The sequence below is a fragment of the Streptomyces inusitatus genome (assembly GCF_014651115.1).
Lineage (GTDB): Bacteria > Actinomycetota > Actinomycetes > Streptomycetales > Streptomycetaceae > Streptomyces > Streptomyces amakusaensis.
In genome coordinates this window covers 1-57443 of the sequence record NZ_BMWG01000031.1, presented here as the reverse complement: position 1 = coordinate 57443, position 57443 = coordinate 1, and the positions used below count along the sequence as shown (strand labels likewise).

The following is a 57443-nucleotide window of genomic DNA, read 5'->3' as shown; positions in this document are numbered from 1 at the left end:
TCTCTCCAGGCCCCGAAGCCCGGCCCGCCGATCGCGCTGACGCCGTACTGGCAGAAGACGGGCAGCTCGAACAGATTCGCCGTGGACCGGATGTGCTCGGGCCGCAGATCCAGATCGGTCAGGGGCACCCGCTTCACGAAGACCGGCACTCCGCCGACCTCCAGCAGGGCCGACTTCCCGCCGATGCCGGATCCGATCGGCACGGCCGTGTCCACCAGCTCGCCTAGGGCCCGATCGCCGTACAGGGCCAGGGACGTGGAGACGGCACCGTGGGCGGTCAGCCGCGCGGCGCGCGACATGTCGGGGGACTCCACCGCGTCCTCCACCCGGGCACCGGCCTCTCTCGATTCCATGATTCCGCGCACTCGCGCCGAGCATAACAACGCCTGGCCCCGCGGGCCTTGACCGCTCCACCGTCCCGCGCACAGCGCCGAACCCCTTGCGGGCCCCCTGCCGTTCGGCTCCGCCCCGGCCGATACTCCGGTTGTCCCGCCACACCACGCCGTACCGCTCTGGAGGCCCCACCGTGCCGACCACCCGTCGCAGTGCCGTCACCGCGGCCGCCGCCGCGCTGGCCGCCGTCGCCGTGCCCGCCGCCACCCGCACCGCACACGCGGCGGAGGACGACCCTCCGCGCCCGAGGCCGCTGCGCCGGGCCCACGCGCACAACGACTATCTGCACCCGCGCCCGCTCCATGACGCCCTCGCCCACGGGTTCACCAGCGTGGAGGCGGACATCTTCCTCGTCGAGGGCGAGTTGCTGGTCGCCCACACACCGGCCGAGCTGGATCCCGCCCGCACCCTGCGCTCCCTCTATCTCGACCCCCTGCTCGCACGGGTGAGGGCCAACTGCGGCACCGTTCACCCCGGCCACCCCCACCCCGTACAGCTCCTCATCGACATCAAGGCCGACGGCGTCGCCTGCTACCGCGAACTCGACCGCCAGCTCCGCGACTACCGGAGGATGCTGAGCGAATACGCCGACGGCCGCGTCGGCCTCGGAGCCGTCACCCCCGTCGTCTCCGGAGACCGCGCCGCCCGCGCGCCGATGGCGGCGCAGCGGCAGCGGTACGCGTTCTACGACGGCCGGCTCGACGACCTCGCGACAGCCGCCCCCGCCTCCCTCGTCCCGCTGATCTCCGGGAACTGGAACAACAGCTTCATCTGGCGGGGCGACGGAGAGTTCCCCCCGGCGGAGCGCGAACGGCTGCACACCCTCACCGAGTCGGCCCACGCCCGGCACCGGCGCATCCGCTTCTGGGCCACCCCCGACACGCCCGGACCGGCCCGTGAGGCACTCTGGAGCGAGCTGCTCGACGCCGGAGTCGACCATCTCAACACCGACGATCTGGCCGGTCTGGCGGCCTTCCTGCGGGCCCGCCGCCCCTGACCGCGCCCTCCGCGAACGCAACCACCCGTACGGCGGACACGCCAGTCGGCCGTACGGCCCGCCCACTGCGCCAGACTACGGCCGAATGCCGTTGAACCCGGCACGGTGAAGGAGGTTGGCGATGGCCATTTCGATTTCGGTGGTGCTGCTTCTGGTGGTGCTCGCGGTGATCTTTCTGCGCAGCGGGGGACTGAAATTCTCCCACGCGCTCACCTGCGCGCTCCTCGGCTTTTTCCTCTCCGGCACCAGCATGGCGCCGACCATCCACGAAGGCGTCGCGGCCACGGCCGAGGTCGTCGGCAGCCTCCACCCCTGACCCTGCCCCGCCCCGCCCCTGCCCTGACCCTCCCTAACCGCCGACGACATGTGAGCGGATCAGGAACCGCACCCCCTCCGGAGCCTCCAGCGAGAAGCCGCTCCCGCGCCCCTCGACCACATCCACCACCAGCCGGGTGTGGCTCCACACCTCGTACTGCGACTTCGACATCCAGAAGGAGACCGCGTCGGCGACCCCCGTCACCCGCAACTCCGCCAGCAGGACGTCCGACTGTCCCGTACGGAACTCTCCTCGCGGGTAGCACATGGGGGCGCTGCCGTCGCAGCAGCCGCCCGACTGGTGGAACATCAGCGGACCATGAGCCGCCGTCAGCGATCGCACCAGTGCGGTGGCCGCCGGGGTCAGCTCCACGCGTGGGGATTCGGTCATCCGTTCAGCACAGCACGAACGAGGTTGCGTCAGCGTTGCGGCACTCGCCCCGGCGGCCGGCGGGTGGGCCCTGTCGCACAGGCGCGCAGCCGGGAATGATTGACCCGGGTCCGGCGACGCGCCGACGGCACGGCCGCCGGACCGCTGGATCACCGTCTCCGACAGAAAGTGTGGACGCCATGCCTCTTGAGGGCGAGTACGAGCCCAGCCCGGCGCAGTGGGTGAGGGACCAGGTCGAGTTGTACGAGAGCTCCGGCGGCACCGAGGGCACCACGCTGAGGGGCATGCCCGTCGTCATCCTGACCACCGTGGGCGCGCGCAGCGGCCGGATCCGCAAGTCCCCCCTGATGCGGGTGGAGCACGACGGCCGGTACGCCGTCGTCGCCTCGGCGGGCGGGGCCGACTCCCACCCCGTCTGGTACCACAACGTGGTGGCCCAGCCCCGGGTCGAGCTCCAGGACGGCGCCGTGCGCCAGGACATGACGGCACGTGAGGTCGAAGGGGAGGAGAAGGCCCTGTGGTGGGCGCGCGCGGTCGAGGCCTACGCCGACTACGCCGACTACCAGGAGAAGACGGACCGCCCGATCCCCGTCTTCGTCCTGGAACCCGCGCCGGACGGTCACTGAGCCGGCGCCATGGGCCCGGAGCGGCGCCGACTCCGCTCCGAGCCCCTGTTCACCGCCGGACGACCGCCCACGACGAGCGGAGGAGACCGCCGTGTCCGACCCCCACACCGGCGGGGAGAACGAGAGCCCCGCCGAACTCCCGAGGCTGCGCTACGCCCTGTACGTCGAGGCGCTCCGGGCGCGCATGCCCGGCCCGGCGTTCACTCTTCTGATGGAGGCCGTCAACCTCTATGTGAAGGCCGGCGGCGGCCGCGTCAGACTGCGGATGGACCCCGAGGACCGGGAGCTGTTCACCGCCGAGGTGCAGCAGGAGCTCCTCACTCTGCTTGGTCTGCTCGGCGCGATGCAGCCGGGCCACGCCGACCGGGCCGACCATGTCGTCGTCAGGCTCGGCGACGGGGAGCACGCCAAGGGGGCCCTGTCGCTGGTGCCGCCCGAGGTCGCGGCCGACCCGGAGCGGCTGCGCGCGATGCTGGAGAAGATCGACGCGCAGCAGCGCCGGCTCGACGACGACCGCCGGGAGGTGGAGGAGATCGCCAGGGTCAGCGGGATGCCCGTCGGAGGGTCCGGCCCGTCCCAGGAGTGAACACGGCCGTGACCGGCCCCGCCGAGAGGGCGGGTCCGGTCACGGTCCGGCCCTCGAAACGCCCGTACGGGACTCGTACGCCTCACTCGTACGGGTGAACTCTGCCGCCCCGGTGTCGGCCGGTGTCTGTCGGTGTCCGTCGGTACCGGGACCCCGTCAGCGGGCCGCCGCGCCGAACTCCTCCGCCAGCTCGACGATCGCGCCGGGGTTGCGCGGGCTCTCCACCAGCTCCACGTAGTCCAGGACGACGAACCGGTCGTTCTTGATCGCCGAGACCTTGGCGAGCGGCGCGTACGACTTGAGGAACTTCTTCTTCTCCTCGGCGCTCGTGTCCCCGTAGTTGTTGATCACGATCACCTCGGGGTCCCGCTCCACCACGGTCTCCCAGCCGACCGTCGTCCAGCTGTCCTTCAGATCCTTCATCACATGGTCCCCGCCGGCCTTGGTGATGATGTCGTGCGGCCCGGCGTACGCGCCCGAGGTGAACGGCTTGTCCCGGCCGTCGTCGTAGAGGAAGACCCGGGGCCGGTCGGCCCCCTGGGGGGCCTTGGCCCGGGCGTCGGCCACCTGCCCGCGGAACTTCGCCACCAGGGCCTCGGCGCGCTTCTCGACGTCGAAGAGCTTCCCCAGGTTCAGCAGATCGGTGTAGAGGGCCTCCAGCGGCGGCATCAGCCCCCGGGCCTTCGAACGGCCGTTGCGGCAGGACTCGGTCAGCAGATACGAGTCGACCCCGAGCCGCTTCAGCTCCGCCGGGGTGAAGCCCTCGCCCTCGTTGAATCCGTAGTTCCAGCCCGCGAAGACCAGATCCGCCCGCGCGTCGAGCACCAGCTCCTTGTTGATCCGCTTCTTCGACAGCCAGGTGGTCCGGTCGTAGGCCCCCTTCCACGGCACATCGGCGACCGAACCCTTGTTGTCCGGCATCACATAGCCGGCCATCCGGCCCTCAAGACCGAGCGCGAACATGATCTCGGTGATGCCGACGTCATTGGTGACGACCCGCTCCGGAGCCTTCTCGAAGGTTCTGCGCTCACCGCAGTTCTCCAGGGTCACCGGGTAGTGGCCGCCCGCCGACGCGCTCTTCTCCCCGCCCGGGGAATCGGCGCCGGTGTCGACGTCGGCGCCACAGCCGGAGAGCGCCAGCGCGGTCGCGAGTATCAGCGCCGGGACGCGCAGAGGACGGGGGGAACGGGGCATGGCGGAAGGCTCCTTGGAACGGCGGGCGACGGAACGGACAGGAGAAGAGAACGAGGAGGGAGAAAGGAGAGGGATCACGGGGCGTCGGCGGCCCCGCCGCCCGGAGGCAGTCGGTCGAACAGCAGCTGGATCGCGCCGGACACGGGATGCGCCACCCGGTGCGCCCGGACGCCGAACACCTCCGCGAGCAGCTGTGCCGTCAGCACCTCGTGCGGCGGACCGGCGGCGACGATCCGGCCGTGGTCGATCACATGGAGCGTGTCGCAGTGCACGGCGGCCAGATTGAGGTCGTGGAGCGCGGTCAGCACCGTGAGGCCGCTGCCGCGCACCAGCGACAGCACCTCCAGCTGCTGAGCGATGTCCAGATGGTTGGTGGGCTCGTCCAGCACCAGCACGCGCGGACGCTGCGCCAGCGCGCGGGCGATCAGGACGCGCTGCTTCTCTCCGCCGGAGAGCGTCAGAAAGCTGCGGTCGGCGAGATGGGAAGCGCCCACCCCGGCCAGCGCGGCACGGCACTGGGCCCGGTCCTCGGCCGAGGTTCGCCCCGCCGCCCGCTGATGCGGCAGCCGGCCCATCGCCACCACCTCGGCGACGGTGAAGTCGAACTCGCCGACCGTCTCCTGGGGGAGCGCGGCCAGTCTGCGCGCCCCCTCACGGGGACTCAGCGCGTGCAGATCGTCGCCGTCGAGCCGGACGGTGCCGGCGGCCGGGCGCAGCGCCCGGTAGACACAGCGCAGCAGGCTGGACTTGCCGCTGCCGTTGGGGCCCACCAGCCCCACGAGCTGACCGCTGCCGGCCCGCAGGTTTATGTCCTCCACCAGCCGCGCCCCCGCGACGGCGACGGTCAGATCGTCGATGTCGATCCTCATCACTGGCCTCCGAACGTGTAGCCGCGACGGCGCATCAGCAGAACGAAACAGGGCACGCCGATGACCGCGGTGAGCACGCCCACCGGCAGTTCGGTGGGGGCCAGCACGACCCGGGAGAGGATGTCCACCCAGATCAGCAGGATCGCGCCGGCGAGCGGGGCGACGGCCAGCACCCGGCGGTGGTCGGCGCCCACCAGCATCCGAACGGCGTGCGGAACCATCAGCCCGACGAAGCCGATCGCCCCGCTGACCGCGACCACCGCCCCGGTGACGGCGGCGGAGACCACGAACAGCTCCCTGCGCAGCCGCCCGGGGTCCACACCGAGCGCGGCGGCGGTCTCGTCGCCCATGGCGAGCGCGTTCAGCCGGCGCGCGGAGAGCCCGAGGTGCGCCAGCCCGGCGAGCACCGCGCCCGCCGCGATGGGCACCGCGGCCCAGTTCGCCCCGCCGAGGCTGCCGAGCAGCCACATCATCGCCGAGCGGGCCGCCTCGCCGTGCTCGGCGGCGAACACCATGAAGGTGGTGATCGCCGAGAACCCGTAATACATCGCGGTGCCCGTGAGCACCAGCCGTATCGGGGTCAGCCCGTGGGCGGTACGGGCGACCGCGTACACCAGGGTCATCGCGAGCAGCGCCGAGGCGAAGGCGGCGGCGGACAGCGCCCAGACACCGAGCGCGCCGAGCGCGCCGAAGATCAGGACCGCGTTCGCGCCGACAGCCGCCCCCGACGAGATGCCGAGGACGAACGGGTCGGCCAGCGCGTTGCGCACCATGGCCTGCACAGCCACGCCGATCGCCGACAGCCCGGCCCCGACGACCGCCGCCAGCACCGCGCGCGGGAAGCGCAGTTCCCAGACGATGGTGTACGAGGAGATCTGCTCGCCGGTGATGGTGCCGCCGGTCAGCCCGGCCCAGAGATGCCCCAGCACCTCGCCCCAGCCGATGCCGGACGCCCCGATGCCCGCGCCGCAGACGACGGAGACCGGCAGCGCCAGGCCGAGCGCCACGACCAGCGGAAGGAGCGGCACCCGCCGGGGCGGTGGCGGGCCCGTGCCGGCGGGGGACACCGCGTCGCGGGCGGCCGGCTGTGGCGCGGTGGACTGATGGTCGGTGGGTACGGCCACGAACGACGTCGCTTTCGCCTCGGGCCGTGCGTCCACGGCCGAGGAGCGGCCCGGGAGACGGATGTCCGGCCGGGCATCCTCTCGCAGTCCACGGCGAGTTGACAGGATCCTGCGCCACCGCGGGTAATCGGGCTCACGGGTCCGGTCTCCCGGACTCCGCCTACCGTTGCGGGTCAGCGCCGGAATTCGACCGGACTTCCCCCACAGGGCGTCTGAAGAGTAACCCCTTCCGGCGGAGCGCGGGTTGCCGGGGCCGCGGGGCCGGGCGCCGGGGTCAGTCGTAGACCATGCCGAAGTACGGATCCGGCTCCCCGGTGTAGGGGTTGACCCCGGCATCCCAACGCTCCTTCTCCAAGCGCCGGTTGACGAAGTGAGGGGCGGACTCCCTCCAGAGGGAGGCGTCGCTGAGCGGACACTCGGGGAACTCCCCGGCGAACACCCGCCGCAGGAACTCCGCCATCCCGAAGTCGTAGACCTTCCAGTGCGGCCACCCGTGCCGCTCCCAGACGACCACCGGCCACGCGTCCGGATCGCCGTCGTCGGTCAGCCACCCCAGGACGTCCGCGCCACAGCTGACCCCCCAGGCGACGGCCCGGTCCGCCGTGGCCTCCACTCCGGCGGGTCCCCCTTCCCGCTCCCAGGTGAGCCGCAGGGTGCCCGTCTCCTCCGCCATCCCGCCGTGCTCCTTCGAGCCCCCGGGAGCGAGCACCGAGAAGGCATCGTCGATGCCGCCGGATCCGTACGCCGCCATGAAGGCCCTGTAGTCGGCCGGGAAAGAGGAGACCCCCCACTCGGCCCCGGCCGCGGCCCAGTCGATCCGCTCGTCCACCCCGTCGTGCGGTGACATCACCGCCATGAGCGCGGCGATGGGTGAGTGTTCGGACATGTTCCCCTCCAGTGCCGTCCTTTCGCTTCAACATAGCCCCGGCCACTGACAGTCGAGTGGGTCGGCAGCCGGGCCGTCTGCTGTCGGCAGAGCGCCCTTGGCCTCCGCCTCCGCCGCTGTTTGAGTACCGGCATGGAGATTCTCGTTCTGGGTGGTACGGCATGGGTGGGCCGCGAGCTGTCGCGGGCGGCGATCGGGCGCGGCCACCGGGTGACCTGCCTCGCCCGCGGTGAAAGCGGGGCGACGGCGGACGGAGCCGTGCTGATCGCCGCCGACCGGCGCGATCCGTCCGCGTACGCGCCGCTGCTCGGCCGCGAGTGGGACGCGGTCGTCGAGGTGTCGTGGCAGCCCGGCTTCGTCCGTGACGCCCTCGCCGCGCTCGGCGGCGCGGCCAGGCACTGGACGTACGTCTCCTCGATGAGCGCCTACGCCTCCCACGCCGACCCGGACGCGGACGAGTCCGCCGCGCTCCTCGCCCCGACCGACCGGAGCGAGGTGGGCCGAGAGCTGTACGGAGAGGCGAAGGCCGCCTGCGAGCAGGCCTCGGCGGACGCCCTGGGGGATCGGCTCCTCGTCGCGCGGGCCGGTCTCATCGGCGGCCCCGGCGACCACAGCGGCCGTTCCGGCTACTGGGCGGCGCGCGCCGCGCGGGATCCGCGCGGTCCGATGCTGGTACCGGACGAACCGGCCCTGCCGACACAGGTGATCGACGTCAGAGACCTCACCGACTGGCTGCTCGACGCCGCCGCCGAGGGAATCACCGGCACCTACGACACGGTCGGCCCCGTCCTCCCCCTCGCCGAGTGGATCGAGCTGTCCCGCGCGGCCGGCGGGCACACCGGGCCGGTGACCCGCGTCGACTCGGCCCGGCTGCTCGCCCATGGCGTGGCCGAGTACATGGGTCCCGAGTCGCTGCCGATGTGGCTGGTCGAGCCCGGCTGGGAAGCCTGGTCGGCCCGCGGGGGAGCCGCGGCGCTCGCCGCCGGTCTCCGCCACCGGCCCCGGGCGGAACTGCTGAACGACACACTCCGCTGGGAACGCGGGCAGGGCCTGGACCGCCCGCGCCGCGCGGGTCTCACCGCCGCGCGAGAGCGCGAGCTGCTGGCCGCTCTGGGCTGACGGGGGCGGAGGCCGCCGAACTCCCACTGGACGCGGTCGACATGGACCACACGGTGTCAGGCTCCCAACGCCTGCCGTTCCAAGGTCATCGGCTGGGCCGGGACCGCATGGGCACGTGTAGATTCCGCCTCATGGGCGTGAAAGCGCGCCTGGGGGCGGGGGAGTGGCATGAGCGAGCAGCGCACGGCGGCCTCGAAGGCCGCGTTCTTCCTGTTCGGCACCGTGACCGGAGCGATGGCGGTGCTGCTGACCCGAATCGATCGGGCGGAACTTCGGCGGCCGGGGCCGGCCGCCGGTCCTCGGCGATCTGATGATCACGCTCGCCGAGCGCGACGGTCTCCGGGCGGACGTGATGGTCGCCCACATCACCTGTCGACGAGCGGCGAACCCGCCCTCTTCTCCCTGCCCTGACCCTGCCCGCCCCCTGCCCCTGCCCCTGCCCCTGCCCCTGCCCCGACGGGCGGACGCAGCCCCCGGACCCCCGGACCCCCGGACCCCCGGACCCCCGGACCCCCGGACCCCCGGGACCCCGGACCCCTGGACCCCTGGCACCCCGTCCGCCGAGGATTCGGCCCATCTGGAGAGAGACCGTGACAGAGCACATACCCCATGACCCGACCGCCCCGGTGGACGCGGCACGGGTGATCCGGGCCGTCGAGGACGTCCTCCGGGCGGGCCCGCTGACCGCCGGGGACAGCTTCCACGCCTTCGGCGGCTCATCCCTCCAGGCCATGCGGGTCTGCCTCCGCCTGGAGCAGGCGACAGGCGTGGCCACGCCCCCCGAACTCCTCCTCGACAGCGAGACCGTGGGGGAGTTCGCCGAAGCGGTCGTCGCCCGGGCGGCCGCCCGATGAACGACCTCCCGCCGATCCATGCCGAGGTGGCCCGCCGGGCGGCCGCCACCCCCGACGCCCTCGCGGTGGTCACCCCTCATGAACGCGTCGGGTACGCGGAACTCGACGCCGCCGCCGACGGCTGGGCCGCCCGGCTGGGCGAGCTGGGGGTCGGCCCCGGCGATCTGATCCCCGTCGATCTGCCCAGGTCGGCCGAGCTGGTGGCGGTCCTGCTCGGAGTCCTCAAGAGCGGCGCGGGCTACGCGGCCCTCGACCGTCGCTGGCCGCCGGAACGGGTGCGCACCGTACTGGAGACGCTGTCGCCCCCGCTCTTCATCACCCGCGGGCCCGTGCCCGGCGCGCTCGTACCGTCCTGGGCCCCGGACGGGGAGCCGCCGCGCGCCCCCCGCACCCCGCCGCCGGACGTCACCGGCGACGCCCCCGCCACCGTGTTCTTCACCTCGGGAACCTCCGGCGCTCCAAAAGCCGTCGTCTCACCGCACCGGGCGACCACCCGACTGGCCCGGGACGCGCGGGCCTGGACGGGACCCGGCCGGTCCATGGCCCAGACCTCCCCGGTCTCCTGGGACGCTTTCTCCCTGGAGGTCTGGGGAACCCTCATCACCGGCGGACGCTGCGTCATCTCCGACGGCGACCATCTGCTGCCGAGCGGTCTGCGCTCCCTCGTCCGGGAATTCGGGGTCGACGCCGCCTTCCTGACCACCTCGCTCCTCAATCTGATCGCCGAGGAGGACCCGGACAGCCTGCGCGGACTGCGGACCCTGGTCACCGGCGGGGAGCGGATGTCCGCCGGACATGTACGGCGCTGTCTGGAGAGCCACCCCGGCCTTGAGGTGATCAACGGCTACGGCCCGGTGGAGAGCTGTGTCTTCGCCGCCACCCACCCCGTCGAGCCGGACGACTGCACCGCGCCGGACGGCGTCCCCCTCGGCACCGCCGTCTCCCGCACCGGGATCCATGTGCTGCACGGCGAAGAACCGGCCGCCCCGGGCGAGATCGGCGAGATCTGTCTCTCCGGCGACGGACTCGCCCTGGGATACCTCGGCGACCCCGAACTCACCGCGGCGAAGTTCCCCACGGTACGCCTCGCCGGATCGCCCACCCGGATCTACCGGACCGGGGACCGGGGCCTGCTGGACGCCCGAGGCGTCCTCCACTTCCGCGGGCGCGGCGACCGGCAGCTGAAAATAGCCGGGCACCGGGTCGAACCTCAGGAGATCGAGGCGGCCGCCCGGCGGATCCCCGGCGTACGCGCGTGCACGGTCGCCGCGCTCCGCGACACGGCGGACGGCACCGGCGGCACCCGGCTGGCCCTGTTCTACACCACCGAGCCGCCGGGAGCCCCGGAGCACCGGGACCTCGGCCCCGCCGCACTCCGGCGCGAACTGGCGTCCAGGCTGCCCCAACACCTCGTACCCCACTTCCTCTCTCCGCAGCAGGCCTTCCCGCTCACCCCGAACGGCAAGGTGGACCGGGCGGCCCTGCTCGCCCTGCTGCCTGTCCCGGCCGCCGAGGGCCACGCCCCGAACAGGAGCTCATGATGGCCACCGGCCCCATCAGAAACACCGGCCCCACCGGGAACACAGAACCGGCCCCCCTCGTCCACCCCATGTCGTGGGAGCAGGAAGGGATCTGGCTGAACGACCGGCTCGGGGACGGCGTCTCGCGGTACGTGGAGTCCTGGGTCCACCGGCTGCGCGGCCCCCTCGACGCACGGGCCGTCGAGGGGGCCCTCACCGGTGTCGTACACCGGCACGAATCCCTGCGCACCGGACTGCTCCTGGCCGACGGCGTCCCCGTACAGGAAGTGCTGCCGCCCATGCCCGTGCCGCTCCTCAGACGGCGGGTGACCACCGGCGAACTGGACCGCGCGGTGCGCGAGGCCGTCTCGGGCCCGCTGCCGCTGGACCGGCCGCCCCTGCTCCGCGCGACCCTGCTGGAAGTGGGGGACGACGACGCGGTGCTCGCCGTCGCCGTCCACCACGCGGCCGTGGACGGCTGGGCCCTGTATCTGCTCGACGAGGAGTTCAGCAGCCTCTACCGCGCCCGGACCGGCGAACCGGAACCCGAACTGCCGCCCGTGCCGCTCCAGCCCGGACCGTACGCGCACCGACAGCGGACCTCCGGCGCGCCCCGGGCCGAAACCGCGGAGTACTGGCGGCGCACCCTCGCGGACCCGCCCCCGGAATCCACCTTCCCGCTCGACCGCCCGCGCCCCAAGACACTCGGCCACCGGGGCGGAACAGTCGAATTCACCCTGGACGAGGAGTTCGTCTCCCGGCTGCGCCGACTCTGCGGCCAGACCCGGGCGACCCCGTTCACCGTCTTCGCCGCCGCTCTCACCGCGCTGATCGACAGACACGGCGACGGCCGGGGGAACGGCCAGAGGGACGGCGGCGACGGCGACGGCCGGGGCGCGATCCTCGGCGTACCGGTCTCCCGGCGCGACGGAACCGACACCGAACCCATGATCGCGTGCCTCGCCGAGGTACTCCCGCTGCGCCCGCGCACCACACCGGAGCAGTCCTTCCGCGAACTCGTGGCCGAGACGAAACGGACGGCCCGGGAGGTCAGGGAGCACCGGGACATGCCGTACACCCGGCTGGTGGCGATGGCCGGCGCGTCGCGCACCCGATCGCGGACGCCGCTCTTCCAGGTGGTGCTGACGGTGGACGACGGGCAGGCGCCCGGCCTCTCACTGCCGGGGGTACGCGCCGAACGCCTCCGCCCGCACGACGGAACGGCGAAGTTCGACGCCTTCTTCCACCTCGCCCCGGAGCAGGGCGTCTTCCGGGGGCGGCTGGAGTACGCGGCGGAGCTGTTCACCCCCGCCGGTGCGAGACTTCTGACGGAACGTCTCCGCGTTCTGCTGGACGACGCCCTCTCCCGCCCGGACGCGGCGGTGGCCGAACTGGCGGTGCTCACACCCGGGGACCGGGAGCGGACGACCGCGACCTGGGCCCAGGGCCCGCCGCCCGCCCCCGGCCGCCCCCTCGCCCATGAGGCCTTCGCCCGGGCCGCCCGGCGCACCCCGGATGCGGTGGCCGTCGAGCACAGAGACGTACGGCTCACCTTCGCCGAACTCGACGCGGCCTCCGACGCGCTGGCCGCCCGGCTGGTGGCGGCCGGACACGGCGGCGGCCGGGTCGGGATACTGCTGGAACGCTCGCCGGAACTCCCGGTCGCGGTACTGGCGGTGCTCAGGGCCGGAGGGTGCTGCGTTCCCGTCGACCCCGCCTATCCGGCGGAACGGATCTCCCTCATGCTCCGCGACAGCGCCGCCGCGGCCGTGCTCACCACCCGCCGGACCCTCCGGGACCTGGCCGTCGACACGGCCGGTGCCGAAGCGCTGTTCCTGGAGGACACGGCGGAGCGCCCGGCGGCGGCCCTTCCCGCCGTGAGCCGCGACGACCCGGCGTATCTGATCTACACCTCCGGCTCCACGGGACTGCCCAAGGGGGTGCTGATGCCGCACCGCGCCCTCGCCTGCGTCATCGACTGGCAGCTCCGCCGGTCCTCCTCCCACGCGCCCGGCCCCCTGCGGACCGCCCAGTTCGCCCCGCTCAGCTTCGACGTCGCGTTCCAGGAGCTGTTCTCCACCTGGCACGCGGGCGGCACCCTCGTCCTGGTGGACGAGACGGCCCGGCGCGACCCCGCCCGGCTGCTGGCCCTGATCGACGACAGCCGGGTCGAACGGCTCTTCCTGCCCTACGTCGCCCTCCAGCAGCTCGCCGAGTACGCGGCCGGTGCCCGTGGCGGCGGTGGCTCGCTGCGCGAAGTCGTCAGCGCGGGGGAGCAGCTCTTCATCACCCCGGCCGTCCGACGGTTCTTCACGGAGAACACCACCGCCGTGCTCGACAATCAGTACGGCCCGTCCGAGACCCATGTCGTCACCGCCGGGGAACTCACCGGACCCCCCGCCGGATGGCCGGACCGCGCCCCCGTCGGCCGTCCGGTGCCGGGGGCCCGTGTCCGTATCCTCGACGACCGGCTCGCCCCCGTCCCGCCGGGAGCGGTGGGGGAGCTCTGGCTCGGCGGCGAGAGCCTCGCCATCGGGTACCACGGACGGCCGGACATCACCCGGCGGATGTTCGTCCCGGATCCGCTCATCCCCGGCGAACGGCTCTACCGCAGCGGCGACCTGGGCCGATTCCTGCCCGGCGGAGCCATCGAATTCCTCGGCCGACGCGACGGCCAGATCAAAATCCGGGGCCACCGGGTCGAACTCGGCGAGATCGAGTCCGCCGTCAAGGCGGTCCCCGGAGTCGCCGACGCGGTGGTCACCGCCGACACCTCCCTGCCGCACAGCACCCGCCTGGTCGCCCACTACATCCCGGCGGGCCCCGCCGCCCCCGACGCGGAACGGCTGCGCGCCGCCCTGCGGGAGAAGCTGCCCGAAGCCATGGTCCCGGTCATGATCATGCCCGTGCCCGGTTTTCCGCTCACCCCCAGCGGCAAGGTGGACCGCGCCGCGCTGCCCGCCCCCACCGCACCCGGCGCGAGCGCCCCGGAGCCGGCCCCGGCCCGCACCGGCCCGGAGCACCGGATGACCGAGATCTGGCGCGAGGTGCTGGGCACGGACCGCATCGGGGCGGACGACGACTTCTTCGCACTCGGCGGGGACTCCCTGCTGGTCGTCCGGCTGCTGCTGCGCGTCCACGAGGAGTGGGGCGTACGGCTCAGCCTCGGCTCCTTCTTCGCCGCACCGACCGTCCGCCGGATGGCGGCCCTCCTGACCGGCCAGGCCCTTCCGACCGACCCGACCGACCCGGGCGACCGGACCCGGACTGCCGCACCCGATCTGCGCGCCGACGCCGAACTCCCTGCCGCGATCGTGCCCACACCCGCCCCGGCCCGGGCCCTCGACCGCCCGGAGCGGACCTTCCTCACCGGCGGGACCGGCTTCCTCGGCACCTTCCTCCTCCACGAACTGCTCCGCTCCTCCGCCGACGGCCTCGTGCACTGCCTCGTCCGCGCGCCCGACACGGCCACCGGCCACAAGCGGCTGCGCGCCGCGCTCGACGGCTACGGCCTCTGGAAGGACTCGTACACGGACCGGATCACGGCCGTGCCCGGAGATCTCGCGGAGGAGGGTCTCGGAATGCCCGCCGGAGACTTCGACAGCCTCGCCCGCCGGGTCGACACCGTCTTCCACTGCGGGGCCGAGGTCAATCTCACCCACTCCTACGAGCGGCTGAGGAGGAGCAATGTGCGCGGCACGGCGGAGGTGCTGCGACTGGCGGCCCTCCACGGCTCCGTACCCCTGCACCACATCTCGACCGTCGGGGTCCACACGGCGGGCCCCCCGGACGGCGGCCCCGTCCGCCCGGAGGACCCGCTGCCCCCGGCGGACGCCCTGCGCAACGGCTACGCGCAGAGCAAATGGGCCGCCGAAGCGCTGCTGGAGCAGGCACGGGAACGCGGCCTGCGGATATCGGTCCACCGCCCCGCGCGGATCTGCGGAGCCACCGACAGCGGACTGTGCCAGACCTCCGACTACTTCTGGCTGCTGCTCAAGGGGTGCGTCGAGGCCGGACTGGCCCCGGCCGACCTGGAGGAGCGGTTCGACCTCGTCCCGGTGGACTATGTGAGCAGAGCCGTCGTCGCGCTCTCCCGCACCCCCCGGGCGGCGAACCGCACCTTCCATCTGGCCGCCGGGGACCGGGTCCCGCTGGCCCGCGCGATCGGCTGGCTGCGCTCCCTGGGCTACGCCATCGGGGACGTACCGCTCGCCGACTGGCGGCGGGCCGTCGAGCGGGAGCCGGCCAACACGGCCCACCCCCTGCTCTCCCTCCTGCCCGCCGACGCGTTCGACGCCGCGACCCGCTTCTCCGGCGCGGCGGTCTTCGACGCCACGAGCACCCGGGAGGCGCTCGGGGGAAGCGGGATCCACTGCCCGCGGGTGGACGAGGCCCTCTTCACCCGGTACGTGGAGTCCCATGTCCGGATGGGCTTCCTGCCGCCGCCCACCGGATCCGGCTGAACCGCGCGCCGCCCGTACCCCGCCCGCTCACGGGCCGGGCGAGGAGGAGACCGTCCGTACGGCGCCCGCCGACGCCGCCCCCACGGGCGTCGAGGCCCCGGCGCGACCGAACGGCCTACTCCGAACCCGGCCCCAGCCCCGCCTGGCCGCCGCCACCGCGCTCGCCGTCCCCGAACAGGCCGTCGACCGGGACGGCACGCCCCGGGACCGGGTGCCGTGGAGCCGGACCGAGGCCCGGCCACTGCTCGACGAACTGGTCACGGTGCCGGGCGTGGCATCCGTGACGGTGGACCGCTCCTTCTACGCGCAGGCCTTCTCCGACGACGGCGAGCCGGTCGAGGACGAAGGAGCACTGGAGGCGGGACACGGCTGGTCGAGCGCGCGACTCGCGCCGTACAGCCTCGTCACCGGACGGGCGCCCGCCGCGGCCCACGAGATCGTGGTGGACCGGGCGCTCGGAGTGGCCACAGGCACGGCACTCACGGTCAACATCACCGCCGGGCGCGGCGAATTCCGAGTGGTCGGCACCGTCAACGGACCGGGCTACTACTTCACCGACGACTTCGCCGCCCGCCAGGAACCCGGGGTCGGGGCCATCGCGATCATCGCCGACAAGGGCGCCTCCGCCGACGACATCACGGCGAAGGCCCGGAGCGTCGTCGGCGACAGGGGCACCGTGGTCTCCGGCGACGGCCGGTCCGCACTCCAGCCGGCGTACGTGGAACACCGGCGGTTCCTCGGTACGCAGCTCATCGGAGCCATGGCGGCGCTCGCCCTGTTCACCACCGTCTTCGTGGTCGCGTCCATGCTGGTCCTGACCACCGGACTGCGACGGCGGGAGATCGGCCTGCTGCGGACGATCGGCGCGGCACCCCACCAGATACGCCGGATGATCCTGGGCGAGGCCGGTCTCATCGGCCTGCTGGGCTCACTGACCGGCTGTCTGGCGGGCGTCGGAGCCGCGCCGCCGCTGCGCGACATCCTTCAGCGGCTCGGCGTGACACCGCCGGAGCTCGAACTGCGGACAGCGATGTGGCCGCTGCTCACGGCGACCGCGATCGGCGTCGGCGTCAGCGTCCTGGGAGCCCTGGCCGCCGGCCGGACGGCCGTGCGAGTCGCGCCGATCGAGGCGCTCTCCGACAACGGCGCGAACAGCCGTACGATGAGCCGCCCCCGCTGGATCGGCGGCCTGACCGCCCTCGGCCTCGGCGCGCTGCTCACCGTCGCGACCGCCGCCGTGCGCGCCGACACCCGGGTCAACACCGCGATCCTCGCCACGATGGCGCTCATCGTGGCCGCCGCACTGCTCGCCCCGGTGTGCGTCGGCCCCGTCGGACGGGCGCTCACCGCACCGTTCGAACGGCTCGGCTCGGCCACCCCGCTCCTCGTCCGCGCGGAACTGCGTGCCGACTCGCGCCGGGCGGCGTCACTCGCGGCCCCGGTGATCGCGGCCGTCGGGTTCGCCGTCCTGCTCAGCGGTATGGGCGAGACGATGCGCGTGGCGTACCCGGCAAGCGAGGCACTCAGGCTCACGGGACAGGTCATCGTGACGCCGGACGGAACACCGGGCAACACCGACGAGGTGGTCGCCGCCAACCCGGTGGGCAGGGCGGCACTGCCGACCCGCGCCTTCGTCCGCGACAAGCACGGCACCCTCACCGTCATCGACGCACTCGGCTCACGCGACCCACGCTGGAACAGACCGGGCCGGGCGGTGCTCGGCAGGAAGACGGCGGACTTCCTCGGAGTGAAGGCCGGGGACGAGCACACGGTGAGATTCGCCGACGGTGCCACCGTGAAACTGCGCATCGGCCAGGTCCTGCCGGACGACCCCGCCCGAGGCGACTTCGTCCTACCCCGCCAACTGGTCCGCGCACACGACCCGGCCGCCCTCACCGACGACATCTTCGTACCGGCGGCGTCCCGGCCCGACTCGGTCGTTCCCGGCACCGCCGTGCACGACGCGGTACGACACGCCCTCGACGACTACGCCACCGACGCCGGACTCACCGACACCCTCACCACCATGCTGCTCTCCATCGCCGTCGGCTACAGCGGCATCGCCATGGCCAACAGCATGGCCATGACCGCACACAGCCGCCGCCGCGACCTCGCCGTGATGAAGTCCGCCGGCGGCACCGTACGGCAACTGCTCCTCCTCTCCGCCGCCGAGACCTCCCTCACCGTCACCGTCGGCGCGGCCCTCGGCCTCCTGGTCCCCCTGGCGCCGCTGGCCGGCATGGCCTCCGGACTGTCCCAGGCGACCTCCACCGAAGTCGGACCGCACCTGAACCCACTCACCATCGCCGCGGTGATCCTCGGCTCCCTCGTCCTGGCGACCACATCGAGCGTCATCGTCACCTGGCGCACCGTACGGCGGGAGGACCGGCCCGCCGTACGGTGAAGGCGTCCCGGCCGGGACGCCGCCCCAGCCCTCGTCAGCGCTCGTCCAGCACCGCCCGGATCACCTGCCGGGCATTGCCCGCCATCACCGGGTTCGTCGTCCGGTAGTACGGCAGCGCGATCAGCGCCTGCGAGAGCGTCCGACCCCGGCCTCGAATCCAGGTCGCCTCGTCCACGCCCAGCGCCTCGCGGAAGACCTCCCTCGCGTCGCGCGGCAGCAGATTCCACGCCGGAAACAGATCACAGGCAGGATCCCCCCACCCCATGCACCCGAAATCGATCACGGAGGTCAGCCTGCCGTCCTCGACCAGCAGATTGCCCGGCATCAGATCCGCGTGCAGCCACACCGGCGGACCGTCCCGGAGCGGGGCCCGCAACGCCTCCTCCCACACGGCGGACACGGCATCACCGTCCACACCCTCCTCCGGAATCCCGCGCAACTCCTCGACAGCCGCCCGGGTCTCCGCGTCGAGCGAGGCGAGAGGCCCGCCCCGGTGCGCCTTCGGCGCGCCCGGCAGTGTGACGCTCCACATCGACGCGACGAAGGCCGCCAGATCCTCCGCCAGCGTAAGGGGCTCGCTCAACGCCCCCGATTCGGGATGAACGCCTGCCAGCCACCGATGCACCGACCACGGCCAGGGATACCCCTCGGCGGGCTTCCCGGCCCCGAGCACCTCGGGAATGCGCGTGGGCAGAAGAGGCGCGAGGCGGGGCAGCCACTCCTGCTCCGTCGACACGTCCTTCGCCCCGCCCCGTACCAGCGGCAGCCGTACGACCATGTCGTCGCCCAGCCGGTACATGGCGTTGACCGTGCCCCCGGACGGCCACCGCTCCACCGCCAGCCCCGCCCACCGGGGGAACTGCCCGGCGATCAGCCGCCGTACAAGCTCACCGTCAATGGGGTGCATCCCGGGACGCGTCAGCCCTGTGTTCATGCCCGCCATCCGAGCACCGGACGCCGACGGGCGTCAAACACCTTTCCACGACGCCGCTTGACCTTGTCATTGGTGGCAGGGTTGCAGGATCACCGACATGAACAGCAGAAGCGCATCGCAGTCCGGCCGGGTCGTCATCGTCACCGGGGGAGGCACCGGGATCGGCCGGGCCACCGCCCGCGCCTTCGCCGAGGAGGGCGCTCATGTGCTCGCCGTGGGCCGGCGGGTCGCCCCGCTCGACAAGACCGCCGCCGGACACGACCGGATCACGCCACTGGTCGCGGACATCACCGCCGAGGGCGAGCCCGAGTGGATCGTCGAAACCGCGCTGAGGGCGCACGGACGCCTGGACGTACTGGTCAACAACGCGGGCATCGTGAGCGGCGGCGCGCTCGGGACGCTCACACCGGAGGTGCTGCAGCCCCAGATCGCCACCAATCTGATCGCGCCCATCCTGCTGACCCAGGCCGCGCTGCCGCTCCTGGAGACCTCCGGCGGAGTGATCGTCAACGTCAGCACCTCGGTGGGCCAGCGCGCCTGGCCGGGTAACTCGGTCTACGCGGCCACCAAAACCGCGCTGGAGCTGCTCACTCGCAGCTGGGCGGTCGAGCTGGCACCCCGTGGCATCCGGGTGGCGGCGGTCGCGCCCGGCGCGATCGACACCCCGATCGGCGAGCACCAGGGTCTGACACCGGAGCGGACGGCCGAGGTACGGAAGTGGCAGCTGGCGCACACCCCGCTGGGCCGGATCGGCCGCCCGGAGGAAGTGGCCTGGGCCATCACCCGACTCGCCTCACCGGAAGCATCGTTCATCACCGGGGTGGTACTCCCGGTCGACGGGGGAGCGGTCGTGGCGTGATAGGGATGACCCGGGAGGCGGAACGGGTGAGAATCGGCGAGCTGGGCAAGGCGACGGGGACGACCGCCCGAGCGCTGCGGCACTACGAACAGGCCGGGCTGATCTTCTCCGAGCGAGCCGCCAACGGCTACCGGGTCTATGACGAGCGAACGGTCGCACGGGTGCGCAACATCCGTCACCTGCTGGCCGCAGGCCTGACCCTGGACGATGTGCAGGCGTTCCTGCCCTGCCTGGACGGCGACATATCCACCGCGCCGCCCTCGGAGAAGGGCCTGCGGATCGCCGTCGAGCGACTGGCGGTCCTCAACGAACGGATCGCGGCCCAGACCGAGGCCCGCGACCGCCTCAAGGCCGCCCTCGACCGGCGGACCGCCGAGCTGCCCCAGCCACCGGCCTGACCGGTCACCCCGGGGCGCGGAGCTCCCGCGGCCCGTAGATCGCGTTGCTCGCACCCGTCATGAGCGCCCAGTACCGGTCCCCGTAGGACCAGTGCCACCACTCGGTCGGGTAGTTGACCAGGCCCGCCGCGCCCAGGGCCGCACCCATCGCCTTCCGGTTCCGCCGGGCCCGCTCCGTGAGTCCGGGAGCGTCGGTGTAGCAGGCGCCGTCGCTCTCCTCCGGTGTGGCGGCCTCCGGGCACCCCATGTCGACCTCGGCCCCGTCCCTTGTGCACACCGTGAGATCGATCGCCGCACCGGCCACATGGCCCGCTGTCTCCTGCGGAGCGACCCAGCGAGTGGCCGCGTTGATGAGTTCCGCCTCCGTCGCGCCCGGTGGGAGTCGCCGCAGAGAGGACAGATAGCCGTCGAAGATACTTTGCTGGAGAGCCGGAGGGCGATGCCCTTCGACAAGAAGCCACCGCCAGTCGTCCGGCAGCGATTTCTCCGCTTTCAGTAGCCGTTCCACCACGCCGGACCGCAGGTGCGCCCAGTTTCCCGCGGTGTCGGAGCGCCGTTCGTCGACGCGCAGTATTCCCCGGCAGTCCACCAGAGGTTCGCCGCATTCGTCCACCGGGACGGCGGTGACTCTCGGGTCCGACATCAGCACGATTTCCGTCATCGGGAATCCCCTTCGGCTGGCTGGGTGGCGAGGGCTCAGGATTCACCCTTGCCGCAGGGGGCCTTGGTGTTGGTGTGGCCCTGAGCGGCGTTGACAGTGGTGTTGGAGCAGGTGAGGGTGTTGTCTTTGGCGGTGAGGTTGTATCCGTAGCCGGGCCCGTTGACATGGGCGGTGTTGTTGTTGAAGGTGTTGCGGATTCCCCAGCCCTTGAGGATCTGATGGGTTTGGTAGCCGTCCTGGGGAGTGTTGTGGCCGGTGTTGTTCTGGATGAGCCAGTTATTGCCTTTTATGTCGATCCAGGAATCATTGTGCTTTCCGGTGAGATGGGTGCCGTCGAAAATATTGTGGGTGATGGTGCCGTTGGAGGTGCCTTCTTTGACGTCGATGGCTTCGGCGGTGGTTTTGGTGATGTGGTTGTTGGCGATGCGATTGTTGTCGCTGTTGTCGGGTTGGCATTGAGTGATGGTGCACCAGTTGGATTTCGCGGTGCCGATGTAAATGCCTTCGCCGTATTTGGGTTTGCGGAGGCCGGTGGTGTGGATGGTGTTGTGGCGAATGGTGTTCTGGGTGCTGTGGTTACGGAAGTGGATGGCTTCGTCGCCGATGTCATGGACGGTCAGGTTGTCGAGGGTGGTGTGGTGGGTGCTGTCGGCCATGACGCCTTTTTGGGCGTTGCGGATGGTGAAGCCGCTGATTTTCCAGTGGGTGGCGCGATTGAGGTGCAGGGCGTATCCGCCTTTGATGCCGTCGCCGTCCAGGACGGCGTCGGAGGGGCCGCAGAGGGTGATGGGTTTGTCCTTGGCGGCGGGGGCGGTGGCGATGAAGCGTCCGGTGTAGGTGGTGGGACTGAGGCGGATGTTGTCCCCCGGACGGGCGTCGGCGAGAGCTTTCTGGAGGGAGCGGGCGTCGGCGACGGTGACGGTGGCCGGCGGGCAGTCGGTTTCCCGGGAGGGAGCGGGCGGGGCGAGGGGGCCGCCGGGAGTGGGCGTGATGGTGTCTACGGGGGAGGGGGCACCGGTGTCGGTGCTGGAGGGTTCGGGAGAGTCGGCGTCGGCGTCGGCGCCCGCATCGGTGGGGAGAGTTCCGGGCCTGACGGACCAAGTGCTGTGGGGGCCGGCCTGGGTGGCTCCCGGGACGATCTCGGGGCCGTCGTCATCGTTGTCGGCGAGAGCGATGACGAGCGCGGCGAGGGCGGTGACAAGGGCGGCGCCGGACAGCCAGACGGCCGGGCCGCGGAACGCGGCCCGGCCGGCCGCTTGTGGTCCGGGTGCCTGCTCCGGGTCGGGGCCGGACTGCACCGGCGGATGGGACGTCATGGTCGGTGGCTCCGGTTTCGGCGGGAGATGCGGTGATGACCAGAGAGGGCCGGGGCGGTTCTAGCGCTGCTCGGTGGGGGGCGGCGAGGGGAGGGGCTGCTTGTCGGCGTACGGGTGGGGGGCGGTCGGTGTGGCGGTGGTGTTGTTGTGGCGGCTGGTGCGACGGGCGCCCAGGATCGCGGAGATGAGGATGAGAAGGAGGATCGTGGTCCACAGGATGGTCATGGGACTGGCGTAGTGGCGGAACTTGATCCAGAACGTGCTGGTGTCGTGCCAGGCGAAAGTCTGGTTCTTCTTGAGCGTGATGGTGCCGTGGGCGCGGCTGGTGTCGAGGGCGCTGGGGCCGACGCCCGCTACGACGTTGTAGGAGACGGCGGTGGCGCCGACACGGCCGACGAGCGAGATGCCGTGCGAGGTGGCGTCCTGGACGGTGTTTCCGCGTATCTCGGCTTTCGCGTCGCGCAGATAGATGCCGGTGTCGGTGCCTTCGACGAGGTTGCCGCTGATGGTGGCGTCGGTCACTCCGTCGCGGACGGAGATGCCCTGCCGGGTCTGACCGGTGAGATGGTTGCCGGTGATCGCCACTTTGGTGGTGTTGTCGCGGGTGACGATGCCCATGTCGCCGCCGTGGATCTTATTGTCCTGGACACCGACATTGGTTCCGCCGAGGACTTCGATGCCGTGGCGGCCGTTGTCGCGGGCGGTGCTGTGGGAGACGGAGTTGGATCCGTAGGCGGCGGTGGATTCACCGGCCGCGGAAGGCCCGTCGGCCAGGGGGCGACCGCTGAGGGTGAAGCCGTTGCCGCCGTTGGAGAGCGCCGTGGATCCGGTGACACGGACCTGCTGGGTGGCGCGGGAGAGGACGAAGCCGTCGCCCGCGTTCTTCTGGGAGACGGTCCGGTCGACGACGACGTTGGTGACACCGCGGTGGAGGACGACACCGTCCTCCAGGCTGCTCTCGACGCGGGTACGGGTGATGTTGACCCCGGTGGCGCCGGAGACGAACAGTCCGAAGAGGTTGCCCTTGATAGTGGAGTTGCTGATCTCGGCCGAGAGATAGGAGAGATCGGGGAGGGAGAAGCGGGTGTCGGGGGTGGTGAGCTCCCCGGCGGGACCGGCGATGATGCCGCCGCTGCGAGGCGTACGTTCGGATTGCCGCTCGGCTTTGTCGTCGGCGGCGGACTGCTCGCGCTGGTTGAGATCTTCGGCGTCGGAGTACTTGATGTTGCCGGTGTCGGGGCGGTCGGTTCCGGTGAGGCTGAGCCCCGCGGTGCGCCCGCTCCAGAAACCGAGGTCGGATATGTGGGTGTGGGTCATGGAGAACTGGCCGCCGATGGCGCGAATGAAGGCGCGCCCGTCTCTGACGTCGGTGTCGGGTGTGTTGGTGCGGGTGTCGGAGCTGCTGATGCGGGTGGGGGCCTGCGGGGTGCCTTCGAGGGTGAGGCGGCCGCCGAAGGAGACGATGGAGACGAAGCCTTTGGTGTTGCTGGCGAGGCGCAGGGTGAGTCCGCCGGGGCTGGAGAGCTTCAGCTTGGCGCCGGTGTTGAGATAGATGTTCTCGGTGAGCAGATAGGAGCCGTCGCGTTTCCGGACGAAGGTCTGGGGAGCGAGTTCAAGCAGGTCGGAGACGCCGTAGGGCTTGGTGCGGCGGGTGAGGACCAGGGTGTATCCGCCCTGGGTGTCCAGCCGGTAGGGGCGCGACCACTGAGGGCCTTTGAGGGGGGCGACGGCGGCGACCGCGCGAACCTGGTCGAGGCGGCGGTCCTCGGCGGCGACCAGAGCGGTCTGGTTCTCGGCGTCCTCGGGGGTGAGCTCCCGGTCGCCGCCGCGCCCGCTGTCGTCGTCGGCGCGGCTCAGGGCCTGAGCGGCCCCGGCCCCGGCGAGGGCGGCGGAGCCACCCGTACCGTTGTCGGCGTGGGCGGTGGGGGTGATCAGGAGAGCCGCCGTGAGGGGGAGCACGACCGCCAGGCGGCGCGCGGTGCCCGGGCTCCGTCGCGCGGCGGAGACGGTGTGTGAGATGTGGTGTGTCACCGCTGTGCCGCTCCCGCCGGTGTGGCTGTGGCTGTCTCGTCGGATCGCGGTGCGCTGCCGCCGCCGCTGCTGTTCATGAGGGAGGCGGAGTCCTGACCTTCGCCGCCGATGCTGGTGCTGGTACGGGTGAGCCAGCCCTGCTTGTTCATGGTGAGGAAGGCGTAGAGCTTGATGGGCAGCGAGATCATGATCACGACGAGGGCGAGGAGCGGCAGGATGAGTATGTCCTGAGGGTGTCTGCGCAGATGGGAGTAGCCCCGGATACCTCGCCCGACGACCAGCCAGATGACGACCAGGACCACGCCGCGGCCGTTGAGTTCGAGCCGGCTGAATAGCAGATAGCCCAGGGCCATGCCCATGGTGACCGGGGTGAGCAGGATCTGCAGGACCGTGATCTTGGTGACGAGAGGGGCTCGCCAGAGCCAGCCCTTGTAGAGGGCGGTGAGATAGCAGCGGTAGGAGTTCCTGCTCCAGCGCACCCGTTGTTTCACGAAGGCGGCGAACGAGGCGGGGAACATCGACAGGGCGCGTGCGGAGGACTGGTGCACGGTGCGATAGCCGGAGGCCAGGACGAGCCAGGTCAGGCGGCCGTCGTCGCCCGCGACGCAGCGGCGGCCGAGGAAGAACTCGTTCTCCAGGTTCTCCAGCACCGGTTCGACGGCCGCGCGCCGGTAGGCGGCGGTACGGCCGGAGAGGCAGGCGACGGCTCCGGCGCGGCCCATGGCCGGGACATAGTCGTAGTAGCGGAGGTTGACCAGCCAGTCGGCCAGCCGCCGCCAGACGCTGGTGGCTCTGAGATAGACGTTCTGCTGGGTGCCGACCCCGCCGACCTGCGGGTCGGCGAAGGGCATCTGGACCGCCGCCAGCAGCCCCGGCTGCCAGCGGGTGTCGGAGTCGACGAGCACGATCAGCTCACCGGTCGCGGCCCGGATGCCCACACCCAGTGCCGAGCGTTTGCCGCGGTGCTCGAAGGCCAGCACCCGCACCCGGGGGTCTTCGACCTGCCTCAGCCGGCGCAGGACCTCGGTGTCCTCGACGTCGGGCACGATGATGATCTCGGTGGGGTCCTGTGCCAGCCAGGTCTCCAGACAGTCCAGCAGGATCTGAGGATCCTCGCGGTACGCGGGGACCACCACCGACACCGTGGTGCGGTAGTCGTTGACCACGGGCCGGGCGAAGCGCGAGAGCACCGTCCGGTAGAGCCACAGCGCCCAGACGAACGCCCCGGCGAGCCCCAGGGGCATCAGCTCACGCCACGATGTCTCCCCCACCGCCATGACGATCCATGACCACACTCCGTCGAAAAACCCCGACACTTTTTCCGGTCCCCCAACCCGCGTGGCGAGTGATGACGTTGAGTCAGAAGCCCACGCGATGCGCCACTGTACGGGAGAATATGGAGGCGAATGAATGATCTCTCCACACTTGGCGCACAGGGTGCCCTCAGTACACCCCCAAACCTTTACATTCCAGACGTCATTCGCTCGCTTTACCCCCAAATCCGACTGCTCCGGCGGGTGCTGTTCGCCCCTTCGCACGCGCTTCCCGGACCGGTGCGCGGAGTCGGTGGGCGGGGTCGACAGGCGCCCGGGTGCCGGGGGTGCGGGGGCTCGGATTCCGCGATATATTGATCTTGTTCTCGCGGCCGGGACTCCCGGTGGTGGGACCGGCGTTGGTGGTCCAAGGAAAGACACCCCACTTCCCGTGGGGGGATGCGGGTGCAAGGCCTGCCCAGCGCTCGATCAGAGCCCCGGCCTCCTCAAGGAGGCCGGGGCCTTCTGTCGTACGGTGCTTCGGCCGGCCGCCCAGACGGCCAGCGCGCAGACCGCGAACCCGGCCCCGAGCAGGCTGGTGCCGGTCCAGCCGTGAGCGGTGAGAACAGCGGTGGTCGTGGCCGCGCCGAGGGCGGAGCCGAGCGAGTAGAAGACCATGTAGCCGCCGATGACACCGCTGAGGCGATCCGGATACGCGGCGGTGAGCAGGTGCTGATTGCTCACATGCACGGCCTGGACCGCGAAGTCGAGAACCACGATTCCGGCGATGAGAAGCCACAGCGACCACGGCAGCCGCGCGATCGCCGCCCAGGAGAGGACGAGCAGGCCGAGCGTGAGACCGGTGACCGGGACCGCCCGTCCCGCGTCCGCCCACCGTCCCGCGCGCCCCGCGCCGAGCGCGCCGGCGAGTCCGGCGATGCCGAACAGCCCGATCTGGCCCTCGCTCAACCGCCACGGCGCGTCCGCCAGCGGCAGGGACAGTCCGCTCCACAGGGTTCCGAACGAGGCGAACAGGAAGAACGCGATGAGCCCGCGCGCCAGGAAAGCGCGCTGCCCGAACAGCCCGCCGAGTGAGACGACGGCCTGCCGGTACCCCGCGAGCCGGTCGGGGCGCTCCTCCTTCGGCAGTACGGCGAGGACGAGGGCCGCGAGCCCGAGTGAGAGCAGCGCGAGCACGGCGTAGACGCTCCGCCAGCCCCACATCTGGGCGAGCGCGCCGGTGACGGCCCGCGCGCCCAGGATGCCGATCACCACCCCCGAGGTCACGACGCCGATGTTCCGTCCGCGCTCGGCGGGCGGCGAGACCGAGGCGGCGTAGGCCACCGCCGTCTGCACCACGACCGCGAACACCCCGGCCGTCGCCAGCCCCGCGAAAGCCGCCCACGCGGCTGACGCCGAGGCGGTCAGGACCATGCCCGCCGCGCTGACCGCCAGATGCACGGCGATGAGCCGCCGCCGCTCGACCGCGTCACCGAGCGGCACCAGCAGCACCAGTCCCACCAGATAGCCGATCTGGCTGGTCGCCACGATCCACCCGGTGAGTTCCGCCGGTACACCGAGATCGCGTCCCATCGGCTCCAGAACCGGCTGCGCGGCATAGACGCTCGCCACCGCCACACCGCACACCACCGCGAGCAGCAGCCGCCGCCACATGTCCATCGCGCCCCCAAGAAAGTAGCAAATTGCAACCGTTTTGACCGTACGGCATAATGGTTTCAATCCGCAACTCATCGGGAGGTGTCATGCCGGGCACGACCGCTCACGCCCCGGACCACGACTGGACCGACCCCCACTGTCCCGTCGCCCGCACGCTCGACCTCGTCGGCGACAGATGGACCCTGCTCCTCATCCGGGACGCGATGGACGGCGCGCGGTCGTTCACCGAGTTCCAGCGACGCACCGGCATCGCCCGCAACATCCTCACCGACCGCCTCCGCAAGCTCACCGCTCACGAACTCCTCGCCCAGCGCACCGCACCGTCGGGCCGCCGCCAGGAATACGTGCTCACCGACGCCGGCCGCGACCTCTTCCCCGTCGTCCTCACCCTGCGGCAGTGGGGAGAACGCCATGCCTTCGCCCCCGGCGAGACCCACTCCACCCTCGTCGACCGGCACGGCACCCCCGTACCGGAGATCGCTCCGACCGCCGCCGACGGCACGCCCCTCGACGCGGACACCACTCAGGTGCGGAAGATCGGGTAGCCACTCCACGCGTTCCGCGGCGGACGCCACCACCGAATACGGAAACCGCCACCGGGTGCCCTGCGCGGCATGACCAATCCATCCCCGGGCCTCGACGACGTCGAGGTCGCGACAGCCGCGGCACATGGCGGCGCCGACGTGGTGCAACGTCGCACTGCGCGACGGCGTGGCAGCCGTCGCCGACCCCTTCAGCGGCGAAGTCTTCTTCACCGACGGCGAGATCGCCCGGGTACGGCACAACGGCCTCGACACACGACTGGAGCCTCTGACGTGGACGGCTTCGCCGGCGTCCGGGTCGGCGCTGTTCGGTGTTCCCGTGGAGTCCGGTCAGACGACCTCGTGGACGAGCTGGCTGGTCAGCTCGTACCGGGCTCCGACGATCGCCAGCCGCCCCGACGCGATCCTCGCCGCGAGATCGGGCTCCGCCGCGAGCCTGGAGCGCACACGGCGTACCTGGGCGGAGATCGTCGCGTCGATCCGCGCGTCCCCTTCGACGGAGTGGTCGATGACGGGTTTGATCTGGTCGGCGATGAACTGGATATGGGCGGGCAACTCCTCGCCCGTCTCATTCGCTCGTACGGCCGCGGCCACCGCACCGCACGACTGGTGCCCGAGCACCACGACGAGCGGGATGTCCAGTTCGAGTACTCCGTACGCCACGCTTCCCAGGACCGACTCGTCCAGGACCTCACCCGCCGTGCGCACGGTCATCAGATCACCCAGCCCCTGGTCGAAGACCAGCTCCGGCGGAACCCGGGAGTCGACACAGCCGAGGATGACCGCGAACGGGTGCTGCCCGGACACCACTTCGCGCCGGACCGTATGCGTCTCGTGAGGGTGCTGCTCATGGAAGGTGCGCCAGCGCTGGTTGCCCGCGTTCAGCTCCCGAAGGGCCGCTTCGGGGGTGGCGGGCCGCGGCCTGTCGGGCGTCCGTGAGCCGGCCGCCGCGGCCGGGCCGCTGAGGGCCCAGACGCCGGTGGCGACGGCGGTTCCGGTGATCGCGGCGCGCAGCAGCTTGCGGCGTTCGGGTGATGTCGGGGCCGATTGACGGTTGTCGGCGGTAGGCGATTCAGGCGATTCATGAGTGGAAGCCACATGACGAGCATACGGTTCGGCGGTCCCGGGGGAGCCCCACATGTAATCCTGCGATTACCGTACGAGGGAGGCTCCGGCTCCCGGTACCGGGCGGCGGCGGACCCTCCCCGCGAGGACGCCACCCGGTACCTCCACGACACGCCGCAGGCCCGGTCGGCCCGGCCGGGCCGACGCCGAAGCGGACCTCGGTCTCAGTCCTCGGGGAGGATGACACCGTCCTCGCTGAGCGGTGGATGCATACGGGTGGGCTCGTACTCGTCGACATCGCTCGGCCGCGGCCCCTCGGGCCCGTCGGGGCCCCAGCGCAGCAGTCGACGGGTACGGCCGATCTCGTACAAAGCGCCCTGGAACTCCAGCCGGTTGACCAGACGGCCGCCCCGCAGTTCGCGGGCGGCCTCGACATACGGGGCCAGTTCCGGCGTCGAAGCGTCGCGGTCCCCGTCGACCGCCACGGCGGAGAAACCGAGGGGCGCACTCGCGTCGGCGGGGAGCACCCCCTGCTTCCGCGGCCAGGTCCAGGTCAGGGCGAAGTCCAGCGATCTGCGGGCCGCGTGCGCGGTGGCATGCGGGCCGCTGATCGGCCGCCATCCGCTGTCGGTGCGTTCCACCAGCGTGAACGTCGCGGGCAGCAGCAGGACATCCGGGTGAGTGTCCAGCGCCCGGCGTGACTCCTCCCTCACCGGGGCGGGGAACCGGTCGCCGGTGTAGTGCAGATCGAGCATCGCCAGCCGCTCCGCGGCCTGGGTCGGGGTGACCGGTGCGTCGGGGTCCAGAACCACACCGTCGTCGACTCGCGGTTCCCGCTCCGACATGGCCCAGCTCGGCACGAGAGGCTCGGGATCGGTCGGACGCGGCGGTTCCATGCCGAAGGGGCCCGTGACGGTGTACTCCTCGGCGCGCACGATCCGGTAGCGGGTGCCGGCCGCCGCCACCTCGTCCACGGGTTCACGCTCCAGCCGTGCGACCGCCGCCAGCAGCGACCGCCGCTCCTCCCGGTCCTCGGTCTCGTCCTTCGCCCGGAACCACAGCAGCGAATTCAAATTGTCGCGCGCCATCTGCGGGGCCCCATCCGTCACCGCGACCACCACCTGCCACCGGGACAGCTCTCCGGGGGCCTGCGCGACCACACCGAACCTCGGGCCGCGTAAGGCCAGATCGCTGTAGCGCGCCGCGGCATCGCTCGCATCGGCTTCCACGACAGCCTCCACCAGCTCGACCGGGACTCGCACTGCCATCGGCCGCATCCGGCCCGGACCGAGATCTCTCTGCTCCATGTCCCCATCCTGCCGATATCGGCACTCGGACGGGCCGGTTTTCCGGATCTACCCCTTTTCGGGTGGAGAAGCCCCACCGAGGCCCGTCCCGACCGCGATCCACAGGGCTCGATACGACGGCGACGCGCTCGGCCCCCACCCGGACCAGGGGGCCGCGTACGCGTCCGGATCCCCCCTGGACATCCGCCGGCACCTGGATATGCTCAGCGCCTCCACACGGAACCGGTGCACGGGGGTGGACACCATGGAACCGGGAAGCGCAGCGTCCAGCGATGCCTCGGTGGCACGGATCCTGAGCGCCGACGGAAGACCCGAAGGGGCCGGGTTCCGCGTCGGGCGGCGCGAGGTCATCACCTGCGCGCACGTGGTGGCCGCGGCACTCGGTCTGCCGTCGGACACCCGCGAATCCCCCGGAAGCCGATTATGGATCGACTTCCCGCTCGCAGGGCGCGGCACCCGGGTGCCCGCGCGGGTCGCCGCGTGGACACCGCTCCGGCCCGACGGCTCCGGCGACATCGCCGTTCTGGAACTCCTCGCCGATCCGCCCGCGAAGGCCCCCGTGGCCCGCCTCGTCCAGGACGCGGCAGGCCCCGACCGCCGGGTACGCGCCTTCGGCTTTCCGCACGGCTACGACGACGGCGCCTGGAGCGTCGGCTGGCTGCGCGGCGCGACGGGCGCCGGCTGGCTCCAGTACGACACCGACCCCGCCAGCGAACACCGGGTGGAGCAGGGCTTCTCCGGGGCCCCGGTCTGGGACGTCGCCGAGGGCGGCGTCGTCGGCATGGTGGTCGCCGCCGACACGGGGGCGGGCGTGCGTACCGCCTATCTGATTCCGGTCCGGACCCTGCGCGAGAGCTGGTCGGCACTGGCCGTCAGCGCTCTGCCCGCCTGCCCCTTCCGCTCCCTGGAGCCCTTCGGGGAGCAGGACGCGGACCTCTTCCACGGCCGAGCCGAACCCGCCGACCGCGTTTCCGACCTGCTCGCCCACGCCCCGGTGACCAGCCTCGTCGGACCGTCGGGCTGCGGCAAATCCTCTCTCCTGCACGCCGGTGTGCTGCCCCGGCTGCGCGAGCGTACCGAGCTGGAGATCATCGTCTTCCGCCCCGGACGACTCGGACGCGCCCCGCTGGACGCTCTCGCGCTCGCCCTGCTGCCCCGCCTGGAACCCGATCTGACGGAAACCGCCCGACTCGCCGAACTCCCCTCCCTGGCCGCGCTGTTACGGGAAGGAATGCTCCCCGCGGTGGTGGAACGGCTGCTCGCCCGGCAGGGCAGGGAACAGCTCCTCGTGGTCGCCGACCAGTTCGAGGAGGCCCTCATCGGCACCGATGCCGACGCCCTTGGCGAACTGGACTCCTTCGCGGCCGCGTTGGCGTACTGCCTGCGGGCCGGCTCCCGGATGCGGCTCGTCACCACCCTGCGCGCCGATTTCCTCGGTCCCGCCCTCGCCCACCCGGGCCTCGCCCCCCTGTTCTCCGGCGAACGGCTCTTCACGGTGGGCGCGATGTCCGACACCGAACTGCGAGCCGCGGTCGAGCTGCCGCTGACAGGCACGGGCGTCGCCTACGAACCCGGACTGGCCGACCGCATCCTCAGTGACGTCGGCAGCGACCCGGGCCGCCTGCCGCTGCTGGAGTTCACCCTGACCAAACTGTGGGAACGCCAGCGGCAGGGGCGTATCGGCCACACCGCGTACGAGTCCCTCGGACGGGTCCACGACGCACTGGTCACCCACGCCGAACAGGTGTGGGCAGGAGCCCTCACCGAGACCGAGCAGCGGGCGGCCCGCGCCCTGCTGGTCCAGCTCGTCCACCCCGGCGACGACGGCATCGCGCCCACCCGCCGCACACTGGCCCGCTCCGAACTCCACCCCGAACAATGGCGACTGGCCCAGCGGCTGATGACCACCCGCCTGCTCGTCCCGGGCGAGGACTACAGACCGGACTCCGGACCGCCCGAGGAGACCGTCGAGCTGGCCCATGAGACGCTGCTGACCCATTGGGACCGGCTGCGCTCCTATGTGGCCGAGGACCGCGACTTCCGCATGTGGCAGGAAGGACTGCGCCGCCGTATCGCCCTGTGGTCCGGCGACGACCGCCCCGGGCGACGGCTCCTGCGCGGACAGGACCTCCGCGACGCCCGCCGCTGGCGCACCGCTCGTACCGGAGAACTGCGCCCCGCCGAAGAGGCGTTCACCAGGGCGAGCGAGCACGGCGCCCGGCGGCGTCTGACCGGGCTCATCGCCGTGGTCGTCGCCCTCGCCCTGCTCGCGGGACTCGGCAACTGGGCCTGGCGCGAGGACGTCGGCCGACAGGTGGCCACCGAGGCGTCCGACGTGCTGATCCAGCAGTCCCATGACGCCGACGCGGGCGGAAACTCGGCCGACTTCGGCATGTCGTACACCTCGCTGCTGCTCGCCCTGCGCGCCTACCGCACCCAGGACACTCCGCGCACCCGGGAGAGACTCGGGGAGATGTACGCCCGGTTCGGGTTCGCCGACCTGCTCGCCCCCCGGTACAAGGGCACCACCAGCACCGTGCTGCAACTGATGAGCACACCTGTCGAGACCGTCACCGACCGGGAGGCGAAGGTGGTCGCCGCGCGGACCGGCGACGGCGAACTCGTGGTCCTGCGCAGGGCCGCTGCGGGGGTCGAACGGGTGGAGACACAGCGCGAGGGGGATGTCACGGCGGTCAGTGGAGACGGCACGATGGTGGCACTGGCGGACTCGGCGGACGTCTCCCCCGACGTCACGAAGCCATCGGACCCGAAGCGGACGGCCGCCCGGCTGCTCACGGTCGCCACCGGCCGGATCCAGGATCTGGAAGCTCCTCGGGGCGACGACCCGTTCCCCAAGGAGATCGACACGGGGCCGGAGATCCCAGGACTCGATCCGCCGACCTTCCCCGACATTCCCGGAGCGCGGCTGCCGACCCAGTACGCCCGGCTCGCCTTCGACCAGGATTCCAAGGTCCTGCTCGGACAGACCGGTCTGTTCGGGCAGGGCGGCAGACTGGTGCTCTGGAACACGGCTGACGGACGTATCAGAAAAGTCATGCCCGGCCTTCCGGACCCCGTCGAGCGGCTGTGGCCGACGGACGGGGGCGACCGGCTGCTCACCCTGGCCGTCGAGGCCGAGTTGTCGGGGGAGACGACCACGGTGGTGAAGTCCTGGGACCTGACCGGGGCGAAACCCGTCGGCCGGGAGCTGATGCGCCGGCGGAGCACCGGGGACAAGCCGGTGCACCTGGACATGAGCCCGGACCTCACCCGGCTGGCGCTCGTCGAGACGGACACCGGTCTCAAGAATGGGCTGTCGCCGTCCCACCGCATCACCGTCCGCGACCTCGACGACGGAAGAATCCTGCACCAGGAACGCAGCACGCAGCAGATCACGATCACCGGGATCTCGCTGCGGACCCCCGGGACGAAACCGCTGGCCTACTACCTGGCGAACGGGAAGCTGCCGCTCCCGGACGCATCGGGCGAAGGCCCCGTCCGAATCATCGGCCAAGGGAACATCTGGACGAGCCTGGATCTGACCGGACCGGCCGACAGGACTTCCGTGGTACTGGAATCGATGGGCGCGTTCGCCGTGGTCGGGCCGGACGAGGGCGATCCGCTCGCCCGGCTCCCCGACCGCGAGGAGAAGCCCGTCAAGGCGCCCTCCGCCGACAGAGCGAGAGGGTGGATGGCAAAGCTGTGCCGGATCCTCGGAGACGAGACGCTGCCGCCCGCGGTGAACGAGAACGTGCCGCCCGGTGCCTACCGGGGACCTCTGTGCGAAGGAAGGAAGAAAACCCGTGGCTGACAACGCACAGCTCATCTGGGTTCCGCTGGCCCCGGACCGCGAGGGCGAACGGGTGGCGGTGGAGGTGCCGTCCGGCAGCTCCGGGATCGTACGCGCCGCCCGGCCCGGCGAGATCGCGGGTACGGCCGCGCGGTCGCTGGCCGAGAGCCTCGATCAGGTACGGGCGGCCGCCGCCCTGCTGCTGGACCGGATGACCACCATGCCCAGCCCGCCGGACACGGTCGAGGTCGAACTCGGAGTGAAGATCAACGCCGAGGCCGGCGCGATCATCGCCAAGACGGCCGCCGAGGGAAACTTCACCGTCCGGCTGACCTGGGAACGGGGAGAACGCGCGATCCCGGGCGAGCGGGACCGCCCGGCCGTGCCGACGGATCCGCCGCCGTCCGCGACATCGCCCTGATTCACCCGCCGACCGGCTGTGGCGGCGCTGACAAGGCGGCTTGGGCCGGACCGGTGAACCGCCGGTGAACGCCTGCGCTCCATGAAGACCGGGCGGGCGGGTGTCTGCCAGGTTCGGGGCTGCTGCACCGCACGGCGGTCGGCGAGGACAACGAGGGACTGAGCGTCAGCGATCCCTACGAGGTGGCCGATTTCGCACCGGGGGCACAGCTCCCCGGCGTCCAGCGTCTGGAGCACCGACTTCCGGCTCGCGCTCAAGGAACTGGACGCCGGCCCGTCGTTCGAGATGCTCGTCGACGCGGACGGCAAGCGCTCTACATGCTGGTGAGCCTCGCGGCCACCAGCATCGCGCTCGGACTCTGCCTGCCGCGCACCGGCAACCGGCCCCAGCTCGTGGCACTGCTGGTGATCACCGCCCTGCTGACCGGAACACTGGTGATGATCCGCGACGCGGAACGCCCTTTCACCGGCCTGGCCCGGGTGAAACCCACCGCGATCGCGGAGACCGAAGCCCAGGCCACCCGCGAATTCCGGACGGTCCACGGCCCGGGCAGGCGGCCCTGCTGGAGAACGACGCCTTGTCAGACCCGCGTCATACGCTTTGGGCATGAGCGTTTCTCTCTACTACAGCGCGTACCGCACGACACCTCTGACCGAGACCGAGTCGGCCTCCGTCGCACGTATCGTCGCCGTGCGCATGGCGTCGTTCCCGTACGAGGACGAGGAAAGCCTGTACGTGTACGACCAGGGCGACCAGGACGCGGACGAACCGCGGCAGATCGTCGCCGGGTCCACCAAGATGCCGTTCGATCCCACTCGTCTGATGCCGGTGATCGCCCATCTGCTCGATTCCGTGTCGGAGTTGCGCCGGGCCATACCGGACGCCGAATGGCGCGTGCACATGGACGACCTCGACGTCCCGTGGGACGAGGCGGAGGGATACACCCTGCCCGGCATACGGACCTGATCGCACGAGAGCGCCCTCGACCGGCCCACCGGCGGCATCGGAGCCACGGCCACCGAGTCGATGGCCACCCCCGCTGCCCGGTTGTCCCGGAGGACTCGTGAGCATCCCGCCTTCCGCCCCGCCCGCGCATGTCCTGCGCCTCCTCTCACGGGCACGGCACCGTACGGACGCGGTGATCGCCCCCCTTCTGGAGCGGGTCCACCCGCTCCATGCCAGAGTGCTGGCCTACCAGTGGGGGCTGTGGGACGCCCGGGCGCGGCCCCTTCCGGACGACGGGCGCGGCAGGGGCAAGGGCCTGCGGGCGGCGCTCGTATTCGCCTCCGCCCGCGCCACCGGCCGTCCCGGCGCCGACTCCCTGCTGTCGGCCGGGGCCGCCGCCGTCGAGATGCTGCACACGCTCTCGCTCCTCCACGACGATGTGATGGACGGGGACGAGGTGCGCCGGGGCCGACCGGCGGCCTGGCGCGTCTTCGGCCCCGACGCCGTCGAGGAGGCTGTCCGCGCACTCACCCCCCACGCCGTCGAGCTGCTCTTCGACACCGTCCCGACCGATGTCGAAGACGTCGTGACCACAGGCTCCTGCGGCCTCCCGACGCCCCGGGATCCCGAGGCGCTGCGCGCCCCCGCGCGGGCCGCCGCCGCGCTCGGCGACGCGCTCGTACGGCTCGCCCAGGGCCAGGCCCTCGACCTCGCTCTGGAACGCGAGCCGAGCCCCGGCACCGCCACCATATTGCGTGTGCACGCCGACAAGACCGGCTCGTTGTTCGCCTGCGCGTGCGCGCTGGGGGCGGTCCCGGCCGCAGCCGCGGACCTCGCCGCCTTCGGGGAACAGCTCGGCATCGCCTTCCAGATCGTCGACGACATCCTCGGCATCTGGGGCGACCCGGCCGTCACCGGCAAGCCGGCCGCCGCCGACCTGTCGACCAGCAAGAAGTCCTACCCCGTCGCCCTGGCCCTGGCCCTGGCCCTGGCCCTGGCCCTGGCCCTGGCCCTGGCCCTGGCCCCGGGTCCGGACCGGGCCGAGGACGGCATCCTCCGACGGCTGCCCCACCTCTACGCGCTCCCCGTCACGCGCGTACAGCACCTCCGTGGTCGCCACCAAACGATCGGCCACAGAACCACCGCGGGCCGGGATGCGCGCCATCGTCTCAGTCACGTTCCGATAGAACCCGGGGAAGAAACGGAAGCCGTGCTCACCCGGCAGATCACTCCGCCCGTCCCGACCGGTACCAAGAACCGGAATACTGCGCGCCTTCCCGCCCAGCGCCCCGGCCTCCACCACCGTCACCTCGAAACCACGCTCGGCCAACTCCATCGCCGCGGTCAGCCCAGCGGGACCACCCCCGACCACGACCACCCGCCGCCCGCTCCGTGCCCCTGAACCCGGATTCGCCCGCATGCCCCAGCCTCACTGCTTGTCCTGCCGCGCAGAGCCGGTCGATTATCCGATACGGACCGTGGAACATCACCACGTCAGTACGGACCCGGCGAACAGCATGACGACCACGACGCGGAAACTGGTGTACCCGATGACAGGCCGCGACCGGGGCACTAATCGCCACCGTCGCCGCCCCGGCCCCCGCCCCGATTCTTCCCGAGCGCACGGACCACCGCCCCGGCGGCCAGGGTCCCCGTCGCGACCTTCCCGGCCCAAGGCGGCCCACCACGCCGGGACCACACCACACACGCACACCCGAAGACGGCGAGCACCAGAACACCGAGCAGCACCAGGACCACGTCTCCCCCTGTCCGTTTCCCACGGTTTCGCACGGCCACGACGGCCGTACCGAACAGGAGGATGGCCCATCAGCCCCCGCGGTTCATCGGAGGCGGTGAAGAGGGCCGAACAGAGTGAGCACCATGACGGACCTTGTCGTCCGCCTCCGCGAAGGGCGGAGAAAACGGCTTGCCTCACGGTGCCGCAGCACCGAAGCTCGCCCCCATGGGCACAGATCTCATCGTGCGCCCGGCCCGGCCCGCCGATGCCCGGGTCTTGCCCCAGCTTACGATTCATCCTGAAGGGGGGCTCGTATGGCCGAGGGAAGAGGACGCCCTCGATGTGCTGCGGGCACTTGACGACGGGTGGCACGCACTGGCCTGCCTCGATGCTCGGCTGGCGGGGCTGCCGCTGCCCCGTCGGCTGCCGCTGTGCTTTTTCGACGCCCGGCACGGGCGGGCCGTGCGCGAACTGCCCTGGCATCCGGCGGACGGGGCCACCCGCAATGTCGCGGTGTGCGCGGCATGCGGGGTGCGGCTGGAGGAGCGGCACGGCGCGGGAGGAGCAGGGACTCCCCGGCGAGTGAGGTCCGGAGCCGCGCTCCGGCAGCCGGGGCCAGGGGCCGCTGCCCAGCCTGAGGCGGGCGAACGGGCTTACGGGAAAGGCCCTGGGACCGCGCGGGTGCGGCTGCCGGCGGTGGGGAGGCCCGCAGTCCTGTTGGTGCGGAGCGACAGCGCCGAGCGGCTGACCGTCGTCCTGCTGCTCCGCGGCGCGCAGCGCATGGCCATACGCTGGGCGACGGCTCCGATCCGGTGTACGCCCGGGTACCGCTGCCATGCTCGGGTAACCGTGAAGTGGCCCGGTTCCAGATGGAGCTCCGGGGCACAGCGCGGGCCGAGTGGGAGGCCTGGGCCGAACCCGTCGACGCCGTACCGGAGTTCACCGAGCGAATCCACGGACGCGGCGGAGACCTCGTACGGTACGCGGGCCCGGGCGGCCCGGCCCTGCTGCGGCACCGCGGGCGCGGCGACGTACGGCTGCTTGCCCTGGACGACGACCTCGCCGTGCGAGCCGAGGCAGCCCGGGGCAAGGGCGACGCCGACCTGCCGCTCCACCTGCCGGGGCCCGGTGTCTACCAGATCCAGGCCCGGGGCAGCTGGGTCATCGAGACACGAGAGCCTGTGTGAGGCCGTGAGCAACGACCAGTAGGAACTCATCAAGCCGTACTCGCCGATGAGCGAGTACGGCCCGAGCGTTCGGATCGACGTTGAGCGGCTGCGTCGGACATGCGCGCTCGACGGACAGGCTGTCCTGCCACGATGTGGTCCTGCTCGGCCCCGAGAACGATGCGACTGCTGCGACGCTCAGTGCCAGCTTCTGAACCCGGTGGCTGCCAGAGCAGCAGGAATAGCGGGCTCCGCAGCTCACCATGACGCTTGTCGGAGCGAACCACGCTCGGTGTGCGGGACGACAGTGATGCCGATGAGCTGCTGTTCTGGACTGAGCGGAGGTTGGTGTTCGAGCAAGTTGGATCTTGCGCTAACGTCCCCGCCCATGATGAGTCGAAACTGGGCCGTTGTGGCCGTCGCTCTCTCCAGCATCGCTGTTTCCGCCGCGCCCGCCGCGCAGGCCGCCGACCCGTCCGCGGCCCGGGAGTGGCAACAGGTCGGCACCGGGATAACCGGTGGCGTCAGCGGGCTCGCGGTGATTGAGAATGGTGCGAACGAGGGAGAGCCGGTCGACCTCGTGATGGTGCGGGACAACAAGAAGCCCGGCGAGAACCGGGTCGCCACCGTGCGGTACCGGCACGCGAGCCCTCCGGTGGTGAGAGAACTCCCCTGGCGGGGCCTGGAGGAGCCGAAAGACCTCGAAGCGGTCGACGCGGTGCCCGGACAGCCGGGTGACTTCGTGGCGCTGTCCAGCGACGGCACGGCCTACCACTTCACCCTCGACCCGGACGCGGCCATGGTGTGGGGAAGCTCCCCCGTCCCCGGCCGTGCCCCCGGTGACAACTACGAGAGCTTCGCGCTGACCCGTCAGCACGGCCGGACCGTCGCCGTCTGGGCGACCAGGGGTTCGAGCGATGCCCAGCCCGCGAAGGTGCGCGCCGCCGTGTACGACCCGAACAGCGGGGCGTTCGGCCCGGCGTCCGGGCCGGTGCTGTTCAGTGTTCCCGACCCGCTGCCCGTCGACGGACAGGAAGTACGCCACGCCAGCGACATCAAGATCCACGAGGACGGGACGGTACTCCTGACCGCGGCATCGGACCCGAACATCAACTCCGGCCCGTTCGCCTCGGCCGTCTACCGTGCCGGGAAGGTGACGTCCGACACCGCGGGGAGAATCGGGCTGCAACTGCTGCCCAAGGACCGGCTCACCGCGCTCGCGTCCTTCAGCAAGGAGGTGGACAACCGCAAGATCGAGGCGGTCGCCTGCCCCGGCAACGGCGGCCCCGGAATCGTGGGCACGGACGACGAGGACCACGGCGGATCGCTGCTGACCCTCGACATCTGCCCGAATCCGAAGAACTGACCGTATAGAACCAGCCGTTCCACCGGGCCGGCTCGGCCGCCCCGGATGTTTCCGCCCCACGGGGGACTGGCACGGAGAGCGAACCCCTGCCAGTCCCTCAGGTGACGGCGGAGAATGACATGTGACCCGCTGACCCGCCGAAGCTTCGCGAGGAGCCGACCAGGCCCGAAGGCCCCGGCAGGCGGACACTACGGCTTGCCGGAGTCAGCGAAACGAGTCGATGTTCTCGATGACCCAGTCGTCATAGGTGCGCGGCGAACGGCCGGTGATGTCCTGCACGGACGGCCGCTGGTCGGCTGTCCACCGAGCGAGTTCGGCGAATCGGGCACCGTACTCTTCGAGGGCGTACAGCGTCACCTCGATCGCGCCGTCGGGCCAGCCGAGGTGTCGCCAGATCTCCCGGCTCTCGTCCGGTGCGAGCTGGACGGTATCGATGTCGCGGCCGAGCGCGGCGGCGATGCTCCGTACGCGCGAACGTGTGCTCAGCGGCGGGCCCACCGCCTCGATGACCGTCCCGGTGAAGTCGTCGCCGATCAGGGCCGCAGCCGCTACGGCTGCGAGGTCCTCCTCGTGGATGAAGGGGTAGTGGCCCTGATCGAGGAAAGCCTCACGGACCATCCCGCCGGCGCGGACGGTGTCGGGCCAGTCCGACCCTGTCGCCGGGTAGGTCCCCTCGATGACGGCACCCATCACAGCTGACGGCCGGATGTGCGCCCAGGCGATGCCCGAGCCCTCCACCGCCTTCTCGATCGCCAGCCAGAACCAGGTCTCCGGCGGATTCGCCTCCTCGTACTCCGGCCCGTGGGACGACAACAGGACGATCTTCCTCGCGGCGGCGTTCCGCGCCAGGGTCAGGGCGTCCTGGACCGTGGCCGGATGGGCGCCTGCGAGGAACACGGCCTCGACACCGTCGAAGGCGCGGCCGCACTCCAGCGGCCGGGTGATGGATCCTTCGACGACTTCGACCGTCTCGGGCCAGCCGTCGCACTGGTCCGGCTCGGCGATCACCCGCACGCGCCGGCCCCTGGTGAGCAGTTGTCGTGCCAGGCACCGGCCGACGATCCCGGTCGGACTGTTGCCCTCGTCCTTGCGCGGGCTGACGACGGTCAGCAGATAGACGCCTTCGGTTTTCGGTGCCATCTCATTCTGCGCGAACCTTTTCACAGCAAGACCTTTCAACGCGTCAGCGTGGATCTTGCACCTGGCCCGGACACCGGACGGCCTCTGCCGTGCCGCGTGGCCGCAGAACCGAGGCTGCGGATCGAGATCGACGAGCCTACCAGGAGCAGCGACAGGCCCCGGAGCGGACGAGAACTGACGCTCTACTGGTTTGAGCCGCACCTGCGGCCGCTCATCGGCCCACCAGACCTCGAACTCCGTCACGATCCCTACCGCAGGCCGGCGCTCCGCGGTGGATGGAAGCAGCAGCGCATCTACGAAACCTCCAACCGGGAAACCGATGTCAACGAAGATCCCCGCCGCGCGCCCGGACTCGGGACCGCGACCACCGTCCCTGAAAGCCTCTGCCCCAAACGCAGGCCTCTCCGGGCCCGAATACACCCCCAACGCTTGCCATGAAGCCCATCCTCGAACTCGCCGGCCCCGGTGACGCCACCGGATCGCAGGCAATGTGTCCGCGATGGTGGACCTCCCCGCGCTGACCGGCGCCGCGGTCCCCGACCCGCTCCAGGCCGCGCTCGACGCACTCCATGCCGCCGCCATCGCCCACGGAACCGACTGGCACGACCTCCTCGCAGATGTCCGCAGCACCTTCCCGGAGACCGCCCACGCCCCGCTGCCGCCAGTAGATCGCCCACGACGTTACGCAGCGGCGACCACGGTCTGGACCCGCCTGGAATGGCGACCAGAAGAAGGACGGCAGCAGAAGCCCTGAACTCGGTACCTGCTTCAGCCCCGGCCTCGGCCCCGGCGGAGAATGGGCCGTACAGGGCCTTCGTCCCACTCGGCGGTGCTAAGTCCCGTCCGGACGATGTCAGCGACACTTCCTCGCTCTCCGCGTAGCACCAGCGGACGAGAAGTCGGTGCTCGGGAAGGTAGGCAATCAGACAGGACTTGATCCGCTTCGCGCAGCCGTCGAACCCTGGGCCGGTGAACGCTTTCACCGCGGCCGGCTAGGGGCCGTCCTCCACCGAGGGCGTGCCCATGGGCACGATCTCGACACGCGGATGGAGCGCGGCGAGCTCCGGCAGATTCGGCCAGGCAGTAGTGGCCCGGCGGCCGTCGAGGATACCCGTGGCGGCGAGGGTGAACGTTTCTGTGCCGATCGCGGCCATCCGGCAGCCCCGTTTCGCACAGGCGCGCAGGGCAGCGGCGACCTCGGGCGGAGGCGGCTCACGGAAGGCGTCGTGGCCAGTCACCAGGACCGTGTCCGCGTCGGTGAGCGCGTCCAGACCCCAGGGAGTCGTGAGGTCCAGCCGCGGTTCGCCGGTGGTGACGGACTCGGCGGACGAGCAGATCCGCACTTCGTACGGGACCTGGGGCAGAACCGGTGTGACGGCCGTGAACACCATTCCCGGGGTGGTGAGTTGATGGCCCGGCACCCCGTCGGCGACAAGCACGGCGATCACTGACATGAGCAGAATTTAGCGCAAGGTGACCAGGGTGCCGCTTTTTCGATGGTGCGCACGGAATACAGGATGAAGACGGAGCCACCGGAAGCGAGGGGACGCCCGGCGGCTCGAATCCCGTACACACACAACTGAAGGGGACAGCCCTGTGTTCCACCGCATCACCACCGTCCGAGCGCGCTCGTCCGATGCCGTCCCCAGGCACCGCACGGCCTGGTACCCGGCCGTCACCCTGGCCACCGCGGTCTGCGCCACCGGGGTCTGCGCCACCGCGATGACCGGCACCGCCGGCGCGATCATCGGGGTCATGGCCACCTCGCACACCGGGGACGGCACAGGGAACCACGAGGAGGACCGGGGATGACGACCGATCGAGTACGAGCAGGGCTGATGGCGTCCGTCGCCGTGGCCGCGGCCCGGGCGGAGATCTGACAGCTCTCTCCCACATGGCCGAAGATGTGAACATCGTCGGCGTGGGCGAGGCCACCCACGGCTCCAAGGAACTCTTCCAGCTCAAGCACCGCCTCTTCCAGCACCTGGTGCAGAAGAACGGCTTCCGGACCTTCTCTCTGGAACTGCACTGGTCGGCAGGCGTCCGCCTCGACACGTACGTGCGCACCGGCCAGGGCGACTTGCGGCAGATCATGCGCGACGAGTTCCAGTTCAGCTTCGAGGACTGGCGCAACGAGGAGTTCCTCGCCCTGTTCACCTGGATGCGTGAACACAACCGCACCGCCACCCCCGACCGGCAGATCCGCGTCATGGGCAACGACATCGGCGACGTGGGCCGGGAACAGTACGAGCGCATCTTCACCTGGGCTGCCCAGCACCAGCCGGCCCTGCTGCCCGAACTGCGGAAGCGCTACGCCGCCCTGCTCGCCCTGCCCCACAGCATGGGGGAGCGGATGCGGGCCCTGGCCGGAAAACCGGCCGCCGAACGCAGGGCCGTCGACGCCGACGCGCGAGCCGCCCACCGGCTCCTCGAACAGGCGGACACGAAGGACCTGTGGGTGCTCCAGGAAGCCCGCGTCATCCAGCAGGTCACGACCGTGTACGGGTACGTGGGGAACGGCCCGGCCGATGAGGCCGAGTCCAACCGGCACCGCGACCGGGCGATGGCGGAGAACACGGCGTGGTGGCAGCGGCAGACCGGGAACCGGATCCTCGTCCTCCGGGAGCTGGTCGGACATGAGTATCTGGCGATCGGCACCACCATCCACAGCGGCGAGTACCGGGCGATGAACAGGGACACCGGCCAGTACGAGGTGTTCTCCACCGGCCTCGCCGCCCCCGGCAGCAACGAGCACACCCTCGACAAGGTCCGCCACCACGACTACTACGTGGACCTCCGCAAGGCGGGCCGCACCCCGGCCGTCGGCGGCTGGCTGGACGCCGCCCGGCCCACCTTCGTCGTGCCGGGCGGATATCCCAGCGAGCCGCTGCCCGTATCACTGGGGCGTACCTTCGATGTGATCGTGCACCTGAACCACGTACGAGCGTCCGTACCCGTGGACTGAATGATTGATTCCAAGGGGCGGCTGTACGGACGCCAGGGTGCCCACTCCCAGAGTGCGCCGACCGAGACGGGGCCATGGGTCGATTCCTCGCCCTGACCACTGCGATCCGGCACAACTACGAGGAAGAGGCCTGACGTCCCCGGACATATCCAGGGCGTCAGGCCGTTCGCTCTCTCCTCGCTACCGGTCCCTGAGGCCGGGGGCGGGCGGGGTCCGCGGTCGCAGGCGCTCGCCCTGTGGCCCGAACATGATCAGGTATTCGACCGGGCCGCCGGGGCCGGCGTTCGCGACCCCGTGGGGATCGCGGGTTTCGAACTCGGCGACGTCCCCGGCACTCAGGACGAGGTCCTGATCGCCGAGTGCGAGCCACAGCCGCCCGTACAGGACGCACAGCCATTCCCAGCCGTCGTGGGAGACCTGCCGGGGCCGCGCGGGCGGCTCCTGGACGGCCGGCAGGACGTGTTTGTGGGCATGCAGGCCCCCGACGTACCGGGTCAGCGGCAGCACCGCCTTGTCGTCGCCGAAACGCTGGAGCGCGGAGGCGCGGGGAACGGCGGCGGGGGCGGTGCCGGCCAGCTCGTCCAGGGAGACGCCGTACTCCTTCGCCAACCGCAACACCACTTCCAGGGTGGGCTTGCGCCGACCGGTCTCGATCCGCGACAGCGTGCTCGGGGAGATGCCGGTCGCGCGGCTGACGCCGGTGAGCGTGGAGCCGCGCTGCTCGCGCGCGGCCCGCAGCCGGGGGCCCATCGCCGCCGGCGTGCCGGTCATATCGTCGCCTGTCATCCGCTCCGCCCCTTCTGGACGCGCCGCTCCACCATCCTGTCCTGCACATTTGCCAGACTGGCAAGAGTAATCGCGTCGGACGGGCACCGCGCCGCATGATCGGGGGGTACCTGTGTCCACCCGCGAACCGAGGAGAAGCTCCCATGCAGCCCGAGCCGTCCGACGCACTCCGTCACCGCACCGTCGAGGCCCCGGCCGGACGTCTGCACCTGGCCGAGCAGGGCACCGGACCGCTGGTCCTGCTCGTGCACGGCTTCCCCGAGTCCTGGTACTCCTGGCGCCGCCAGCTCCCCGCACTCGCCGCGGCCGGCTACCGGGCGGTGGCGATCGACGTGCGCGGCTACGGCCGCTCCTCCAAGCCCGCGGCGACCGACGCCTACCGGATGCTGGACCTGGTGGAGGACAACGTCGCCCTCGTGCACGCCCTCGGCGAGGAGAACGCGGTGGTCGTCGGCCACGACTGGGGCTCCAACATCGCCGCCACCTCCGCCCTGCTCCACCCCGAGGTCTTCCGGGCCGTCGCCCTGCTGAGCGTCCCGTACGCGCCACCCGGCGGCCCCCGCCCCACCGACCTCTTCGGCCGGCTCGGCGGCCCCGAGCAGGAGTTCTACATCTCCTACTTCCAGGAGCCCGGCCGCACTGAGACGGAGATCGAGCCCGACGTGCGGGGCTGGCTCGCGGGCTTCTACGCCGCCCTGTCCGCCGACACCATGCCCGCCCAGGGCGAGCCCGACCCGCACTTCGTCGCCCGCGGCGGCCGGCTGCGCGACCGCTTTCCCGCCGGCATCCTCCCGGCCTGGCTGACCGAGGACGACCTCGACGTCTACGCCGGAGAGTTCGAGCGCACGGGTCTGACCGGCGCTCTCAACCGCTACCGCAACATGGACCGCGACTGGGAAGACCTCGCCCCCCACCGCGGCGCCCCGATCAAGCAGCCGTCCCTGTTCATCGGCGGCGCCCTGGACGCCTCCATCACCTGGATGTCCGACGCCATCGACACCTTCCCCACCACCCTCCCCGGCCTGGCCGCCTCCCACCTCATAGAGGGCTGCGGCCACTGGATCCAGCAGGAACGCCCCGAGGAGACCAACCGTCTGCTGACCGACTGGCTCAGCACCCTCACGGGCTGAACCGCCCGGGCGCGGCCGGTGCTGCCGTCCGGGTACTCCCGGCGGCCGAGCCGGGGCCTGCCCGACCATCCCCACCCGGCCCGCTCCCGCACCAGACGTACGCCGCGCTCGTGGGCGGGCCGCTGGACGGACTGCCGCCCGACATCACCGGCTGGCGGCCGGAGGAGCTGGACGACGGTGTCCTCCCTGACCACCGAGCTGCTCACGATCCGGGCCCGGCCCCTGCGCATCGGAGGACCGGATCCGCGCCGTGCGGCCCTGGACACCGGTGAGACCGTTTTCCACTGCGACCCTGTCCCTGTTCACCCGGCACAGGGTCGGCCGACCTGTGTGGCGGGCGGCCGGTCACAGCGAGGAGCGCCGGGAGTCTGGCTGGGCTGCCGAAGGCACGGTAGAACGCGAGCCCGGCCGGAGAGAGTGCGAACAACCCGGACAGTGATGTGACAGGCTCGATCGACATCAGCGTGAAGGCGGCGATCATCCGCCACTGGAGTCGTTGAACCCGGGTTCCGGAGTCGAGCAGCGGGCCGAGACGGCGGTGGCGAGCGCCCGTCATCTCGCGGATGTCGTCACCCCCCACGGCCTGGAGCGAGGTGGCGGCCGAGGACGTGCTGGACGCGATCGACGTCCTTACTGCCGCGTTGTCCGGGATCGGCCCGGAGACCGCCGGGGCGCTCGCGTCAGCGGTTGCGGCCACCGCAGAGGCGCGCCGCCGGCTCGGTCTCCCCGCCGAGGCTGACATGGCTTTGCCCGGGGACGCGGCCGTACAGACCGCCGGTACCGGGCAACGGGCCACACCCAGGGAAGCCGGCCCGGCGCCGGGCGGGGCGGCGTGGGCCCGGGCCTCCGGTGTACGGCGTGGTGGTCGGGGTGGTCACGGCGTCGGCGGGTCCGCCGGCTTGGCTCGTTGTGGGTGGATCGTCTCGTGGCGGGCCAGCATCGCCACGTACTCGGCGATCTTCCGGGTGCGCGTCTCGGTCCGCTTGACGGCATTGACCCGGTTGATGAGGGCGAAGCGGTTGGTCTTGGTGAGCACCTCGAACATCGCCTGCGCCGCTGGGTCGGCGGCGATCGCGGCTCGCAGGTCGGCCGGCACCTCCGCCTCCGATGACGGTGCGTAGGCGGCCGCCCACCGGCCGTCGGCCTTCGCGGCGTCCACCGCGGCGCGGCCGGCGGGCAGCATCAGGCCGGCCGCCTCCAGCCGGGCCACGTTGGCGACGTTGCGCAGCGACCAGACACTGCGGGGCCGGCGCGGGGTGAGCCGCCTCCAGGAACTCCCCTCGTCCCGCTTGCGGGCCTGGCCGTCGATCCAGCCGAAGCACAGCGCCTCGTCGACCGCCTGCTGCCAGGTCAGCGTGGTGACGGAGCCGCCCTTCCTGGTCAGGGCGAGCCACACGCCAGGAGAGGCGGTGTGATTCTCCAGCAGCCACGCGCGCAGCGCCGCGCTGTCAGCGACGATCAACTCATCCAGCTCGGTTCCGGTCACCACCGCAGGTTAGTGCCGCGACCCGGTGCCGCGACCTGGCGGGGTGTGACTCGTTGAACCCGCAGCGTCGGTGCCGGCCCGGCTCGCCCACCACGCCCGCCCCGGTGAGCTCGCCGTCGAGGTCGGCACAGGGGTCTTCAGACCGATGATCTCGACCGTCTTGCCGCGCTGGACGTACTTCAATTCGATCGCGTCCAGGGCAGCGACCGTGGAGGCGTCCCAGATGTGCGCTGGTACGACGCCCACGCCCACGCCGCCGCCGTCACCTTGACCGCTGCCGGCTCACCGGGGCCGGGTGCCGGGGTGGTGTCTACTCGGCCCTGCTGATGCCCATCGCCTGTTCCACCATCTCGTCGCTGAGGCTCGGGGTCTCCAGCGGAGGATCGTCGGGGCGCCGACGAAGACCGTTGAGGAGGATTTCGAGGTAGCGGCGCCAGGTGTCCGGCTGCTGGCCGTGGGTGAACTGGGCGGCGGCGTACACCATGTGCTGGATGACGGGGATGTCGGCGGGAGTCACCTCGGGGCGGAGATCCCCGCTTTCCCGGGCCCGGCGGATCAGGGCCTGGAGCAGGGGCAGCATGCCGTCGCGTGCCGAGTCGATGGGGGCGGATGTGTGCGCGCCCAGCATGAGCACTTCGTACAGGCCACGGTTCTCGGCGAGGTCGGCGGCCATCTCCATCAGGAAGTCGACCAGGCCCTGCCAGGGGTCGGGGTGTGCGAGGGCTCTGTCGGCCGCTTCCTGGCGTATCCGGAGGTCCTGGGCGAACAGGGCCTGGATCAGGGCTTCCTTGGTGGGGAAGCGGCGATAGACGGTCCCTACGCCGACTCCCGCGTGGCGGGCCACGCCGTCGAGCGTGACCCCCAGCCCCTGTTGGCCGAAGACCTCACGTGCCGCGTGGAGGATGCGCTCGCGGTTGAGGGCGGCGTCTCGGCGCAGGGGGCGACCGCCCTCCACCGGATCGCTCTGCCGGGAACTCTCCGTCATGCGGCACAGGATAGTCCCGCCGATCCAGGGCGGTTCGCGATGACTCCGCTGGAGGGGATCCCGGCCGGTGCGGTCAAGCGTTCCCTTGGAGACGCCCCTCAACGCTGAGGAGTCGGCGCGGAGTTGCTCGCACTCCGGACCCGGCGGTGCTACGGTCATTAACTGGAGATATCTTCTCCACTTACTGGAGGGGCCGCTATGGCTGCATATCGCAGGTTAGGCGTGATCGCCGGGATCACACTTCTCGGTCTGGGTGGGACGGCATGCTCGTCCGCCGGACCCGTGACATCCACCGAGGCCCTGGAGATCGCGGCCGTGACCAAGACGGCCGACTGCCCGAAGTCCCCCGCCGCCCCCGGCGGGCCACCCGAAGGCGCCGTTCCGATCGCGAAGACGGTCAAACCGGCCAGTACGCGATCCAGCACGGTCATCGTTCCGGACGGACCACAGATCCGCTGCGGGAAAACCCAGGTGACCATGCATCAGAACATCGTGTACGCGTCGCCCACCGCCGGAGGCGTGCGGCACGACCTGAGGCTGGATCTGCAGATCCCGCGGACGAAGGGCCCGAAGCCCCTGGTGGTCTACATCACCGGCGGCGGATTCCTGATGGCGGACAAGACGAACAACCTCAACCAGCGCACCTATGTGGCCGAGCAGGGTTACGCCGTGGCGAGCATCGAGTACCGCACCACGAGGACCGGCTCCACCTACCGGGACGGCGTAGCGGATGTGAAGTCGGCGATCCGCTATCTGCGCTCCCATGCCGACGCCTTGGGCATCAGCACCGACAAGGTGGCCGTCTGGGGCCAGTCGGCCGGCGGCTATCTGGCGGCCATGACCGGCGCCACCAACGGCAGAGAACAGTTCGAACAGGGCGACCACCTCGACCGGAGCAGCGACGTCCAGGCCGTTGTCGACCAGTTCGGCACCCATGACCTCGCCAGGACCGCCGACGACTTCGACGCGGAGACCAGGGCCCTCAACATGGCGCCCAACAGCTCCATCAACGCCTATGTCTTCGGACCGAACTCGACCAAGACCGTCCTGACGGACCGCGCCGCGAACCGGGCGGCCAACCCCGCCACCTACCTCAGCCCGTCAACGCCACCCTTCATCCTGCTCCACGGCGACAGCGACCGCATCATCTCACCCAGCCAGTCACTGATCATGCTCGACGCCCTCAAGGCGAAGCGGGTCCCGGGCACGCGCTATGTCATCAAGGGAGCCGACCATGGCGACCTGGCCTTCCTCGGTAATCCCGAGGCCGGAAAGAAGTGGACCACACAGAAGGTGATGGGCACGATCACCCGATTCCTGGACAAGGAGCTCCGGGACCGACGGTGAACCACCGCTTCCGAGTATGTGGTAAGCGGGTCAGGGGGTGAAGCTGCCCAGATCTCCGCGCAGCCGCCGGGCGCGGAGGACCAGTTCGAGTTCAAACGCCGGCTGATCTCGTGAAGGCTGGGAGACTCCCGTGACCGGGTAGCCCCCCTCGGGAACACCCGGGTGCGGGGATCGGCTGGGTGTGAACGGGGCCACGGCCACGGTGCCGCCGTGGCCGGTCAGGCGGGCGTGGAATACGACGGCAAGAACGCCGGCTGGATCGGACGCGGAAGCGGCGAACAAAGAGGTCCTCGACAAGGCATTCGCGTCGGCCGTTGTCGGCTGTATGTCGCGCTCCGGGGCCCCTGTCGGGTGTCGTATCGGAATGATTTGTTCTAGCTGTTGAGTCGACTGGAAGCCATGTCTTCATGCGTTTAGCGCATGATTTATTGGTAGGGTGTGGTCATGGGAATGGGTTTGGAGGAGTCGCTGCGGTTGACGGTGGCGGCGTTGATGCAGGCGACAGGGGATTCGCAGCGGGTGGTCGCGGAGGTCCTGGGGCTGACGCAGACACAGGTCTCGCGCCGTCAGTCCGGTGCCGCTTCGTGGCAGCTGGCCGATGTGGACACCCTCGCTGTCCACTACGGCGTCCGTCCCCTCGACCTGCTCGACGGGCCGACGAGGGCGTGCGAGGCGCTGCCCGCGGACCGGCGGCGCACCGTGAGGGTGAAGGGAGCCGGCCGGTGAGCGACCACGACTTCGAGGCGATCGACTCGCTGCTGTCCTCCGTCATCGAGCAGGCCGTACTTCCCGAGCCCGGGGTGCGCAGGGAGCTGCGCGAGCGCGCCCGCCTGTCCAAGGCACAGGTCGCCAAAGCGCTCGGGGTGAGTCCGTCCACGCTGTCCGGCTGGGAGTCCGGCCGCGACCCCTCGGGTGAGATCCGTACGAAATACGCGTACCTCCTCGACGGCCTCGCGGCGAAGTTCGCCACCGAGCCCCCGGCCGTCGAGGACGGCGTGGACCTGGTCGACATCGACCCCGCGTCCGAGGAAACGCCCTCCGAGGCCGCCGCCCTGGCCCCCGGGAACGACGAGCCGGCCGATGACGTCGAGGCCCTGGCGGTGCCCGAGCCGTGTGTGCTGTGCGGGAATCCCGCCTCCCATCGGATGGACGGTTTCGCGCAGCACCTCGACCCCGCCGACTGCCACCCCACTCCCACCCCTCCCGTCGCCGCTTCTCCTGCCGTGGCTCCCGCCGAGCCGGGACCAGCCGCCGACGCCACCCCCGCCCCGGCAGGGAGCGCTCCCGCTGCGCAGGCGTCGCCGCCGGTCTCGGAGCGCGCCGTGCGTACGAGCCGCCCGGCCTCGCGTCCGGCGTCGGTGAAGCCGCCGCGTGGGCGGGCGTTCCAGGAAGAGTCCGGCCCCGGCGTCCTCATCGTCCAGGCTGTCCGGGCCGCGCTCGCCGAGCACGGTGGCGATGTCGACGAAGCCACCGCCGCCCTGATCAAGAAGGCGATCCCGGACGCGATGGCCCTCCTCGACGAGACCCGAAAAGGCGCCCGCTACGACATCGTCGCGCACCCCGCCCTGCCGAAGGTCCTCCGCAAGCAGACGGCGAAGGGCGCCGACCAGGTGTGGGAGGCCCGCCCGAAATGGACAAGGGCAGTACCGCCTCCGGGCGTGCACGAGGTGACCGCGCTCGACATGAACGCCGCCTACCTCTCCGCCCTGAAAACACACCTGCCGATCGGCCAGCTGGAACACTCCACCGGCTTCGACTTCGACCGCCGCCGCGCCGGAATCCACCTGATCACCCCACCCACCTGGAACCACAGCGACGTCCTGCCGAACCCGATCGGCCAGCGTGACGAGCCCGGCCCCCTGTGGGTCACCGAACCCACCCTGCGTCTCCTGCTCCGCCTCTCCGGGCCGAAGCACCAGCTGTGTGAGCCCCCGGAGATCCACGAGTCGTACACCTCCGGTTCGACGGAGAACCTCCTGGAGAAGTTCCGGATCACCCTCACCGACGCCCGCGCGCAGGCGATCGAGGACGGCGACAGTGTGACCCTGGAGTATGTGAAGGCGATGTACTCGAAACTTGTCTCGACGATGGGGGAGTCGAACTACAACCGCGAGCTCTACCGCCAGGACTGGATGCATCTGATCCGCTCCCAGGCGTTCGCGAACTTGTGGATGAAGGCGTGGAAGGCCCACACCGAGGGCCTGCACGTCGTCCGCGCCATGGGCACCGACGAACTCCACGTCATCGGCGACTGGCGGCATGTGTTCCCCGAAGGCCGCGGCGTCACCGAGGTCAAGGTCAAGGACACCTACACCATCGGCACCACCACCGAAGACCACACCACGACTGGAGAGAGGGAGTAAGTGCCTGAGAAGAACATCGAGTTCGGCAAGTACGGCGCCGACGGCATCAAGGGCGGAGACGCGGTCGCCGACCAGCTCGACAAACTCGCCGGAGGCATCACCACCCCCGTCACCGCCAAACGCGGCTGGACAGCCCGCCTGAACTACCTCACCCGCACCGGCCACGCCCGGGCGGCGGCGAAAGCCGCCGGCCTCACCGTCACCGACCGCACCCTCAAAGCCTGGCTCGAAGGCAAGCAGAAGCCCTCCCGGGCGAGCCTGGAGAAAATCGAACGCGTCTACCGGGTTGTGCGCCGCCAGAACGTGGCCAAGCATCTCCTCAAGCGCCTCAACAAAGACGGCCGCGGGACCCGTATCGAGATCCACCCGCTCAACCAGTCACGGGTCGCGCAGCGCAACAAGCGCGTCCTCACCCACCGGGACATGAACGTCCGCCGCTGGGACAAGCTCGTCGGAGCGTGGGCAGCCGGCGACCACCGGGGACTCGAAGACGCCTGGGACGACATCATCGGCGACCTCGGCTCGGACTGGGGAAGCTACGAATACGTCACCAGCGTCGGCTTCGCCGCATAGAAGAAGCGAGCAACCCCAGAAGCCTCCCATCGCCGGGAGGTTTCTGTTTGGGGGCGCCTTGAGCCGCTGCTGGACATCAACCCGTCCCGGAGTAGATCAGCCCCACGGCCTCCCGGACGGGGCCGCCAGGCACTCACGCCGTCTGCCCCGACCCGGCCCGCACCGCGCCCCTGGGCCACCGCACCGCCATGCCCCAGATGGACGCGAGGTCCTCCAGCCACCGCGCGGGCAGTTCGTCCGCCCACCGCCCGGTCAGCGCGAAGGGGAGAGTGGTCAGGCGTTCCAGCACGATCAGGGCGACAGGGTGCGCGAGGAGCTCGTACCGCCCACGCCGGGAGATCGCCGACCCGGCCTGTAGTCCGCGAACAGCCCCACCAGCCGCTGTCGCACCACCACCAGCTCGTAGGCGCGCAGCAGATCCGGGTCGGCAGTGAACAGATACCCGTCCTGCCGCGACCACACGAGCGGCGGCAATTCCTGGTCGCTGATCTGGTCCCGCGGCATCGCCGACCCGCTGCGTGCCTGGCCCGGGGAGAGCTCGGTGGCGCGCAGGAGCTGGCCGGAGAGGAGTCCGGCGGGGCGGGCTTCCATCCTCGAGCACACGAGCGATATTGGTCTGCACGGTCGCGCGTTCGTCCTCCGAGGGGGCGCGGCCCCGCATCAGAGGGACCAGCCGGCCCGTCGCGGCCACGAACTTGTGACCCGCCCCGATCAGGTCGAGGAACTCGATCGTCCGGTCCAGACCCCGCACCGCCGGAGTCAACGGCGCTGTCCCCACGGGTCCGTGGGGACAGCTGCTCGGAAGGTGAGGGCAGCGAGGGGGTGTCCGCCTGTAGCGCGGCCACCCCCGGGCGTTTGAGCAGTAGCACCGTCCAGGAAGAAACGCGGACTTGGCCGGCACTGGCTGCCAGATGCGGGGAGGGGGCGGGGTATGAGCCATCAGACACGCCACTCTCGCGCCATCTGAGGAGGAAGTCAGCCTTGGCTGCGTCCTGTGTGCCTAGGCTGTCTCGTAGCAGTACGGAACATGCACGGGCCCGTGGGGGGACCCTGGTCGCCGAGGCCACGGCGACGGTCCCGCGCCATCTGCGTGAGGAGCCTCGTCATGACTACGCCGGCAGCGCCCGGCAGCCCGTACAGGGGCCGCATTCACTCATCCGGTACCGGCTTCTCGTTCCTGTCCCGCCGCGTCGTGCGTGCTGCGGGCCGCTTCCAGCAGCTGCCGCCAGGGCGTCACGGTGGGCCAGCGGCGCAGTAGCGTGCGCCTGTCCCGCTCGGTCATCCCGCCCCACACGCCGTGCTCGACCCGCCCGTCCAAAGCATGGGCCGGGCGCTCGGTGCGATGGTCCTCGAGCCGGGCCAGGAGCTGCTCACCCATTCTGCTGTGCCCTCCATACGCCCAACAATGCCTGCATCGTCTTGGCGCTGATGTGTTCGGGTCCGAGGATTTGCTCGAAGCTGGCCAGGACCTGCTCCTGGAGGTGGATGGCCTCCTCGGCGCGTCCAGCCCGCCGGTAGGAGGTGGCAAGATCGCGGCGGGCGGTGAGGGCGTTCTCATGTTCGGGTCCGAGGATGCGTTCAAAGCTGGCCAGGACCTGCTCCTGGAGGTGGATGGCCTCTTCGAGACGGCCTGCCTGCCGGTAGGAGGTGGCAAGATCGCCGCAGGCGCTCAGAGTGTCCGGGTGTTCGGGTCCGAGAACGCGTTCATGGTCGACAACGGCCTGTTCCTGGATGCGGATGGCTTCGACTCTACGTCCTGTATACCGGTAACAGAGAGCAACGCTGCGACGGGCGGTGAGGGTGTGGGGGTGTTCGGGTCCGAGGATGCGTTCCCGGTCGATGACAGCCTGCTCCATGATGCGAGTGGCCTCCTCAATACGTCCTGCCTGTCGGTACGAGGTGCCGAGGTTGCCGCAGGCGGTGAGGGTGGCGGGGTGCTCGGGTCCGAGGACGTGTTCGTGGTCACTGAGGACCTGCTCCTGGAGGTGGATGGCTTCCTGGGTCCGTCCCGCCTGCTGGTAGGAGTGGGCGAGGTTGCCGCGGGCGCTGAGGGTGGCCGGGTGCTCGGGTCCGAGGATGCGTTCCCGGTCGATGGCAACCTGCTCCTGCAGGCGGATGGCTTCCTGGGTCCGTCCCGCCTGCTTGTATGAGGCGGCGAGGTTGCCGCAGGCGGTGAGGGTGGCCGGGTGCTCGGGTCCGAGGATGCGTTCCCGGTCGATGGCAACCTGCTCCTGCAGGCGGATGGCTTCCTGGGTCCGTCCCGCCTGCTTGTATGAGGCGGCGAGGTTGCCGCAGGCGGTGAGGGTGGCCGGGTGCTCGGGTCCGAGGATGCGTTCCCGGTCGATGGCAACCTGCTCCTGCAGGCGGATGGCTTCCTGGGTCCGTCCCGCCTGCTTGTATGAGGCGGCGAGGCTGTTGCGGAAGCTGAGGGTGTGGGGGTGCTCGGGTCCGAGGATGCGTTCGCAGTCGATGACGACCTGCTCCGCGATACGGATAGCCTCCTCAAACCGTCCCACCTGCCGGTACGAGGTGGCGAGGTTGCCACAGGCGACAAGAGCTGTTGGGTGCTCGGACCCGAGGATGCGTTCGCTGCGCGTGGCTAAGTCGTGCCAGTAGGAGACGCTGGCCAGACCTGAGTCGAAGAGGCTAGTACCTGAACGAAAGAGGACTTCATGTGCTTCGGGTTGCCACAAGTGATCGCCGGAATGGTGGTCGAGTATGCCGGTATTGGCCCGCAACGCAGCGGCGAGGTCAGCATCCGCATGATCAGGCTCGGGCCACACTTCCCGCAACATGTCGGCAGCGGCTACAGCCAGTACAGGGACCTGCTCCTCGACGGTGGTCTCCCTCACCGCACGGGCAGTGAGGGCGTGGATACGGATCGCCCGGGGCTCAGCACTGGTGTTACAGGCGAGCAGCGCGTACCGGTGAAGGAGGCGCAACGCGCTGTGAGCCTGCTCGGATGTGATAGACGGTAACTCTCCGAAATCCTGCTGCTGCGACGGCTCAGCCCTGTGCCCACCCAAGTGAGCGAGCGCTGCCTGGGTGCTCCACAGGGCATGGGGATGACCGGCCGGGTCGAGGAGAGCGGCCAAGCGCAGGACTGGCTCGGCGAGCCCGGCCGGATCGGCCGCACGCGCCGCGTCGAGAGAGAGCAGCAGCGTGATGGCGACCTCTCGCCCATACCCTTCGGTATCCGCCCACGACGGCAGGGCCTGACCAAGACGCGTCTGACGGTGGTTGAACCGGTCGAGGTAGGCCGCGCAGGTGAGTTCCTCGTTGATCATGTAGGCCGCGGCATGTCCCAGTGCAAGAGGGAGAAGCCCGAGCGCTTCGGCCAGAGCACCCACCTGATCGTCAAGGAGATACTCCACCCCGTCGCCGGTCAGCCGGTCCTGCACGTAGGTGACGGCTTCCTCAACCGTGTAGACATCGATACCGATACGGGTACGCCCGCCGCCGGTGAGCCGCGCGTCCTGGAGCCGGGTGGTGGCCAGAACCCAGCCCGACCCGGTACGGCTGACCGGCCACCAGGAACCCATAACCGCCGGATCAGTGACATCATCCAGAACCACGAGCCACCGCCGGGAAGTGGTCCCGAGCCACGCGAGGAACGCCCGCGCATCCGTCTCCGGATCCCGCCCGTCAGCTTTCGGCGCCCGTACCCGGACCGCAGCCTGCGCGTACTGGGTGATCACCTGCTGAACATCCATCGCCCCGGCCCAGACCACAAGGTCAGTCCCCTCAGCGAGGGCGTCAATGGCGTAGGCGGCGGCCAACTGCGACTTCCCGACTCCACCCCCACCGCACAAGACCTGAGTGAGCACCACCGCACCACCCCGCGAACGGGCCGCGTCCACCCGCTCCCGCACGGCGGCACGAGGCTGAAAAGCGGAGGCGAGCCCTGGCACCGGCCCAATCTCCACCGGCCACACCACCTCACTCTCAGGCACCAGCGCCTGGTGAACATGCTGCTCACGGACGTACAACACCTGGCTGTTCGCACCGAAGGCGGACCCCTCAATGTTCCCGCCCGCCCCCACCCCACCCCGTCGCACATCCACCTGCCGTGTTCCGTCGATGACCGGCACGGCGTCCTGCCCCAACCCATCGTCCCCGTCCCCGTCGACGACGGCCTGCTGCTCTGGCAGGCCGGCTTCGCTGTCGGTTACAGGCTCGGTCTCCGCTCCGTCCATGGTGGGAGAGCGTTTTTCGCGGTTCCAGAAGGGTGGTGTCATCGTTGGCTGTCCTCCCCGAAGGCGTTCCCCGTGATGTCCCCGCCGGCGGCGGTTCCGCCCGGACCGGCCTGGACGTCATCACCCGTGCCGGATCGTCGCGCGGTGGTGGACCCGGGCGTCCGGGGACCAGAGATTTGCGACCGGTCGCCGATGGCGTTGCCGGTGATGTCACCGCCCGCAGCGATCCCACCGCGCCCGGCCCTCACCCGTCTGCCAGCACGGTCCCCGGCTCTGCTTCCGGAACCACCCGGGGTGCGGGCCAGAGCGGCCACGGAGGCAACGACTGCCGCCAGACCCCCGATCGCACCGGCGATACTCGCCACCTGCCCCGCCGTATCCAGATCAGCCAGGACCACGACCAGCACCAGCCCCGCCGACACCAGCCCGGCCAGCACCACGGCTGTCCACAGCCAGACTCTTCCCCACCCCGCGCCCCCCGCCATCAAGCACTCCCAATCGTGTGAAGCCGAACCTGAACACCCCTACCTTCAAGCGCTGTTGAGACAGCGGCGACAGGGCGCTACGTTCCCTGAACGGTAGCGTCACAGCACCACGGCGGCACCCACTCCGGAACGACACCTCTCGCCGACCGCCGTTCGCATACTCCGCCGATTCAGAACGATAGGAGCCAGAACGCGGTCCAGGCTCAGGAGAAGGACGGCAGTCCTGCGCAATTCCGACTGCCTGCGCTCGAAGGACCGGCTACCGCAAGTCTTTCCGCCGACGACTGACCGACTCGCGGGGAAGGGACATTCCGATGTGGTCGGCCCCACGGCCTGCCCCGGATCTGCTCAGCCACCCTCCACTGGCCCTCGTGTTTGCGAGGCCGTCACTGGCCCGGCCCTCCAACGACGCAACGACGCGGTCCTGCAAGGGGCCAGGGCGCCCGTACCTCGCGACCACGGAATGCGGCCCGTACTCCGCGTACAACCGCACCAGCCGCTCCCGGTACCGGCCCACGAACGCCTCCAGCTGCTCCGGGTACGTTTCCCGCTCCTCCTCAGTGATCACCGACCACAGGACGGGCAGGACCTCTCCGGTCATCGAGTCGCCGGGCACGGGCACCGCGAACGCGGCGTAGACCGCACCGCAGCCGCCAGAACCGGGTCCGCAGCGCCGTCCCGCACGTCGGCCACCGCCCGCCGGACCGGGCCGCTGGTGTATGTGTCCGTGCTCACCGCGTCGCCCTCCCCGCCCGCGCTGTGGTGGTCCACCGCATG

Annotated in this window: 49 protein-coding genes, 4 pseudogenes and 1 riboswitch (1 of these 54 running past the window's edge); of the genes and pseudogenes, 27 read left to right on the top strand and 26 right to left on the bottom strand. The window is 70.9% G+C overall.

What is annotated here, in order from left to right:
- Nucleotides 1-299, bottom strand: partial view of a serine/threonine-protein kinase gene (locus IE247_RS31345; RefSeq protein WP_190126754.1) — the 5' portion only. It extends 757 nt beyond the left edge of the window; the window shows 299 of its 1056 coding nt (coding positions 1-299); the start codon lies at nucleotides 297-299; its stop codon lies beyond the left edge, outside the window.
- 227 nt (nucleotides 300-526) lie between these two features.
- Between IE247_RS31345 and IE247_RS31340 the strand changes: the two genes are divergently transcribed.
- Nucleotides 527-1390: a phosphatidylinositol-specific phospholipase C/glycerophosphodiester phosphodiesterase family protein gene (locus IE247_RS31340; protein WP_190126734.1), complete on the top strand. Its 864-nt coding sequence runs from the start codon at nucleotides 527-529 to the stop codon at nucleotides 1388-1390.
- Nucleotides 1391-1511: 121 nt separating this feature from the next.
- Nucleotides 1512-1706 (top strand): hypothetical protein, encoded by a 195-nt coding sequence (locus IE247_RS31335; protein ID WP_190126733.1) that lies wholly within the window; start codon nucleotides 1512-1514, stop codon nucleotides 1704-1706.
- Between the two features lie 33 nt (nucleotides 1707-1739).
- On the opposite strand, the gene IE247_RS31330 is transcribed toward IE247_RS31335, so the two are convergent.
- Nucleotides 1740-2096, bottom strand: a complete 357-nt coding sequence (locus tag IE247_RS31330) for a DUF779 domain-containing protein (protein WP_190126732.1) — start codon at nucleotides 2094-2096, stop codon at nucleotides 1740-1742.
- 179 nt (nucleotides 2097-2275) lie between these two features.
- Here IE247_RS31330 and IE247_RS31325 point away from each other — a divergent pair, with 179 nt between their 5' ends.
- Nucleotides 2276-2722: a nitroreductase family deazaflavin-dependent oxidoreductase gene (locus IE247_RS31325; protein WP_190126731.1), complete on the top strand. Its 447-nt coding sequence runs from the start codon at nucleotides 2276-2278 to the stop codon at nucleotides 2720-2722.
- A gap of 91 nt (nucleotides 2723-2813) precedes the next feature.
- Nucleotides 2814-3308: a hypothetical protein gene (locus IE247_RS31320; RefSeq protein WP_229869476.1), complete on the top strand. Its 495-nt coding sequence runs from the start codon at nucleotides 2814-2816 to the stop codon at nucleotides 3306-3308.
- Nucleotides 3309-3464: 156 nt separating this feature from the next.
- Here the strand turns inward: IE247_RS31320 and IE247_RS31315 are convergent, their stop codons facing one another.
- The 4 genes from IE247_RS31315 to IE247_RS31300 form a co-directional block, all read right to left on the bottom strand.
- Entirely contained in the window at nucleotides 3465-4502 is a 1038-nt protein-coding gene (locus IE247_RS31315) for an ABC transporter substrate-binding protein (RefSeq protein ID WP_190126730.1), read from the bottom strand.
- A 74-nt stretch (nucleotides 4503-4576) separates the two neighbouring features.
- Complete coding sequence (locus IE247_RS31310) at nucleotides 4577-5371, bottom strand: ABC transporter ATP-binding protein (protein WP_190126729.1); 795 nt, start codon at nucleotides 5369-5371, stop codon at nucleotides 4577-4579.
- Nucleotides 5371-6438 carry a FecCD family ABC transporter permease gene (locus tag IE247_RS31305; protein WP_190126752.1) on the bottom strand — a complete coding sequence of 356 codons (1068 nt, stop codon included), beginning with the start codon at nucleotides 6436-6438 and terminating at the stop codon, nucleotides 5371-5373. The genes IE247_RS31310 and IE247_RS31305 overlap by 1 nt, the downstream gene beginning before the upstream one ends.
- Nucleotides 6439-6595: 157 nt before the next feature.
- A riboswitch (cobalamin riboswitch) is annotated at nucleotides 6596-6719 on the bottom strand.
- Nucleotides 6720-6769: 50 nt separating this feature from the next.
- A complete protein-coding gene (locus IE247_RS31300) occupies nucleotides 6770-7381 on the bottom strand; it encodes an SMI1/KNR4 family protein (RefSeq protein WP_190126728.1) in 612 nt (203 codons plus the stop codon).
- Between the two features lie 132 nt (nucleotides 7382-7513).
- On the opposite strand from IE247_RS31300, the gene IE247_RS31295 reads away from it, so the two are divergent.
- From IE247_RS31295 to IE247_RS31275, 5 genes are all read left to right on the top strand, one after another.
- Entirely contained in the window at nucleotides 7514-8500 is a 987-nt protein-coding gene (locus tag IE247_RS31295) for an NAD-dependent epimerase/dehydratase family protein (protein ID WP_190126727.1), read from the top strand.
- A 590-nt stretch (nucleotides 8501-9090) separates the two neighbouring features.
- Nucleotides 9091-9354 carry an acyl carrier protein gene (locus IE247_RS31290; protein WP_190126726.1) on the top strand — a complete coding sequence of 88 codons (264 nt, stop codon included), beginning with the start codon at nucleotides 9091-9093 and terminating at the stop codon, nucleotides 9352-9354.
- Nucleotides 9351-10895, top strand: coding sequence for an AMP-binding protein (locus tag IE247_RS31285; protein WP_190126725.1), 1545 nt, complete (start codon nucleotides 9351-9353; stop codon nucleotides 10893-10895). Before IE247_RS31290 ends, IE247_RS31285 begins: the two co-directional genes overlap by 4 nt.
- Nucleotides 10895-15337: a non-ribosomal peptide synthetase gene (locus IE247_RS31280; RefSeq protein WP_190126724.1), complete on the top strand. Its 4443-nt coding sequence runs from the start codon at nucleotides 10895-10897 to the stop codon at nucleotides 15335-15337. Before IE247_RS31285 ends, IE247_RS31280 begins: the two co-directional genes overlap by 1 nt.
- Nucleotides 15294-17741, top strand: coding sequence for an ABC transporter permease (locus tag IE247_RS31275; protein WP_190126723.1), 2448 nt, complete (start codon nucleotides 15294-15296; stop codon nucleotides 17739-17741). The genes IE247_RS31280 and IE247_RS31275 overlap by 44 nt, the downstream gene beginning before the upstream one ends.
- Nucleotides 17742-17775: 34 nt before the next feature.
- Here the strand turns inward: IE247_RS31275 and IE247_RS31270 are convergent, their stop codons facing one another.
- A complete protein-coding gene (locus IE247_RS31270) occupies nucleotides 17776-18675 on the bottom strand; it encodes an aminoglycoside phosphotransferase family protein (RefSeq protein ID WP_190126722.1) in 900 nt (299 codons plus the stop codon).
- A gap of 97 nt (nucleotides 18676-18772) precedes the next feature.
- On the opposite strand from IE247_RS31270, the gene IE247_RS31265 reads away from it, so the two are divergent.
- Together IE247_RS31265 and IE247_RS31260 are read left to right on the top strand one after the other, a co-directional pair.
- The gene (locus tag IE247_RS31265) at nucleotides 18773-19534 is read left to right on the top strand and encodes an SDR family NAD(P)-dependent oxidoreductase (protein ID WP_190126721.1); all 762 of its coding nucleotides are present in this window, start codon (nucleotides 18773-18775) and stop codon (nucleotides 19532-19534) included.
- Nucleotides 19535-19539: 5 nt separating this feature from the next.
- A complete protein-coding gene (locus IE247_RS31260) occupies nucleotides 19540-19932 on the top strand; it encodes a MerR family transcriptional regulator (protein ID WP_190126720.1) in 393 nt (130 codons plus the stop codon).
- A gap of 4 nt (nucleotides 19933-19936) precedes the next feature.
- On the opposite strand, the gene IE247_RS31255 is transcribed toward IE247_RS31260, so the two are convergent.
- The 5 genes from IE247_RS31255 to IE247_RS31235 all read right to left on the bottom strand — a co-directional run bounded on the left by IE247_RS31255 (nucleotide 19937) and on the right by IE247_RS31235 (nucleotide 26873).
- A complete protein-coding gene (locus tag IE247_RS31255) occupies nucleotides 19937-20593 on the bottom strand; it encodes a M15 family metallopeptidase (protein WP_190126719.1) in 657 nt (218 codons plus the stop codon).
- 35 nt (nucleotides 20594-20628) lie between these two features.
- Nucleotides 20629-21909: a right-handed parallel beta-helix repeat-containing protein gene (locus tag IE247_RS31250; protein WP_190126718.1), complete on the bottom strand. Its 1281-nt coding sequence runs from the start codon at nucleotides 21907-21909 to the stop codon at nucleotides 20629-20631.
- A gap of 60 nt (nucleotides 21910-21969) precedes the next feature.
- Nucleotides 21970-23940 (bottom strand): right-handed parallel beta-helix repeat-containing protein, encoded by a 1971-nt coding sequence (locus tag IE247_RS31245; RefSeq protein WP_229869475.1) that lies wholly within the window; start codon nucleotides 23938-23940, stop codon nucleotides 21970-21972.
- Nucleotides 23937-25217: a glycosyltransferase family 2 protein gene (locus IE247_RS31240; RefSeq protein WP_190126750.1), complete on the bottom strand. Its 1281-nt coding sequence runs from the start codon at nucleotides 25215-25217 to the stop codon at nucleotides 23937-23939. The genes IE247_RS31245 and IE247_RS31240 overlap by 4 nt, the downstream gene beginning before the upstream one ends.
- 465 nt (nucleotides 25218-25682) lie before the next feature.
- Entirely contained in the window at nucleotides 25683-26873 is a 1191-nt protein-coding gene (locus tag IE247_RS31235; protein WP_190126717.1) for an MFS transporter, read from the bottom strand.
- A gap of 83 nt (nucleotides 26874-26956) precedes the next feature.
- On the opposite strand from IE247_RS31235, the gene IE247_RS31230 reads away from it, so the two are divergent.
- Nucleotides 26957-27415: a winged helix-turn-helix transcriptional regulator gene (locus IE247_RS31230; protein WP_190126716.1), complete on the top strand. Its 459-nt coding sequence runs from the start codon at nucleotides 26957-26959 to the stop codon at nucleotides 27413-27415.
- A 145-nt stretch (nucleotides 27416-27560) separates the two neighbouring features.
- Nucleotides 27561-27680: pseudogene (locus IE247_RS34640) on the top strand (inositol monophosphatase family protein); the annotation flags it as partial.
- Nucleotides 27681-27742: 62 nt separating this feature from the next.
- On the opposite strand, the gene IE247_RS31225 reads toward IE247_RS34640, so the two are convergent.
- Both IE247_RS31225 and IE247_RS31220 read right to left on the bottom strand, forming a co-directional pair.
- The gene (locus IE247_RS31225) at nucleotides 27743-28510 is read right to left on the bottom strand and encodes a carbonic anhydrase (protein ID WP_373305631.1); all 768 of its coding nucleotides are present in this window, start codon (nucleotides 28508-28510) and stop codon (nucleotides 27743-27745) included.
- Nucleotides 28511-28701: 191 nt separating this feature from the next.
- Nucleotides 28702-29745 (bottom strand): DUF5954 family protein, encoded by a 1044-nt coding sequence (locus IE247_RS31220; RefSeq protein ID WP_229869474.1) that lies wholly within the window; start codon nucleotides 29743-29745, stop codon nucleotides 28702-28704.
- A gap of 283 nt (nucleotides 29746-30028) precedes the next feature.
- Here IE247_RS31220 and IE247_RS31215 point away from each other — a divergent pair, with 283 nt between their 5' ends.
- Nucleotides 30029-33595 (top strand): S1 family peptidase, encoded by a 3567-nt coding sequence (locus IE247_RS31215; protein WP_190126713.1) that lies wholly within the window; start codon nucleotides 30029-30031, stop codon nucleotides 33593-33595.
- On the top strand, nucleotides 33588-33995 hold the full coding sequence (locus tag IE247_RS31210) for a CU044_2847 family protein (RefSeq protein ID WP_190126712.1): 408 nt from the start codon (nucleotides 33588-33590) through the stop codon (nucleotides 33993-33995). The genes IE247_RS31215 and IE247_RS31210 overlap by 8 nt, the downstream gene beginning before the upstream one ends.
- Nucleotides 33996-34308: 313 nt before the next feature.
- Here IE247_RS31210 and IE247_RS31205 read toward each other — a convergent pair whose 3' ends face one another.
- Nucleotides 34309-34515 (bottom strand): hypothetical protein, encoded by a 207-nt coding sequence (locus IE247_RS31205; protein WP_190126711.1) that lies wholly within the window; start codon nucleotides 34513-34515, stop codon nucleotides 34309-34311.
- Between the two features lie 86 nt (nucleotides 34516-34601).
- On the opposite strand from IE247_RS31205, the gene IE247_RS31200 reads away from it, so the two are divergent.
- Nucleotides 34602-34961 (top strand): hypothetical protein, encoded by a 360-nt coding sequence (locus IE247_RS31200; RefSeq protein WP_190126710.1) that lies wholly within the window; start codon nucleotides 34602-34604, stop codon nucleotides 34959-34961.
- Between the two features lie 97 nt (nucleotides 34962-35058).
- A pseudogene (locus IE247_RS34635) lies at nucleotides 35059-35910 on the top strand (polyprenyl synthetase family protein); the annotation flags it as partial.
- Nucleotides 35911-36156: 246 nt separating this feature from the next.
- Here the strand turns inward: IE247_RS34635 and IE247_RS34930 are convergent.
- Nucleotides 36157-36360: pseudogene (locus IE247_RS34930) on the bottom strand (FAD-dependent oxidoreductase); the annotation flags it as partial.
- Between the two features lie 1172 nt (nucleotides 36361-37532).
- On the opposite strand from IE247_RS34930, the gene IE247_RS31190 reads away from it, so the two are divergent.
- Entirely contained in the window at nucleotides 37533-37865 is a 333-nt protein-coding gene (locus IE247_RS31190; protein ID WP_190126709.1) for a hypothetical protein, read from the top strand.
- Between the two features lie 367 nt (nucleotides 37866-38232).
- Complete coding sequence (locus tag IE247_RS31185; RefSeq protein ID WP_190126708.1) at nucleotides 38233-39210, top strand: hypothetical protein; 978 nt, start codon at nucleotides 38233-38235, stop codon at nucleotides 39208-39210.
- Between the two features lie 204 nt (nucleotides 39211-39414).
- On the opposite strand, the gene IE247_RS31180 is transcribed toward IE247_RS31185, so the two are convergent.
- Nucleotides 39415-40350, bottom strand: coding sequence for an SDR family oxidoreductase (locus IE247_RS31180; protein ID WP_190126707.1), 936 nt, complete (start codon nucleotides 40348-40350; stop codon nucleotides 39415-39417).
- A 499-nt stretch (nucleotides 40351-40849) separates the two neighbouring features.
- Between IE247_RS31180 and IE247_RS31175 the strand changes: the two genes are divergently transcribed.
- Nucleotides 40850-41104, top strand: a complete 255-nt coding sequence (locus IE247_RS31175; protein WP_190126706.1) for a hypothetical protein — start codon at nucleotides 40850-40852, stop codon at nucleotides 41102-41104.
- Nucleotides 41105-41342: 238 nt separating this feature from the next.
- Here IE247_RS31175 and IE247_RS31170 read toward each other — a convergent pair whose 3' ends face one another.
- Nucleotides 41343-41804, bottom strand: coding sequence for a DJ-1/PfpI family protein (locus IE247_RS31170; protein ID WP_190126705.1), 462 nt, complete (start codon nucleotides 41802-41804; stop codon nucleotides 41343-41345).
- Nucleotides 41805-41946: 142 nt separating this feature from the next.
- Here IE247_RS31170 and IE247_RS31165 point away from each other — a divergent pair, with 142 nt between their 5' ends.
- Nucleotides 41947-42162, top strand: coding sequence for a hypothetical protein (locus IE247_RS31165; protein WP_190126704.1), 216 nt, complete (start codon nucleotides 41947-41949; stop codon nucleotides 42160-42162).
- A gap of 82 nt (nucleotides 42163-42244) precedes the next feature.
- Nucleotides 42245-43315, top strand: coding sequence for an erythromycin esterase family protein (locus IE247_RS31160; protein ID WP_190126703.1), 1071 nt, complete (start codon nucleotides 42245-42247; stop codon nucleotides 43313-43315).
- Between the two features lie 180 nt (nucleotides 43316-43495).
- Here the strand turns inward: IE247_RS31160 and IE247_RS31155 are convergent, their stop codons facing one another.
- Nucleotides 43496-44101 (bottom strand): helix-turn-helix domain-containing protein, encoded by a 606-nt coding sequence (locus tag IE247_RS31155; RefSeq protein ID WP_190126702.1) that lies wholly within the window; start codon nucleotides 44099-44101, stop codon nucleotides 43496-43498.
- A 143-nt stretch (nucleotides 44102-44244) separates the two neighbouring features.
- Between IE247_RS31155 and IE247_RS31150 the strand changes: the two genes are divergently transcribed.
- Nucleotides 44245-45231, top strand: coding sequence for an alpha/beta fold hydrolase (locus tag IE247_RS31150; RefSeq protein ID WP_190126701.1), 987 nt, complete (start codon nucleotides 44245-44247; stop codon nucleotides 45229-45231).
- Nucleotides 45232-46105: 874 nt separating this feature from the next.
- On the opposite strand, the gene IE247_RS31145 is transcribed toward IE247_RS31150, so the two are convergent.
- The gene (locus IE247_RS31145) at nucleotides 46106-46720 is read right to left on the bottom strand and encodes a YdeI/OmpD-associated family protein (RefSeq protein ID WP_229869472.1); all 615 of its coding nucleotides are present in this window, start codon (nucleotides 46718-46720) and stop codon (nucleotides 46106-46108) included.
- Nucleotides 46721-47027: 307 nt separating this feature from the next.
- Nucleotides 47028-47702: a TetR/AcrR family transcriptional regulator gene (locus IE247_RS31140; RefSeq protein WP_190126699.1), complete on the bottom strand. Its 675-nt coding sequence runs from the start codon at nucleotides 47700-47702 to the stop codon at nucleotides 47028-47030.
- 282 nt (nucleotides 47703-47984) lie between these two features.
- Here IE247_RS31140 and IE247_RS31135 point away from each other — a divergent pair, with 282 nt between their 5' ends.
- The 4 genes from IE247_RS31135 to IE247_RS31120 all read left to right on the top strand — a co-directional run bounded on the left by IE247_RS31135 (nucleotide 47985) and on the right by IE247_RS31120 (nucleotide 51985).
- Nucleotides 47985-49049 (top strand): alpha/beta hydrolase, encoded by a 1065-nt coding sequence (locus IE247_RS31135; protein ID WP_229869471.1) that lies wholly within the window; start codon nucleotides 47985-47987, stop codon nucleotides 49047-49049.
- A gap of 444 nt (nucleotides 49050-49493) precedes the next feature.
- Nucleotides 49494-49775 carry a helix-turn-helix domain-containing protein gene (locus tag IE247_RS31130; RefSeq protein ID WP_190126697.1) on the top strand — a complete coding sequence of 94 codons (282 nt, stop codon included), beginning with the start codon at nucleotides 49494-49496 and terminating at the stop codon, nucleotides 49773-49775.
- The gene (locus tag IE247_RS31125) at nucleotides 49772-51412 is read left to right on the top strand and encodes a helix-turn-helix domain-containing protein (RefSeq protein ID WP_190126696.1); all 1641 of its coding nucleotides are present in this window, start codon (nucleotides 49772-49774) and stop codon (nucleotides 51410-51412) included. Before IE247_RS31130 ends, IE247_RS31125 begins: the two co-directional genes overlap by 4 nt.
- Nucleotides 51413-51985, top strand: a complete 573-nt coding sequence (locus tag IE247_RS31120; RefSeq protein ID WP_190126695.1) for a transcriptional regulator — start codon at nucleotides 51413-51415, stop codon at nucleotides 51983-51985. It abuts the gene before it with no gap.
- A 133-nt stretch (nucleotides 51986-52118) separates the two neighbouring features.
- Here IE247_RS31120 and IE247_RS31115 read toward each other — a convergent pair whose 3' ends face one another.
- From IE247_RS31115 to IE247_RS31100, 5 genes and pseudogenes are all read right to left on the bottom strand, one after another.
- Entirely contained in the window at nucleotides 52119-52274 is a 156-nt protein-coding gene (locus IE247_RS31115; protein ID WP_190126694.1) for a hypothetical protein, read from the bottom strand.
- Nucleotides 52275-52276: 2 nt separating this feature from the next.
- Nucleotides 52277-52576 (bottom strand): hypothetical protein, encoded by a 300-nt coding sequence (locus IE247_RS31110; protein WP_190126693.1) that lies wholly within the window; start codon nucleotides 52574-52576, stop codon nucleotides 52277-52279.
- A 19-nt stretch (nucleotides 52577-52595) separates the two neighbouring features.
- A pseudogene (locus IE247_RS34625) lies at nucleotides 52596-52925 on the bottom strand (DUF6192 family protein); the annotation flags it as partial.
- 213 nt (nucleotides 52926-53138) lie between these two features.
- Nucleotides 53139-53363, bottom strand: coding sequence for a WhiB family transcriptional regulator (locus IE247_RS31105; RefSeq protein ID WP_190126692.1), 225 nt, complete (start codon nucleotides 53361-53363; stop codon nucleotides 53139-53141).
- Nucleotides 53356-56223: a tetratricopeptide repeat protein gene (locus IE247_RS31100; protein ID WP_190126691.1), complete on the bottom strand. Its 2868-nt coding sequence runs from the start codon at nucleotides 56221-56223 to the stop codon at nucleotides 53356-53358. The genes IE247_RS31105 and IE247_RS31100 overlap by 8 nt, the downstream gene beginning before the upstream one ends.
- Nucleotides 56224-57443: the final 1220 nt, after the last annotated feature.

Coding starts and splice junctions, on each gene's coding strand:
- IE247_RS31335 (WP_190126733.1), top strand. CDS start 1,512: ATGGCCATTTCGATTTCGGTGGTGCTGCTTCTGGTGGTGCTCGCGGTG.
- IE247_RS31330 (WP_190126732.1), bottom strand. CDS start 2,096: ATGACCGAATCCCCACGCGTGGAGCTGACCCCGGCGGCCACCGCACTG.
- IE247_RS31325 (WP_190126731.1), top strand. CDS start 2,276: ATGCCTCTTGAGGGCGAGTACGAGCCCAGCCCGGCGCAGTGGGTGAGG.
- IE247_RS31315 (WP_190126730.1), bottom strand. CDS start 4,502: ATGCCCCGTTCCCCCCGTCCTCTGCGCGTCCCGGCGCTGATACTCGCG.
- IE247_RS31310 (WP_190126729.1), bottom strand. CDS start 5,371: ATGAGGATCGACATCGACGATCTGACCGTCGCCGTCGCGGGGGCGCGG.
- IE247_RS31300 (WP_190126728.1), bottom strand. CDS start 7,381: ATGTCCGAACACTCACCCATCGCCGCGCTCATGGCGGTGATGTCACCG.
- IE247_RS31295 (WP_190126727.1), top strand. CDS start 7,514: ATGGAGATTCTCGTTCTGGGTGGTACGGCATGGGTGGGCCGCGAGCTG.
- IE247_RS31285 (WP_190126725.1), top strand. CDS start 9,351: ATGAACGACCTCCCGCCGATCCATGCCGAGGTGGCCCGCCGGGCGGCC.
- IE247_RS31280 (WP_190126724.1), top strand. CDS start 10,895: ATGGCCACCGGCCCCATCAGAAACACCGGCCCCACCGGGAACACAGAA.
- IE247_RS31275 (WP_190126723.1), top strand. CDS start 15,294: ATGTCCGGATGGGCTTCCTGCCGCCGCCCACCGGATCCGGCTGAACCG.
- IE247_RS31270 (WP_190126722.1), bottom strand. CDS start 18,675: ATGAACACAGGGCTGACGCGTCCCGGGATGCACCCCATTGACGGTGAG.
- IE247_RS31265 (WP_190126721.1), top strand. CDS start 18,773: ATGAACAGCAGAAGCGCATCGCAGTCCGGCCGGGTCGTCATCGTCACC.
- IE247_RS31260 (WP_190126720.1), top strand. CDS start 19,540: ATGACCCGGGAGGCGGAACGGGTGAGAATCGGCGAGCTGGGCAAGGCG.
- IE247_RS31255 (WP_190126719.1), bottom strand. CDS start 20,593: ATGACGGAAATCGTGCTGATGTCGGACCCGAGAGTCACCGCCGTCCCG.
- IE247_RS31250 (WP_190126718.1), bottom strand. CDS start 21,909: ATGACGTCCCATCCGCCGGTGCAGTCCGGCCCCGACCCGGAGCAGGCA.
- IE247_RS31240 (WP_190126750.1), bottom strand. CDS start 25,217: ATGGCGGTGGGGGAGACATCGTGGCGTGAGCTGATGCCCCTGGGGCTC.
- IE247_RS31235 (WP_190126717.1), bottom strand. CDS start 26,873: ATGGACATGTGGCGGCGGCTGCTGCTCGCGGTGGTGTGCGGTGTGGCG.
- IE247_RS31230 (WP_190126716.1), top strand. CDS start 26,957: ATGCCGGGCACGACCGCTCACGCCCCGGACCACGACTGGACCGACCCC.
- IE247_RS31220 (WP_229869474.1), bottom strand. CDS start 29,745: ATGGCAGTGCGAGTCCCGGTCGAGCTGGTGGAGGCTGTCGTGGAAGCC.
- IE247_RS31215 (WP_190126713.1), top strand. CDS start 30,029: ATGGAACCGGGAAGCGCAGCGTCCAGCGATGCCTCGGTGGCACGGATC.
- IE247_RS31200 (WP_190126710.1), top strand. CDS start 34,602: ATGAGCGTTTCTCTCTACTACAGCGCGTACCGCACGACACCTCTGACC.
- IE247_RS31185 (WP_190126708.1), top strand. CDS start 38,233: ATGATGAGTCGAAACTGGGCCGTTGTGGCCGTCGCTCTCTCCAGCATC.
- IE247_RS31180 (WP_190126707.1), bottom strand. CDS start 40,350: ATGGCACCGAAAACCGAAGGCGTCTATCTGCTGACCGTCGTCAGCCCG.
- IE247_RS31175 (WP_190126706.1), top strand. CDS start 40,850: ATGGTGGACCTCCCCGCGCTGACCGGCGCCGCGGTCCCCGACCCGCTC.
- IE247_RS31170 (WP_190126705.1), bottom strand. CDS start 41,804: ATGTCAGTGATCGCCGTGCTTGTCGCCGACGGGGTGCCGGGCCATCAA.
- IE247_RS31160 (WP_190126703.1), top strand. CDS start 42,245: ATGGCCGAAGATGTGAACATCGTCGGCGTGGGCGAGGCCACCCACGGC.
- IE247_RS31155 (WP_190126702.1), bottom strand. CDS start 44,101: ATGACAGGCGACGATATGACCGGCACGCCGGCGGCGATGGGCCCCCGG.
- IE247_RS31150 (WP_190126701.1), top strand. CDS start 44,245: ATGCAGCCCGAGCCGTCCGACGCACTCCGTCACCGCACCGTCGAGGCC.
- IE247_RS31140 (WP_190126699.1), bottom strand. CDS start 47,702: ATGACGGAGAGTTCCCGGCAGAGCGATCCGGTGGAGGGCGGTCGCCCC.
- IE247_RS31130 (WP_190126697.1), top strand. CDS start 49,494: ATGGGAATGGGTTTGGAGGAGTCGCTGCGGTTGACGGTGGCGGCGTTG.
- IE247_RS31110 (WP_190126693.1), bottom strand. CDS start 52,576: ATGGAAGCCCGCCCCGCCGGACTCCTCTCCGGCCAGCTCCTGCGCGCC.
- IE247_RS31105 (WP_190126692.1), bottom strand. CDS start 53,363: ATGGGTGAGCAGCTCCTGGCCCGGCTCGAGGACCATCGCACCGAGCGC.
- IE247_RS31100 (WP_190126691.1), bottom strand. CDS start 56,223: ATGACACCACCCTTCTGGAACCGCGAAAAACGCTCTCCCACCATGGAC.